Genomic DNA, 56,218 nt, shown 5'->3' with positions numbered 1-56,218 from the left:
CCTGCCAGACGGGCGGCAAGCCGCTGGCCGACCGCCGGATGTCGCGGCTGCTGAAGTAGCCGTGACACCTGTGGTCGCCACGTAACGCACCGGGATTCCCCCGTTCGGCCGCACGTGCTGTGCCGTCGAAGGCTCGTACCCCGGCAACTCGGGGTGCCGCCGCCGCTCGCACCGCCCTCTTCCTGCCGCTTTCCCCGGATCCGGTGGAACACGGCGCCCCTCCCGCGTGTTGCGGACAGTGACGGTGAAGGGTGTCGTCGGACTCTGAGTAGGGTCACTCCCACCCTCGGTCATCACAGTTGGACAGAAAGTGGGATCAGGCCTTGCACCCGGTTGGTCGAGCGCAGAGCATGGACGCCGTGTCCGGGTTTCCGCTTGCGCAGATCGTTCCGTGGGGTCTGGCCGTGTTGCTCGGCATCGCGGTGATCGTGCTGCTCGTGAAGCAGCGCAAGCCGGCCAGCGTGGTGGAAGACGCCATGCTGCAGGCCGTCCACCGGATGTCGAAGGCGGCGCCGAACCTCCGCTCCGGCCTGGACGAGGACGCCGCCGACAAGATCACCACCCAGCTGCTGCAGATGCTGGACTGCGTCGCCGTCGGGATCACCGACAGCGAAGGCACGCTGCTGTCGTGGGACGGCGAGGCGAACGAGCACTACGTCGACCTCGTCGACGCGATCGGCGCGGCCATCCGCAAGCACCGCCGCGAGGTCGTCGCGCACGACCGGATGCCGTGCAACCACCGCGGCACCTGCCGGATGAAGACCGCCGTGATCGTGCCGCTGCTGGTCGAGGGCGAAACCGAGGCGGCGCTGATCGTCGTCGGCCGGACCCGCGGGCGGCTGGTGCAGATGGCCGACGCCGTCGCCCAGTTCGTCTGCACCCAGTTCGAGCTGGCGCGGCTCGACGAGTCCAAGCACCAGCTCCAGCAGGCCGAGATCAAGGCGCTGCGCGCGCAGATCTCACCGCACTTCGTCTACAACGCGCTCAACACGATCTCCGCGCTGATCCGCACGGACCCCGAAGAGGCGCGAGAGCTGCTTCAGGACTTCGCCGACTTCACGCGCTACTCGTTCCGGACGTCGGGCATGTTCACCTCGCTGGCCGAGGAGCTGCGCAACATCGACCGCTACCTGACCATCGAGAACGCCCGCTTCGGCGGCCGGCTCGAGGTGCGGATGAAGATCGCGCCCGAGGTGCTCAGCGTCGTCGTGCCGTTCCTGATCATCCAGCCGCTCGTGGAGAACGCGGTCAAGCACGGGCTGGCCAGCAAGCCCAGCGGCGGCTGCGTCACGGTGATCGCGCAGGACCACGGCACCGAGGCGCTGATCAGCGTCGAGGACGACGGCATCGGCATGGACCCGCGGCGGCTGCGGGACGTCAAGAACGCGCACAGCACCGGCGCGCACGTCGGGCTCGGCAACATCAGCCAGCGCATGCAGCAGGTCTTCGGCAGCGACTACGCGGTGATGGTCGAGACCGCGCCGGGCGCCGGCATGAAGGTGACGTTGCGGGTGCCGAAGTTCGTCCCGGGCGTCCGGCCGAACATGCCGGACTACAGCGCCGACGCCGACGCGGACGTCCCGGCCCAGGGCGGCCCGGCCCAGCTGAACGGCGCCGAGGTGAACGGTGTCAACGGCACGCGCTCCGGCATCCTCCCCATGGGCTGAATCCGGCTAGCCTGGCGGTATGAGCGTTACGGACAAGCTGGCTTCGCGGATCCCGGTGCTCGCCGACCGGGTCGAGCGCAAGGACGTCGTGGCCGTGGTGAAGCTGCACGGTGTGATCACGCCGTCGCCATCGCCGCTGGGCCGGGGCGCTATCAACCTGGCCGCCGTGGAATCGGCCTTGACCAGGGCGTTCGGTCACGAGCGGCTGAAGGCGGTCGCGCTGCTGATCAACTCGCCGGGCGGCGCGCCGACGCAGTCCGGGCTGGTCGCGGAGCGGATCCGGCAGCTGGCCGACGAGAAGGGTGTGCCGGTCCTGGCGTTCTGCGAGGACGTCGCCGCGTCCGGCGGCTACTGGCTGGCCTGCGCGGCCGACGAGATCTACGCCCACCGCACGTCGATGGTCGGCTCGATCGGGGTGATCAGCGGCGGCTTCGGCTTCACGGGGCTGCTGGAGCGCTTCGGCATCGAGCGCCGTCTGCACACGGCGGGCGCGAACAAGTCGCGCCTCGACCCGTTCTCGCCGGAGAAGCCCGAAGACGTCGAGTGGCTGAAGAAGATGCACGCCCAGCTCCACGAGCTGTTCGTGGGCTGGGTGAAGGAGCGCCGCGGCGACCGCCTCGCCGACACCGACGACCTGTTCACCGGCGACGTCTGGCTCGGCGCGAAGGCGGTCGAGCTGGGCCTGATCGATGGCCTGGGCAGCCTCCGCCAGATCGTCACGGACCGCTTCCCGGACGCGGAGATCTCGGTGGCGGAGCCGAAGAAGGCCCTGCTGGCGAGGCTCGGCATCGGTGCCCCGGCGGCGGCTTCGGCGGTGCTGGAAGCGGTGACGCAGAAGGCGGCGTGGTCCCGCTTCGGCCTCTGAGCCGCCTGTCCGGTTTGGGTACTTCCGGGCAGACTTTGTGACCTGGATCACTCAACTCCCGTAACGCCTCTGGAGTCGCGCCGGGGCGTCAGGTCTCCTTGTCGACGGGCTTTGTTGTGAACGGCAACAAATCCGGTCGACAAGGAGGTCGTCCCCGATGCCCCACTCCCGAAGACTCGCCCTCGGTGCCGTCGTCGGCGCCGCGCTCATCACCGTGCCCCTCACCCTGAACGCCGAAGCGTCCATCCCGCCGCCCGAGTCCGGCTGGACCACCGTCTTCGCCGACGACTTCACCGGCGGCTCCGGCGCGCTGCCCTCGAGCGCGAACTGGATCATCGACACCGGTCACAGCTACCCCGGCGGCCCCGCCAACTGGGGCACCGGCGAGATCCAGAACTACACGGCGAGCACCGGCAACCTCTCGCAGGACGGCGCCGGCAACCTCCGCATCACGCCGTTGCGCGACGGCTCCGGCAACTGGACGTCCGCCCGGATCGAGACCCAGCGGACCGACTTCAAGCCACCCGCCGGCGGCGTCATGCGGATCGAGAGCCGGATCCAGATGCCGAACGTCACCGGCGCCGCCGCGCTCGGCTACTGGCCCGCCTTCTGGGCGCTCGGCGGCCCCTACCGGGGCAACTACTGGAACTGGCCCGCCATCGGCGAGTTCGACATCATGGAGAACGTCAACGGGATCAACTCGGTCTGGGGCGTCCTGCACTGCGGCGTCAACCCCGGTGGCCCGTGCAACGAGACGACCGGCCTGCCCGCCAACCGCGCCTGCCCGGGCAGCACGTGCCAGTCGGCGTTCCACACCTACCGCTTCGAGTGGGACGCGAGCACCAGCCCGCAGGTGTTCCGCTGGTTCGTCGACGGCCAGCAGTTCCACTCGGTGAGCCAGAACCAGGTCGACGCCACGACCTGGGCGAACATGACGACCCACCAGGGCTACTTCGTGCTGCTGAACGTCGCCATCGGCGGCGCGTTCCCGAACAACAACTCCGGCACGACCACGCCGGGGCCGGGGATCGTGCCCGGGCGCCCGATGGTCGTCGACTACGTCACCGTCACCACCCGGGGCGGGAGCGGTGGCGGCACGACGACCCCGCCGACCACGACCACTCCGCCCAGCGGTGGCGGCAGCGCGTACAGCACCATCCAGGCCGAGTCGTTCAGCCAGCAGTCCGGGGTGGTCACCGAAGCCACCACGGACTCCGGCGGCGGCCAGAACATCGGCGCGATCGCCAACGGCGACTGGGCGCTCTACCCGAACGTCGACTTCGGGAGCAGCGCGGCCACGAACTTCCAGGCCCGCGTCGCGTCCGGGGCGGCATCCGGCGTCAGCGGGCTCGTCGAAGTGCGGCTCGACAGCCGGTCCAACGCGCCGATCGGCAGCTTCGCGGTGGGCAACACCGGCGGCTGGCAGAGCTGGCGGACCGTCCCGGCGAACATCAGCGCGGTCACCGGCGTGCACAACGTGTACCTGACGTTCACGAGCGGCCAGCCCGCGGATTTCGTGAACCTCAACTGGTTCACGTTCGTGCATTGAGACGAGGGACCCGCGGCCCCGGCCGCGGGTTCTCCCACATCAGGCAGACGGGGGCTGGACATTGCACTCGGCAATGGGCAGGATGCGTTTCACTGTGAGTGCTCACGATGACACCCGGAAGCTCGTGGTCCTGGCCGTGGACGACGAGCCGAACGGTCTTGACGAACTCGTCCACTGCCTGCGCAACAGCCCGCACGTGGCGAAGGTGTTCCCGGCGATCGACGCGTCCGAGGCGCTGCGGTTGCTGTCCACCGACGACCCGAGGCTACGCGAACGCAAGGACCGCGGCCTGCCGATCGTCGACGCCGTCTTCGCGGACATCGACATGCCCGGCCTGTCCGGCATGGAGATGTCGCGCGTGTTCGCCGCGCTGCGGCCGTCGCCCGCGCTGGTGTTCGTCACCGGCCACGCCGAGGAGGCGGTCAACGCCTTCGACCTCGGCGCGCTGGACTACGTGCTCAAGCCCTACCAGCAGGACCGCCTCGACCGCGCCATCACGCGCGTGATCGACAAGCTGGCCGCTGCCGCCGCGCCGCCGCCCGGCGCCATGGGCGGCGAGCCCGGCGTGAAGAACGACGACGAGGTCATCCCGGTCGAGCTGGCCGGCACCACCAAGCTCATCCCGCGCTCCTCGGTCCGCTGGGTCGAGGCGCAGGGCGACTACGCGCGGCTGTTCACCACCGAAGGCAGCCACCTGGTCCGCATCCCGCTGGCCCAGCTCGAAGAGCGCTGGGAGAAGGCCGGGTTCGTCCGGATCCACCGGTCGTTCCTGGTCGCGCTGCCGCTCATCACGGAGCTGCGCATGGGCCAGGGCGGCTACCAGGTCGTGATCGGCAACGAGGAGAAGGTGCTGCCGGTGAGCCGGCGGCACACCCGCGCGCTGAAGGACCGGCTGGTCGGTTCGGGCCGGAACGGCTGAGCCGGGGCCGGTCATGACCGACGACTTCTACGAGCGCCGCGCGAACGGCGTGCGAGAGCCCGATCCGACGCTCGGCAGGCGCGTCCGCCAGCAGCGGCCGCTGCCGCAGCCCACGGACCGCGCCGTCGTCGAATCGCTGCCGCCCGCGCCGGAGAACGAGCCGGCACCGAAGCCGGAGCACCACGCGAAACCCAAGCGGGAGCGGGTGATCCTGGCCGACCCCCGCCGCGGCGCCGGCACCCTGCGCGCCCGCGTCGAGCTGGAGGAGCAGACCAGCTGGGGGAAGCTGCTCGTCAAGGACCACCTGGTGAAGGTCCAGCTGCGGACGGCGCTGCTGCTGGCCGGGCTCGTCACCGTCGTGTTCGGCTCGCTCCCGGTGCTGTTCTACCTGCTACCCGGGTTCTCCCGGTTGAGCGTCGTCGGCATCCCGGTGGCCTGGCTGATCCTCGGCGTGCTGCCCTTTCCGTTCCTGTTCGGCGTGGGCATCTGGTACAACCGCCTGGCCGAACGCAACGAGCGCGCGTTCGTGGACATGATCGAAAACTAGTTTCCGCACGAGTCGTGCGAGGATTCCCCCGTGCAGCTGAACCCGTGGGCGTTGACCGGCATAGTGCTGGTCGCCGTGGTGACGTTCTTCCTCGGTCACCGCTCTTCGCGTTCGGCCACGAGCACGCACGACTTCCTGGTCGCCCGGCGGACCGTCCGGTCACGCCGCAACGCCGCCGCGATCTCCGGTGAGTACCTGTCCGCGGCGTCGGTCCTCGGCATCGCGGGGATCGTGCTCAAGGACGGCGCCGACGCGCTGTGGTTCCCGATCGGCTTCACCGCGGGCTACCTCGCGCTGATGCTCTTCGTGGCGGCGCCGCTGCGCCGGTCCGGCGCGTACACGCTGCCCGACTTCGTCGAGATGCGGCTCGGCTCGAAAGGCCTCCGCCGGTTCTCCACCGGGTTCGTCGTGTTCATCGGGATCCTCTACATGGTCCCGCAGCTGCAGGCCGCCGGCCTGACGCTGGCGACGATCATCCCGGTGCCGGTGTGGGCGGGCGCGGTCGCGGTGATGGTCGTCGTGGCGTTCAACGTGATCGCCGGCGGCATGCGCGCGATCACCGTCGTCCAGGCCTTCCAGTACTGGCTCAAGCTGTTCGCGATCGCGGTCCCCGCGTTCGTGCTGTGCATGGTCTTCTTCGCCGGCGGCGGCCCGGACGGCTTCCGCCCGCTCGGCGCGGCCGCGCCGCCGGTGTTCCCGACCGACACCACAGTGGACGTCCAAACCGACGTCACCCTCACCGTCCGCGGCGACACCTACCTCTGGGCCTACGGCCGCACCGACAACGGCCCGGCGGCCGGGCCGACGCACTGGACCCCGCTGGCGCCGCACCAGGTCTCCGAAGGCACGAAGCTGAAGTTCCTGGCCGGCACGCCGGTGCCGGTGGTCAGCGACTCGGTCGCGGACAACGCGAACTGGCTGCACCCCGGGTCAGGCAGCCTCACCGACCTGCTCCAGACGTACTCGCTGATGTTCGCGACGTTCCTGGGCACGATGGGCCTGCCGCACGTGCTGGTCCGCTTCTACACCAACCCCGACGGCAAGGCCGCGCGCCGCACCACCGTGCACGTCCTGCTGCTGCTCGGCCTGTTCTACCTCTTCCCGACGCTGATCGGCGCGCTGTCCCGGATGTACGTCCCGGAGCTGCTGGTCACCGGCAAGACCGACGCGGCCATCCTGCGGTTGCCCTCGGCGATGCTGCCCGGCGTCGGCGGCCAGATCCTCGGCGCGGTCACCGCGGCCGGCGCGTTCGCCGCGTTCCTCTCGAGCACGTCGGGGCTGCTGGTGAGCGTCGCCGGCGTCGTCTCGACCGACCTGCTGCCCGGCCGCGTCCGCGACTTCCGCGTCGCGACCGGGCTGGTCGCGCTGTTCCCGATCGGGCTGGCGGTCGCCCTGCGGCCGGAGGACATCTCGCTGTCGATCGGGCTGACCTTCGCGCTCGCCGCGTCGACGTTCAGCCCGCTGCTGGTGCTCGGCATCTGGTGGCGCAAGCTGTCCTGGCCGGGTGCGCTGGCCGGGATGTTCGTCGGCGGCGGGCTGGTGCTGGCCGCGCTGATAGTCAACGTGGTGAGCGGCTACACCGGCGGCTGGGCGCCGTGGTTCGTCAACCAGCCGGCGCTGATCACCGTGCCGGTCGCGTTCGTGACGACGTACCTCGTCAGCCGCGTGACCGGGTACGGGCGTCCGGACCACGTGCACGACATCATGCTGCGGCTGCACGCACCCGATCCGCTCGGGTTCATGCGGGACAGAGCGGTCGCGCGATTCGGACAAGCCGAAGAAAAGACGCGAATCGCCGGCCGGGGCCGGCACCGCAAGTAATGCGCTGACAATCAGTAAGAAAGTAATACCCGATCGAGGGATTACGAACTACACGGTCGACCCATACGTTCCGTTGGTTTCTACCAGTACGACCAGTACGAAAAACGGGAAGGTGGAGATCCGCTGTGAGCAGCACCGAACACGACGTCGGTGGCGCGGAGCCGCAGACCGACTGGGAGAGCATCCAGGGGAGTCCCGAATTCACGGACCTGCGCCGCCGATTGCGGGTGTTCGTGTTCCCGATGACCGCGTTGTTCCTGCTCTGGTACCTGCTGTACGTGCTCCTCGCCGACTACGCGCACGGGTTCATGAGCACCAAGCTCTTCGGCAACATCACCGTCGGCCTGGTCTTCGGGCTCCTGCAGTTCGTTTCGACTTTCGTCATCACCGGCCTTTACGTGCGCTACGCGAACCGGAAGCTCGACCCGGTCGCCGACGGAATCCGCGCCAGGATCGAAGGGGAGCCGGTCGAATGACGCTCGCGGCGGGCGTGGAGGGCAGCAACTCCACCCTCAACATCATCATCTTCCTGGTCTTCGTCGCGATCACGCTGGTGATCGTGTTCCGGGCCAGCCGGAACACGAAGACGGCGTCGGACTACTACGCCGCCGGGCGCGCGTTCACCGGACCGCAGAACGGCATCGCGATTTCCGGTGACTACCTTTCCGCGGCGTCGTTCCTCGGCATCGCGGGCGCGATCGCGATCAACGGCTACGACGGCTTCCTCTATTCGATCGGCTTCCTCGTGGCGTGGCTCGTCGCGCTGCTGCTGGTCGCGGAACTGCTGCGCAACACCGGCAAGTTCACGATGGGCGACGTCCTGGCGTTCCGGATGAAGCAGACGCCGGTGCGCGCGGCCGCGGCCGTTTCGACGCTGGCCGTGTCGTTCTTCTACCTGCTCGCGCAGATGGCGGGCGCCGGCGGCCTGGTCAACCTGCTGCTCGGCATCTCCGGCGAGGCCGGGCAGGACGTCGTCATCGCCGTCGTCGGCGTGATCATGATCCTGTACGTGCTGATCGGCGGGATGAAGGGCACCACGTGGGTGCAGATCATCAAGGCCGCGCTGCTGATCGTCGGCGCGTTCGCGATGACGCTGTGGGTGCTCGGCAAGTACGGCTTCAACCTGTCCGACCTGTTCCAGGCCGCCGTCGACAAGGGCGGCAAGGGCGGCGCGGCGCTGCTCGACCCGGGCAAGCAGTACGGCAAGACGGGCACGACGAAGCTCGACTTCCTGTCGCTCGGCATCGCGCTGGTGCTCGGCACGGCCGGTCTCCCGCACGTCTTGATGCGCTTCTACACGGTGCCGACCGCCCGCGACGCGCGTCGCTCGGTGGTCTGGGCGATCGTCCTGATCGGCGTGTTCTACCTGTTCACGCTGGTGCTCGGCTACGGCGCGGGCGCGATCGTCGGGCCGGACAAGATCTCCAAGGCGCCCGGCACGACGAACTCGGCGGCGCCGCTGCTCGCGTTGGAACTCGGCGGCCCGGTGCTGCTCGGGTTCATCTCCGCGGTCGCGTTCGCGACGATCCTCGCGGTCGTCGCGGGCCTGACGATCACGGCGTCGGCGTCCTTCGCGCACGACGTCTACGCGAACGTGATCAAGAAGGGGCAGATCTCGACCGGCGGTGAGGTTCGCGTCGCCCGGATCACCGCGCTGGTGATCGGCGCGCTGGCCATCGCGGGCGGCATCCTGGCGAAGAGCCAGAACGTGGCGTTCCTCGTGGCGCTGGCGTTTGCCGTGGCGGCGTCGGCGAACCTGCCGACGATCCTGTATTCGCTGTTCTGGAAGCGGTTCAACACCCAGGGCGCGCTGTGGTCGATCTACGGCGGGCTGATCGTCACGATCGTGCTGATCGTCTTCTCGCCCGCGGTCTCGGGCAAGCCGGTGGACGCCAAGACGGGCAAGAGCGCGTCGATGATCCAGGGCGTCGACTTCCACTGGTTCCCGCTCGACAACCCGGGCCTGGTCTCGATCCCGGCCGCGTTCCTGCTCGGCTGGCTCGGCACGGTCCTGTCGAAGGAGCGGAACGCCGCCAAGTACGCGGAGATGGAGGTGCGCGCGCTGACCGGCGCGGGTGCCGAGAAGGCCGTTACGCACTGAAGGTGGTTGCCCGCGCGTGAACCTCACGCGCGGGCAACGCCCCCGCATGGCAGCATGGAGATCGTGGTGAGCCCTGCTGAACTGCCGACCGCCGAGGTCCGCGACCTGCCCAAGGACGGCCTCGTGCTGCTCGACGTCCGCGAAGACGACGAGTGGGCCGCCGGTCACGCGCCCGGCGCCGTGCACATCCCGATGGGGGAGCTGCCCGCCCGCGTCGGCGAGCTGGCCGACCTGCCCGACGACCAGCCGATCCACGTGATCTGCCGCAGCGGCGGCCGGTCCGCGCGGGCGGCCGCGTGGCTCAACCAGAGCGGCTGGGACGCGGTGAACGTCGCCGGCGGCATGGGCGCGTGGCAGCGCGAAGGCCGGCCGATGGTCGGCGAGCACCCCGGCATCGATCCCGAAGTGATCTAGCCTTGCAGCCGCCTCCGCCTGGGTACTGGCCGCGTCAGGTGCCGCCGCCTTCGGCGCAGCAGCTGCAGGGCCGGAGTCTGGCCGCCCAGCCGGAGCCGTACCCGTACCACCGCCGTCCGACGCACCGGCCGAGGCTGCGTTGGGTGGCGACCCCGCCGCCGGGTGCGTGGCCACGCCGCCGCGTGACGCCGCCCGAGCGGTACTTCGGCCCGCCGTCGTACCCGGTGCCGCCGCGCTGGGGCTTCCCGAACCTGGTCTGGCGCCGTCCGACGTCGGTGCCCGGCACGGCGTCCGACGGAGTCCGCCCGATCGACCGGGTGCCGGTGCTCAGCCGCAGCCTGATCGGTGTCCTGTTCGCCTTCGCCGTCCTCGCCGTGGTCGCCGCGGGCGCGGAGATCTGGCGGTACGTGCTGCTCGTCCAAGGGCGCGAGTCCGCGCTGAACCGCTCGGTGGTGGCCTTCTCCGACGGCTTCGTGCTCACCGCGGGCCTGCTGGCCTCGATCCTCGCGCTGCTGCCCGCCGGGCTGTCGCTCTGGTGGCTGCTGGTCGCCCGCCGCGCGGCGGCGGACGTCTCCGGCGACGACCCGCCGCGGCCGGTGTGGCAGGTGCTCGTCGGCATCCTCGTGCCGGTGGCGAACCTGCCGATGGCGCTGTCGATCGCCGGCGAGCTGGAGCACGCGGTGCTCGGCCGCCCGCGCGACGTCCGCCCGAAGCCGTCACGGCAGCTGCTCGTGTGGTGGGGCGCCTGGCTGCTCAACTGGGTGCTGCTGGGCGTGACGATCGCCTGGCGCTTCCGCGACGACGTGCAGTCGATGGCGGACAGCGTCGTCATGGTCGCGGTGACCGACCTGGCCGCGGCCTTCCTGGCCGTGATGACCGCCCTGGTCGTGCGGCGGTTCTCGGCCCTGCTGGCACCGCCGGACGCGCGGGCCGTGCGCTCGATGCGCGTGCTGAAGGTGACGGACGCCCCGGAGCCCGAGCTGCGCAGCGCCCGCCCCGCAGGCGCGGCGCGCTAGTAGCCGCCCAGCACCGGTTCGAGCTGGTCGAAGGCCGTTTCCGCGGCCGGCCACAGCGCGTCGACGATCTTGTCCTTCGGCTGGTCGTCGAGGATGCGGTCGAAGACCTCTTCGAAGAGCACCCGCAGGACCGTCGCGAGGTGTGCGGCCGCGAGCCGCGGCTCGAGACCGTCTTCCGGGTGCCGCTCGGTCAGTAGCTCCGTCAGGGTCGCTTCGCGCTCGCGGTGCAGTTCGTGCAGCGCGTTCGTGAGGATCGGGCTCTGCCGGATCATGCGCGCGAAGCCCGGTCCGGAGAAGCCGACCAGTGCGTGCTGGGCGTCGAGGGCTTCGAAGTAGAGCTCGCGGGTGTCGTGGAAGGCGCTGTCGTGGATCAGCGTCGCCGGCCAGGACGTGAAGTCCGTGCGGATGTCGAAGACCAGGTCTTCCTTGCGCGGGAAGTGGTTGGTCACGGTCATCTTGGCGACCCGCGCCTCGGCGGCGATCTCCGCGATCGTCACGTCCTCGAAGCCCTCGCGGATGAAGAGCTTCGTCGCGACGTCCGAGATGTTCTTCCTGGTCTCGTGCTTCTTCTGGGCCCGGAGTCCCTCACTCATGCCGTCACTCTACTGGGTCGGACCCAATTTTGTGCTTGACCCAGTGTGTGGGTCGGACCTAATCTCAGGTTCGACCTAATTTCCTGGGGGTGGATGTGACTCTGACAGCGGCTCGTCCCGACGCCGCGTTGTGGCGGCTCGGCGGTGTGCTGATCATGGGCGCGGTGCTGTCGATCCTCGACGCGACGATCGTGACCGTCGGGATCGACTCGATCGCCCGTGACCTGGGCAGCCCGGTGACGACGGTGCAGTGGGTGGCCAGCGCGTACCTGCTCGCGGCGTCGGCGGCGATCCCGCTGTCGGGCTGGCTGACCGACCGCTTCGGCGGCCGCGCGGTGTGGCTGACGGCGGTGGCGATCTTCACGGTGGGCACGCTGCTGTGCGGCTTCGCCTGGTCGGCGCCCGCGCTGATCGTGTTCCGGGTGCTGCACGGCCTGGGCGGCGGGCTGATGCAGCCGGTCGGCCAGGCGGTGTTCGCCCAGGCGGCGGGTCCGGCGCTGGGGCGGATGATCGGCGTGATCACGCTGCCGGCGACGGTGGCCCCGGTCCTGGGTCCGCTGCTGGGCGGTGCCCTGGTGGCGGACTTCGGCTGGCGCTGGATGTTCTTCGGGGTGGTCCCGCTGGGGGTGGCGACGTTCGCGGTCGCGCGCTCGGTGCTGCCGGCCACTGCGCCGTCCGATGCGCGGTCGCCCTTGGACGTCCGCGGGATCTTGCTGCTGTCACCCGGTCTCGCGGCGTTCGTCTACGGCTTGGCCTCGGGCGTGGCCGTCGCCTGGGTGGCCGGAGCCGGGCTGCTGGTGGCGTACGGCGTCCACGCGTCCCGGGCGCCGTCACCCGTGCTCGACCTGAAGCTGTTCCGGGATCAGGGTTTCCGGGTGGCTTCGGTCAGTACGTTCCTGCTGGGCGCGTCGCTGTACAGCTCGATGTTGCTGCTGCCGCTGTACTACGAGCAAGTGGCGCACGCGAGCCCGTGGGAGGCGGGGCTGCTGCTGGCACCCCAGGCCATCGGCTCGGCCGCGGTCCTCCTCGCGGGCGGACGCCTCCTGGCCCGGTTCGGAGCCCGCCGGATGATGCTGGCCGGCATCGCCCTGTCCCTGCTGGGCACAGTCGCGTTCACCCAGCTCGGCTCGGCGCCGAGCGGCGTGGTGCTGACCCTGTCGCTCCTGATCCGCGGCGCCGGCCTGGGCGCGGCGACCGCGCCCGGCATGACGACGCTGTACGGCTCGCTGGAGCGGTCCCGCATCCCGCGGGCGGCAAGCGCGTTCAACGTGATCAACCGCGTCGGCGGTTCGCTGGGGACGGCGCTGCTGGCGGCGATCCTCCACGGTGTGGCCGCGGCGCCGCCCACGGCATTCGCCACGACGTTCACCTGGTCCTTGGCGCTGTCGGCGCTCACTCTGATCCCTGCCGCGTACTTCCCCTCGAGGAGCCCCCGATGACGTACCGCCTCTTGAGCGTCCACGCCCACCCGGACGACGAGTCGAGCAAGGGCGCGGCCACGCTGGCCCGCTACGCGGCCGAAGGGGTCGAGGTCCTGGTGGCGACCTGCACCGGCGGCGAGCGCGGCGACATCCTCAACCCGGCGGTGGACACCCCGGAAAACCGCGCCGACCTCCCGGCGGTCCGCCGCCGTGAGATGGCCGCGGCAGCCGAGATCCTGGGCATCCGCCAACGCTTCCTGGGCATGACCGACTCCGGCCTCCCCGCCGAAGGGGAGCCGTTGCCGGTGGGCTGCTTCGCGGCACTCCCGCTGACGTCGGCAGCGGAGCCGCTGGTGGCGCTGATCCGCGAGTTCCGCCCCCACGTCGTGATCACGTACGACGAAACCGGCGGCTATCCCCACCCGGACCACATCCGAACGCACGAGGTGACGCTGGAGGCGTTCACCGCGGCCGCCGACCCGGCGCGCTACCCCGGCACCGGCGCCCCTTGGCAACCACAGAAGCTGTACTACCAGGCAGCATTGAGCCGGGCGTGGTTCCAAGCCCTCCACGACGCGACCCTGGCGGCCGGCCTGGAGTCCGCCATGGCCGAAGTACTGGCGGAATTCCCCACGGACCCACCGTTCGCCGTCACGACCAAGATCCGCTGCGAGCAGTACTTCGCCACCCGCGACCAAGCGCTCCTGGCCCACCGAACCCAGGTCGACCCAGCCCATCCGTTCTTCGCCCACTCACGCGAAATCGAACGGAAAGTCTGGCCCCACGAGGACTACCACCTGGCCCACCCCACGCCAGGAGCCGACCTCGAAGACGACCTCTTCGCCGGAGTCACGCCGTGACGCGAAGCTCCCGCAGTCCCCGGATCACGAACTCCGGCCGCCGCGGCGGGGTCTCGGCCAACCTCAGCCCCGGCAGCTTCTCCGTCAACGCACTCAACGCGGCAGCGATCTCCACCCGAGCGAGAGGAGCCCCTACGCAGTAGTGAATCCCCAGCCCGAACCCGAGGTGCGCGTTCGGCGTCCGCCCGATGTCAAGCCGGTCCGGCTCGTCGAACACCTTCGGATCCCGCGCCGCGGCTCCCAGCAGGGCACCGATCTTCTGCCCCTGCAAAACCTCGAACCCGCAAATCGACACGTCCTCGGTCGCCGTCCGCTCGAACAGCTGCAGCGGCGCGTCGAATCGGATCAGCTCCTCGACGCACGAATCCAGCAAGGAAGGAGTCGCCACCAGCCGTTCCCACTGGTCCCGGTGCGTGAGCAGCGCGGTGATGCCGTTGCCGAGCACGTTGACCGTCGCTTCGTGGCCCGCCATCAGCAGCAGCACCGCCGTCGCGACCAGCTCGTCCGGCGTCAGCTCGCTGCGCAGGAGGTCGCTGATGATGTCGTCGCCCGGCGAGGAAGCACGGTCGGAAGCCACCGACCGGACGTACGCGACGAACTCCGCGGCCGCCCGCTCGGCGGCGTCGCGGCCCTCCTCGGGCAGGCCGTACTCGTACATCTTCACGATCGCGTTCGACAGCTCGACCATCCGCGGCCCGTCCGTACCGGGAACGCCCAGCAGCTCGGCGATCACCGCGACCGGCAACGGCTGGGCCAGGTGTTCCAGGAGGTCCGCGCTGCCGTCGGCGGCGATCGCGGCCGCCAGGTCGTCAACCATCCGGGTGGCGAGCGTTCCGACCATCGGACGCAGCCGCTGCACGTGGCCGCGGCCGAACGCGCCTGCGATCAGGCGCCGGAGGCGGGTGTGCGCCGGCGGCTCGTTCTCCAGCAGGGAGTTGCGGTGCAGGAGGTTGAACGACGCGAACCGCTCGAGCGGCTGCGCGTCCTGCCAGATCCGGCCCAGGCCGCGGTGGCGCAGCACCGCCGACGCCCCGGCGTGTGACACCGCCACGGCCAGGCCGAGCCCTTCGTGAAAATGGACGTCACCCTGCTCGCGCAGGGCGGCGAACGCCGGGTACGGGTCTTCCAGGAACGCGAGATCGCGGGGGTCGAACACGTCGCGAGACTAACCCTTCGATAGCGTTTCAAGCCGAGCCAGAGGAGGCAGCAGTGGGCAAGGGCGCGCGCAAGAAGGGTCCCAAGCAGGCGTCGGACCGCAAGCCGAAGGTGCGCGACGTCTTCGTCGGCCAGCCGTTCGAGGGGCTGGTGGCGGAGCCCGAGCTGATCGCGCTGCGCGAGTTCGTGCCGTCCGCGACGGCCAAGCTGACCCTCGCCGACGGCGGCGACGTCACCCTCGGCACCGTGCTGCCGATGGCCGCGGCGGCGTTCGTCCGCTCCGACGGCGAGCGCTACCTCGGCCTCCAGGTGCAGACGCGCTCGTCCGACATCAGCCGCGACCTCGGCCGCTCGCTGAAGTGGCTGCTGGACGCCAAGGAGGGCGACGTCCTCGGCGTGCCGGACACGACGACCCCGCCGACCGCCGACGAGCACGCCCGCCTCCAGGACCTGCTGACCCCAGGCGCCGAGCTCGACGTCGAGCTGCACAAGGACTTCGCCTGGTGGCTCCCGGAGGACGCGGACGCCACCGGCGACGTCGCGGTCTCGCTCGAGCGCGCGAACGCCGCGATCATGCCGACCGAACGCCTCGGCTCGGGCGCCTATTGGGTCCTCGCCGGCGAGAAGGCGCACCTGCGCTGGGTCCGTCCGGAGCCGGAGAACCTGCTGCTCCAAGCCCTGGCCCGCCTGTCCGCGGCCGGCGAGCTCAGCCTCGGCGAGGGCTCGCGCTACGCGGGCTCGTTCCGCGCGCACGGCCTCCTGGTCCCGGTGTGGGACCTCGACCCCGAGGCCCACGCCCGCGAGTGGGCCGAGGCGAAGGAAGCCCTGGGCACCCGCCTCGAGACGGCGCTGAAGTCCCTCGACACCGAGCCCCTGAACGCGGCAGAGCGCCGGGCTCGCGACGGCCTCATCGGCCGCCAGCTCACCCTGCGCTGACCCCAGCCCGAAGACGGCCCACCGCCGAGCCAACCCCGGCGGCGGCTTCCCGCTGCGCCATCAGCGGCCAGCGAGCGACGGCGCCCGCCGCGCCTCAGTCGGCCGTCCCCAGCGACCCGAACGCGGCCCGCCGAAGCGTGGTGCGTGCCGGCCGCACCGTCGGCAACCAGCGGGCGACGGCGCCTATCGCGCCTCAGTCGGCCGTCCCCAGCGACCCGAACGCGGCCCGCCGCTGCGTAGTGCGTGCTGGCTGGCCGCGCCGTCGGCGGCCAGCGGGCGACGGCGCCTACCGCGCCTCAGTCGGCCGTCCCCAGCGACCGGGAAGTGACCCGGCCGCCGTCTGATGCGCGCCGGCCACTCCGCGGCCGGGCGTCGAGCGGCAGCCGCCCGCTGCGCCTCAGCCGGTTGTCCTCGCCCGCGCCCGACCACCCGCCGCAGGCCGCGACCCCTCGAAAACTTTCGTCGAAAAGCACCGAACCGCCGCCCCGTTCCGGTGGCCGGGAACCAGCTCAATGAGCGTTCAACCAGGCCTTATGTGGCGCACGAGACACCGCCACCGGATCGCCGCGGTGGGACGATTCTCCGCGTGATACTCCACATCTGCGGGGCGGCCGAGTGGGCCGAAGTGGGCGAAGGCGGCGAGTACCGGCCGCCGTCACTGGAGGATGCCGGGTTCGTGCACTGCTCGGACTTCGGCACCGTGCACCTGGCTGCCAACATCCGCTTCCGGGGCCGCACCGATCTGGTGCTGCTCGAAATCGATCCGGCCGAGCTCGACGTGCCCGTGCGGTGGGAAGACGGCGAGCCGCCGCATCCCGACGGGATCTGGTTCCCGCACGTCTACGGTCCGATCCGGCACTCCGCCGTCGTCGGGGTGCACCCGTTCACCGAAACCGCGGACGGTGGCTTCCGGCTGCCGGACGCGCTCGCCCGCCGCTGAGGTGGGCAACTCATCACCCGCCCGCGCGTCTCGGAAATCGGGCGGGAACGCGGGCAACCTGAGGGGGCTGTGATGCGTGTTGGGGAGGAAAGCGGCTCAACCCCGATGGGAGGCGATACGGTGACCGCTGCGGCACCCGTCTTCACCGGGGGAGATACCTGGGTGACCAGCGCAGGCCGAGGGAGGGCCGCGACGTTGCCGGGTGAACTCACCGACTTCGGCGATTTCGTCCAGGCCGTCCTGCCCGGCCTGCTGCGGTACGGCCACGCCCTCACCGGCAACCCGCACGACGCCGCGGACCTGGTCCAGACCGTGCTCGAAAAGATGGGTTCGCGCTGGACCTACGTGCACGAAAAGACCGGCGACCCGCTGGCCTACGTGCGGCGGTCGATGGCGAACGCGCACGTCAGCCGCTGGCGGCGGACGCGGCGCGAGAACCTCGTTGCCGACCTGCCGGACACCAGCCCGCACGTGCCGGACGACCCGTTCGAGCACGAGCCGCTGTGGCGCGCGTTACGAACGCTGCCGCCGAGACAACGGGCCGTCATGGTCCTGCGTTACTACGAAGGGCTGTCCGAGGCGGAGATCGCCGGCGCGCTCGGGGTCACGCAGGGCACCGTCAAGAGCCAGGCCAGCAAGGCGATCGCGTCGCTGCGGATGAAACTCACCGCGGCCGACATCCAAGGCGAAGGGAGTGACGCGGGTTGAACATCTCCGAGGACGAGCTGGAGCAGCGCCTGCGCGCGCTCTTCGCCGACGAGCGGCTGGACTTGCCGCCACCGCCGGACGCCCGCACGGCCATCGTCGCCGGGGCGCGGCGCCGTCGGCGGCGCCGCCAGGGCGTGCTGGCCGCGACCGGCGTCGCGGCGGCCGTCGTGGCCGTGTCGGGAGGCCTCACCGTGGTGCGTCTCCACGCCGAGGACGGCACCGCGGTGATGTCCGCCGACGGCTCTTCCCTCAGCGTCAAGCCACCCGAGAACCTCACGGCGGGCCGGCAGCCCGACCCCTCGGTCCCGGGCCCGACCAGCACCCAGGACATCCAGGTCTCGGCGCCACCCGCCACGCCGACGTCGAAGGCCTCGCGGCCGCCGTCGGCCCAGCCGTCGTCGAAGCTGCCGCCCGTGCTCAGCGGCCCGCTGCTCGACCCGGACGGCTTCGGCACCCTCAAGCTCGGCATGTCCGAGACCCAGATCGCCGCGCAGGGCGTCACGCTCAGCGACCCACAGGCCGGCGGCAGCTGCACCGTCTTCACCGCGCAGGGCGGCGGCGTGCCCGCGGCCGCGACAGTGGTGGTCTCGAAGGCGCTCGGGCTCACGGTCGTCACCCCCGCGCAGGCGGCGCACACCGCCGAGGGCGTCGGCGCCGGGTCGACCAAGGACCAGGTGCTCGCGGCCTATCCCGGGGCGAAGGAAGAAGCGGGTGGCGTCGTTGCTCCGGTCACCACCGGCGCCGATTTCCACTTCCGGCTCGGCGACGCCGGGGTCGTGCAGACCAGCCTCGCGGCTGTCAACCAGGACTGCGCCGGCTGAGAAGCCGGCCACATGCGGAAACCCGGGCTATCCACAGGGGGAGAGCCCGGGTTTCCGGTTTTTCGACGTACTTACAGCGCTCCGCCGGCCACCGGCGGCATCGCGGAGTCCCGGCCGCCGTCGCCCACGGACTCGCGGTACAGGTGGTTTTCGACCTCGAACAGGTTGCCGTTCGCGCGCTTGACGACGTTCAGCAGCGTGTTCATCTGCGAGATCTCTTCGACCTGCTCCTTGAGGAACCACTGCGTGAACTGCTCGCTGATGTAGTCCTCTTCGGCGCGGGCGGCCTTGGCCATCGCGGAGATGTCGGTCGCGACTTCCTTCTCCTGCTCGAGCGCGAGCTCGATGAGCTCGGTGACGCCGGAGAAGTCGTTGCGCACTTCGCCCGTGCCGGGGATTTCGACGTGGTGGTCGCGGTCGAGCATGAACTGCACGAGCGCCATCGCGTGGTTGCGCTCTTCGACGGACTGCTTGTAGAAGTGCTTCGCCAGCTGCGGCAGGTCCTCGGCGTCGAACCACACCGCGAGCGCGATGTACTGCTGGGACGCGTTGAACTCGTTGTGGATCTGCGCCTGCAGCAGTTCGAAGAACTTCGAGCGCGGTTCTTTCTTCTTGGTGAGGGCCATGTAGACCAGAATAGATCAAGATTGGCGCGAATGCCACACGGGGCTGGTGATCTCGACCCTATTAGGGTTACCATTCCTAAAGAAGACGAACCTTATTTAAGTAAGCCTTCCCTAAATTGTCGCACCCATTTAGGGAAGGCTTACTTCGTTTACTTCAACGGCTCGCGGCGGATCGGGCACGACATGCACCGCGGCCCGCCCCGCCCGGAGCCCAGCTCCGAACCCGCGATCGGCAGCACCTCGATCCCGGCCGCCTCGAGACGCTCGTTCGTCTCGACGTTGCGCTCGTAGCCCACGACCACGCCCGGCGCCAGGGCGAGCGTGTTGTTGCCGTCGTCCCACTGTTCGCGCTCGGCCGTCACCGGGTCGAGGCCGGTGTCGATGACGCGCAGGCGGTCGATCTCCATCGCCTCCGCCGCGGCGGCCAGGAACGGCGCCGGGCCGGCCACCTTGACGCCGCCGTCGCCGGTCGGGCGCAGCGTGAACGCCGTCAGCGAGTCGCGCGCGAGCGGATACATGACCACCGCGTCGGCGTCGACCATCGTGCACACCGTGTCCAGGTGCATGGTGGCGCGGGACTGCTCGATCGGCACCGCGAGCACGGTGTGCGCGATGCCGTCGGCGAACACCGACCGCGCGAGCGACTCCGCGCCCGCCGCCGTGGTCCGTTCGCCGACGCCGATGGCGAGCACGCCCGGCGCCAGGAGCATCACGTCGCCGCCCTCGATCGGCGCGGAATGGGCGCCGTACGCGCGGGCCGCGTGCCGGAAGTACGGGTGGTAGGCGTAGATCAGGTCCAGCACCGCGGTCTCGCGGCGACGCGCCGGCATGGTCAGCGACGAGATCGCCACCCGGTCGGCGATCCACGCCGACGAGTCGCGGGTGAACAGCAGGTTCGGCAGCGGGTCGACGGCGAAGTCGTGCGGGTGGTTCATCATCCGCACCAGCGACGCGCCCTCCGCCGACGGCAGCTCCTCGAACGTCATCCCGGCCATCAGCACTTCGGCGAGCCCGCCCGCGTCGACGCCGGAGAGGTGCGACCGCAGGGAGTCGGCGAGGTCGCCGCCGAGGCGCCGGTCGTCGACCGCCGCGTGCACGCCCGCCGCGTGGGCGCGGTCGTCCTCCAGCGCCGTCCGCAGGGCGTCGGCCAGCAGCAGCACCTCGACGCCGCGGCTGCGCAGCACCTCGGCGAACGCGTCGTGCTCGGCCTGGGCCCGGTCGACCCACGGGATCGAGTCGAACAGGAGCTGGTCGTTGTTGCGGGGCGTCAGCCTTTTGAGCTCGTTGCCGGGCCGGTGCAGCAGCACCGCGCGCAGGGGTCCGACTTCGCTGTCCACCCGGGGAGGTGTCGTTTCGTCGATCACCCAGCGAGCGTACTCAGGGCAACCAGGAAACGTGACCTTTGAGCAGCGAATATCCGACGAACGACACGAAGTCGAACAGCGTGTGCGCGGCGACGAGCGGCCACAGCCGGTTCGTCTTCTGCCACAGCCGCCCGAAGACCAGGCCCATGACGAAGTTCCCGACGAACCCGCCGAACCCCTGGTACAGGTGGTACGACCCGCGCAGCACGGCGGCGCCGAACACCGCGGTGTTCTCCCGGACGCCGAGCTGCCGCAGCCGCGTCAGCAGGTACCCGATGACCAGGACCTCTTCGGCGAACGCGTTGCCGAACGCCGAGAGCGTCAGCGTGATCGGCCGCCACCACGTGTCGCCCAAAGTGGACGGTTGCACCGCCAGGCTGAAGCCGAGGTGGTAGGAGAGGAAGTACAGCCCGAGCCCGGGGATCCCGATCACCGCGGCGAGCCCGAGCGTCAGCAGCGTGTCCCGGCCGGGGGACCGGCGGTCCAGCCCGACCTGGGCCAGCTTGATGCCCGCGCGCCACAGGAAGTACAGGCCGAGCGCGCCCCACCCGACCAGCTGGGCGGCCGAGAGCAGCTGCTTGAGCAGGTCGATCAGGCTCGCCGCGGCCTGCGGAACGTTGAGCTGGACCTGCTGCTGGGCCAGCGGCACCGGCTGCAGCAGCGAGTCCACAAGGGACAGCAGGCTGCGCACGCCGGACAGCCCGAGCGTGATGCCGAAGACGATCAGCAGCTCGACCTTGATCGCCCGGCGTTCGACCGGGTCTTCGATCGCGCCGGGGAACTCGGGACGGGCCGGGGCCAGCCACGATCGCGCGGTGAACGTCATGCCCGCACGCTACCTTCGGGGTATGCCGAGGAGCATCGCCACCAACGAAACCGTCGACCGCGCCGAGCTGGTCGAGTTCCTGTCCACCCGCCACCGCGCGATCCTGCTGACCACCAAGGCCGACGGCGGCCCGCAGCTCTCGCCGGTCACCTGCGGTGTCGATGCCGAGGGCAGGCTCGTCATCTCGACCTACCCGAAGCGCGCGAAGATCGTGAACATCAAGCGCAACCCGAAGGTCTCCGCCTGCATCCTCTCCGACGAGTGGAACGACAAGTGGGTCCAGCTCAACGGGACCGCCGAGGTGCTGGACATCCCGGACTCCGTCGAGCCGCTCGTCGAGTACTTCCGCGCCATTTCCGGCGAACACCCGGACTGGGACGAATACCGCGAAGCCATGGTCAAGCAGGGCAAGAGCATCATCCGCGTGACGATCGAGAGCTGGGGCCCGCTCGCCAAGGGTGGTTTTCCGGCCGAACTAGCCTGACGCGCCGCCGCGCAGGAACGGGCAGCCGACCAGCCGCCGCAGCTCCATCGCGAGCTGCGGCGGGCTGTCGACGGACTTCGAGAACGCCAGCCGGACGTCGTGGTCGCCCGCGTCGGACTCGACGCGCAGCCGCAGCCCGAACCGGTCGAGCCCGAGCGGCCGGATCCGGCCGCCGCGCAGCTCCGCCGGCAGGTGCTTGGCCAGCTGCCCGACGACGTCGGAGTGGTCGCTCTCCAGGTGCCGCAGCCACTGGGCCTCGTAGTCGTGGAACGGGTCCGGCGGTGCCGCGCTGAACGTGTGCGGGCGCAGCGAGTGCGTGCCTTCGGCGTCGGCGAGCACGAGCGACGCCGGGGTGAGCCGCAGCAGCGTCACGCCGTGGCCGACGTCGAGCAGCCGTTCGTCCGGCCGCGACTCCGCGATCGCCACCGCCCGCGCGCGGGCCGACACCGGGGAGAGCGGCCGCAGCCAGCCGGTGATCCACAGCAGCCCGCGGATCGGCTCGCGCAGCTCGACCGGCGCCTGGTCGGCGAGCTCGACCATCACGGCCAGTTCCCCCCGCTGGGTCTGCTTCGCCGCGCCGACCATCGGGTGGTCGTCGGGCAGCAGCACGCTGACGCTGCCGCTGTGGTGCACGTGGTGCAGGACCGGGATGACTCGCTCGCCGTCCAGGCCGGCGCGTTCGCAGGTCGGCAGCAAGGACGCCGGACCGTTGCGGGTCGCGATCGTCTTGGCGCGCTCGGCGGGGTTCGGCGCCGGCGGGCGGCGGATGGATGTCGGGGCCTCGGTCACGGCTCACCTCCTACTAAGGTGAGCCTAACCTGAATTCCACGGTCTGGGTAGTCGCTCGATTGCGGTTCGGGTCACGCGGCCGCTCCGCTGATCGGAGCATCCGGTAACGCGGGTGTGCAAATTTCCGAAAAGGCCGTTGACCAGTGAGGCTTGGGGGGCTCGACGTGCAGATCGTCCCGGTACCCGAACGCGTGCCCGCGTTCGAGCTCGACCCCGCGATGCCGTCCGGCGCGCTGCCCATCTTCGGCGAGTACCTCGACCGGATCGGCCGCAGCGCCGGGGACCGGCGGTTGCTGACCTGGTTGTTCCTGGCGTTCGGGGTCGCCCAGTTCTTCGCCGGTGCGGGGGTGGCCCTGCCGGTCGGCACGCTCGCGCTGGCCGGGTCGGCCGAGGCGTGGTGGTTCTGCCGCGCGTACGCCAGGGTGCCGGAAGCGCGGCTGAAGCGGGAAGCGTTCCGGCAGGTGGACATCGCCGCCGACGGCCTGGTCGCGGCCGGGCGGACGGTCGGCGTGCGCCTGCCGGACGGCCGGTGGCTGCGCGTCCGGCTCGACGAGCCGTACCGGTTGCTGGTGGCCGGCCACCGCCGGGTCTGGCTGCTGGGCCGCGGCCCGAAGGTGTTCGTCGGTTTCTCCGGGGTGGTGCGGGTCCGCCGCGCCCGGATCCACGACACACCGCCGTCAGGTGCCGCGGCGGTGCCCGCGCCGGCCTGGTCCGGCTCGCCGCGGCTCGATCCCGTGCTGACCGCGCACCGCCGACAGATCGCTCGCGAGCTGCGTGCGACGGCGGCTTTCCTGCTGGTCCTGGCCGGTTTCGCGCTGTGGGTCCGGCTCGACTTCCCGGCCGTGGGGTGGGTCGCCTGGCCGTTCGCGGCGGGTGCGTTGCTGAGTGCGCTCGCGGCCCTGCTGCGCTCGTTCGCCCACGGCCGCCCCCTGCCGGCCGAGCACTGGACCGAGCTGCGGGCGGTGCTGGACGGCCCGGTCCGGATGAGCCGCCGCGGCGCGGCCCGGCTGAGCGGCCTGACGATGCTGGCCGACGGCACGGTGGTCGGCTTCCGCCTGCCGAAGGCGGACCCGTCGATGGCGGCGAACATCGCGGCGACGGGCCGCCTGTGGATCGCGGGCGTCCCGAAGCCGGGCGCGGCGAAGACGGGCGTGCCGGGCTACCCGGTGCTCGGCACGGTCTGGCTGGGCTGAGCCCAGCTCGGCCGCCACGCGCCCGCCGCGCGCTCGTTGTTCGCGAAGTGACGCCGAAGCGCGGCCAGCCCGGCGTGCGCGTTGTCCCGGCGCCAGACGAGCGAGTGCGGGTACACGGGCGTCGGGTCTTGGATCGGCACGCGCCGCAGCCCGTGTTCAGGCGGCCACAACACGCGGCTGCCAGCTCCGAGCAGGGTCGCCACCTCCGCCGACTCCGCGATCGTGTCCAGCACGACCTCGGTGCCGAAGTTCGGCCCGGCAGCGTCGATCGAGAGCCCGAACGCGGCCGCCAGCTCGGCGTAGTAGGCACCCCACTCGGTCCCGGGGACCACGCCGGGCAGCCAGAGCCGGTGCCCGGCCAGCTCGGCCGGGGTCACCGAAGACCGGGCCAGCGGGTGCGCGGGGCCGCACAGCAGCTCGATGGGCTCGTCGAACACCCATTGCGCGGCAAGGTCTTCGGGCAACGTGACGACGGCGCGGAACGAGGCGTCGACCGAGCCGTCCCGGACCGCGGCGGTGTCGAAGAGGGTGACGACTTCCAGCTCGATGTCCGGGTAGGCCTCGTGGAACCTGCGCAGCAGCGAGGCGGGACACAACCGCCGCCCGATGACGTCGACCCGAAGCGGCCCACCCCGCACCGACGCGAGCGCGCGCAGCTCGGCGCGGAGGAGTTCCCGGGCGTGCGGGAGGAAGGCGCGCCCGTCTCCGGTGAGGACGGCTCCCCGCGCGGTGCGGGTGAACAGCCGCGCGCCGAGCGACTTCTCCAACGCGGCGATCCGCTTCGAGACGGCTTGCTGCGTGACCGAGAGCTCGGCGGCGGCATCCTGGAACCGGCCGGCCTCCGCGGCGGCGACGAAGGTGCGCACGGCATCGAGGTCCACAGCGGTCGACTCTAGATTCACAACGCGGTGTTGTGGCTCGCCGCCCGGCCGGTTGTTTGCTCCGCGCGACCCTCCCCGGCTTTGATCTCACGGTGATGCGCGGGCGGTCGCTGGGGCCGCGATTCCGATGGCTCTGGTCGGCGTACGCGGTGAGCGCCTTCGGCACCTGGCTCGGCTTCGGGGCCTTCCCGATGCTGGCCATCCTCGTCCTGCACGCCGGCCCCGCCGCCGTCTCCGCGCTCGCGGCCGTCGGGCCCGCCGTCGGGGCGCTCGTGGCCGTGCCGCTCGGGCCGTGGGTCGACCGGCGGCGGAAGCGGCCGGTCATGGTCGCCATGGACCTCGTCCGGTTCGGGGCGCTCATCAGCGTTCCCGCCCTCTACGCCTTGGGCGAGCTCACCTTCGCGCAGCTCCTCGTCGTCTCGGTCGTCGTCGCCGCGGCGGACATCACCTTCACCTCGGCGAGCGGTGCCTTCCTCAAAGGACTCGTTCCGCCGGAAGACCTCCTCGTCGCCAACGGCCGGTTCGAATCGACGAACTGGACCGCCACCGCGCTCGGCCCGCCCCTCGGCGGGGCCGCCTTCGCGCTCTTCGGGCCGGTGACCTCCGTAGCCGCCAACGCCGCCAGCTTCCTGCTCTCCGCGCTCGGCATCCGGGCCATCGGCGGGGACGAACCGCGCCCGCACCGGACCGCCCGCCCCACCGCACGGGACCTCGTCGGCGGCTGGCGCACGATCTTGACCCACCCCGGGCTGCGGCCGCTCTACTTCAACGTCGTGCTGTTCAACGGCCTGATCATGGGCACCGAACCGCTGCTCGCGGTGTTGATGCTGAACCAGCTCGGGTTCGCGCCGTGGCAGTACGGGCTCGCGTTCGCCGCGCCGTGCCTCGGCGGCCTCGCCGGCTCGCGGCTCACCCCGCGGCTCGTCCGGCGGTTCGGCAGGCACCCGGTCCTGCTGGCGGCCGGAGCGATCCGGGCTTGCTGGCTGCTCGCGCTGGCTTTCATCCCGGGCGGCGCCGGCGGGCTCGTGTTCGTCATGCTCGTCGAACTGGGCCTGATCGCGAGCTGCAGCGTCTTCAACCCGGTGCTCGCGACCTACCGGCTCGAGCAGCTCCCGGCGGACCGCGTCGCGAGCACGCTCTCGGCGTGGTCGGTCAGCACCAAGGCGTCGATCGCCGCGCTGACCGCGCTCTGGGGCGTGCTCGCGAGCTTCACCGGTCCGCGCGTCGCCATCGGCGTCGCCGGGGTCCTGGTGCTGGCGACGCCGTTGCTGCTGCCGCGCCGCGACCGGACGCCCGTGGCCGTCTAACCCAGCGACTTCCGCGTCGCCTGCTCGGTCTCCAGCACGCCCTGCCGGATGCCCTCCAGCTGGTCGCTCAGCTCGCGCACCGCCCCGGTGTCGACCGCGACGTCCGTGGTCGCCGCCGTCAGCTCGGCGACCCGGGCCACCAGGCTGTCCAGCCCGAGCGCGCCCGACTGCAGCTGGGCCAGCAGCTTGTCGCGGGCGCCCGAAAGCCGCGTGTGCACGTCCTCCTGCGCCTGGACCGCCGCCAGCGCCTGCTCGAGGTCACCCCGGACTTCCTCGCGCGCCGAGGACAGCGACCGCTCCAAGCGGTGCCGTTCGCGCGTCACGGCGTCGAGGTCGACCCGCGAGAGCGCCTTCCCGGTCGCCGACGCGCGCCCCGCCAGGCGTTCGAGCGTCGCCAGCGTCTCCTGGACCACCGGCTCCATGTCCGCGACGCGGTCGGCGAGCGGGCCGGCGTCGAGGGACGAGCTCAGCGAGGTGAACCCGTCGGCCGCGCCTTCGGCCCGGCGCAGCCAGTTCTCCTCGTCGGAGCCCGGGGCGACGTCGAGCACCCGCGCTTCCCGCCGTTGTGGCTGTCTTTCCCGGCCCAGGGCGGCCACGCCCGCGCGGGCGGCCAGCACCGCCACCCCGATCAGCAGGGCGACGAGCACCGGCAGCTGGACGGCCCAGGCCACCCCGGCCGACGTGGCGGCCAGCAGCAGCCCCCACGGTTCGGCGAGCTCACGGGCGAACTTCATGTCAGAAATTCGAGATCACGGAGGTGAACACCTGGTTGATCGTGTCGGGTTTGGACGAATCGTACTCCGATCCTTCGGTCGCTTCCGCGATCTGCTTCAGCACGCCCTGGTCGGCGTCCGAGCCGTAGGCGATGGTGAACAGCCGGACCGTCTCCGCGTTGCCCTCTGGACGCAGCTGCGGCAGCAGGTGCTCGAGGTCGACGCCGCCGGAGTCCTCGTTGCGGCCGTCGGTCAGCACGACGACCGCGTTGATCGCCGCCGGGTCGAGGTGCGCCTTCATGTACTCGTACGCGGCCTGCGACGAGTCGTAGAGCCCGGTACCGGCCTGGGGCGTCAGCCCGCTCAACCGTGACGCCAGAACCTCGCGGCCGTCGGTGCCGAGCGCCCGCACCGGGAACAGCTCCTGGTAGTCCTTGTCGCCGTCGAGGTGGGTGGAGAACTGCCAGAGCCCGACCTGGTCGCGCGGCACGAACTGGCCGAGCGCGTCGATCGCGGCCTGCTTGGCCAGGTCGATCTTGCTCTTGCCGGTCCCCTTGACCTCGTCGCCCATCGAGCCCGAGACGTCCACGACCAGCAGCACGTTCGCCTTCTTGCGCAGCTCGGTCCACGACGCCAGCAGCTTCGACAGCACGGTCGGCGACGGCGGCCGGATGAAGTTGATCTTCGCGTCCGGCTGGACGCCGTTGGCGGCGGTCGCCTGCGGGCCCGGCTGGCCGTCGAACGAGCGGAAGCCCAGCGCGGCGAACCGCTGCTGCGTCTCCGGGCCGCGCAGGTAGCCGAGGAAGTCCGCGGCGATCTGCTTGCGGGTCGGGTCGGCCCAGTTCAGCGTCACGAACGGGTGGTCGGAGTTGAGCGTGCCGTCCGCCGGGTAGATCCCCACGAGCGGCACCTTCGGGGGCGCGTGCTGGCCCGCCTTCGCCGGATCGGTCGTCGGGTTGCCCTGGTTGTAGCCGATCAGGGAGTTCTCTTCGACGGTCACCGCCGAGATGTAGGACAGCGCCGCGCCGCGGTCGTCGGCCTTCTGCAGGTTGGTCAGGAAGGTCAGCGTGTTGTCGCCGTAGTGCACGATCGCCTGCTCGATGTTCGAGACGAACTGCCGGGCCTCGGGCTTCTCGAGCGCGGCCGCGGTGAGGTCGGACGACGTCCCGGTGGCCGCGTAGTACGCGCCGATGGTGGCGTTCAGGCCCGCGGTGGAGATATTCGGGTTCGTCTTGCCCAGCCGGAACCTGCCCCACTCCGGGTGGCCGTACTTCGCCCAGCCCGCCGGGTCGGTCGCGAGCGTGGCGATGTCCTTCCAGCCGATCGGCTTGGCCGGCCAGCCCAGCGCCTCGGCCATCGGCTTCGGCATCGCGACGGTCAGCGGCGAGTTCGCGATCGACTGCGGGTCGCCGTCCGGCACGATCGACGCCGTGTCGCCCTTCGCGTTGACGCGCAGCAGGTTGACCCAGCCGCTCGCGGCCGGCGTCCAGACGTCCGGGCGCGGCCCGTCGGTGGCCTCGTTCCAGCCGTTCGCCAGCGCCTGCATCGCGATGCCGGACGATTTCGACTTCACGAGGACGTCGACGCAGTGCCCGGCGACCGACCGTCCGGAGTAGGCCTTCGCGGCCTCCTGGACGATTCCCGCCTTTTCCGGGGAAGACGCGACGTTGAGCGCGATCGCGTCCGAGCCCGTGCATTTCGGCTCGTCCGCGTCGTCGCTCGAGCTGCTGGTCCAGGCCCGGATCCCGATGATCAGCCCGGCGGCGACCACGATCGCGGCCACGAACGGGAGAATCTTTCTCTTTCGCCTTGCTGGTTGGGAATTGATCATCGAACCCCTCCCCGTTCCGCTGCCGGAATACCATTATCCGGCAGCGGAACCGGGCGGGGACGGTATTTTGACTATTGCTTAGGGCCGCGCCGCGACCACGTCCACGCGTAGCCCGGATCCTCGGCCGCGTCGGCGGCCTCGCCGAGTTCCAGCGGCGCGAACGTGTCGACCATGACCGCGGTCTCGTCGAAGAACTCCGCGCCGATCGACGCCTCCGCCGCGCCCGGCTGCGGGCCGTGCGTGAAGCCGGACGGGTGCAGTGACAGCGAGCCGATCCCGATCCCCGAGCCCTTGCGGGCCTCGTAGTTGCCGCGCACGTAGAACATCAGCTCGTCGGAGTCGACGTTCGCGTGGTTGTACGGCACCGGGATCGAGTCCTCGTGGTAGTCGACCTTCCGCGGGCAGAAGGAGCAGACGACGAAGTTCGGGCCCTCGAACGTCTGGTGCACCGGCGGCGGCTGGTGCACGCGACCGGTGATCGGCTCGAAGTCGTCGATGTTGAACGCCCACGGGTAGAGGCAGCCGTCCCAGCCCACGACGTCGAAGGGGTGCGTCGCGTACGTGTAGCGCGTGAGACCCGCGCGGTGGCGCACGAGGACGTCGACGTCTTCGCCGTCTTCCAGCATCGGCTCGGTGGGCCCGCGTACGTCGCGCTCGCAGTACGGCGAGTGCTCCAGGAACTGGCCCTTCGCCGACAGGTACCGCTTCGGCGGCCCGATGTGCCCGCGCGCCTCGAGGATGAAGAGGCCGACCTCGCCGTGGGGGAGGACGCGGTAGGTGCACGACGTCGGGATGACGAGGTAGTCGCCGTCGCCGACCTCGAGGCGGCCGTAGATCGTCTCGACGGTCGCCGAGCCGCCCTGGACGTAGAACAGCTCGTCGCCGGCCGCGTTGCGGTAGAGCGGGCTGGGCGCGGTCGCCGTGACGAACCCGATGGTCACGTCGTTGTTGCCGAAGAGGCGCCGACGGTCGGTCACGGCGTCGGCCTCGGCGCCGAACTTGAGGTCCCCGGTCTGGAACGCCCGCGGCTTGAGCGGGTGGTTCGGCGTGAGCGACCCGCGGTCCTCCTCGACGGCGACCGCGTCGACGATCGCCGTCGGCAGGCCGCGGTGGTAGAGGAGGGCGGAGTCGGCGGAGAAGCCCTCGACGCCCATCAGTTCCTCGGCGTAGAGGCCGCCGCCGGGCTTGCGGAACGCGGTGTGCCGCTTGTGCGGGATCTCGCCTACTTGCCGGTAGTAAGGCATCGGCGCTCCCTCCGAAACGTGTCCGTTGTGCGAACGATTTTGTCCTCATGTCGTACGCTACTAGCGTGTCAGTCGTGTCAAGCGCTGTGGAACTCACGCCCCCCGGCCCCCGTGGAATTCCTCCCCTGTTCGCGAGGCTCGTCGACGACTCGGCGCTGTTCCCTCCGGGCGATGCGGCCATGCCCGAAGCCCTGCGCGCGCACTTCGCGAGCCGGGAGTCCGAACACGCCGGTGTCCTGGGGGTTTTCCTCTGCCAGGCGTCCCGGCTGCCCGAGCTGATCACCGAGCTGATCAAGATCAAGCCGAAGCAGCCGCTGCCGCTGTCGCTGATCATCGACACCGGTCTGGGCGGCGTCCCGAAGGCCATCTCCATCGTCGAGTCGCGCAGCGAGCTGCTGGCGCTGCGGATGGTCGAGATGCCGGCGCCGTCGGACGTCGACGAGGTCTGGCTGGAGCGCGTCTCGGAGTTCGTCCCGGAGGACGTCATCCGCGTCGTCGAGCCGCGGCGCGGCGTCGGCTGGCTGGACGGCGTCCGGAAGGTCATCGAGCACGGCAGCTGGCCGAAGATCCGCTGCGGCGGCCAGGCGGGCGAGAACTTCCCGAGCGTCGACGAGGTGGCGGACTTCCTCGCCGTCGTCAGCGCGGCGGAAGGGGCGTCGTTCAAGGCGACGAACAGCCTGCACCGCGCGGTCCGGCACGCCGACCCCGACACCGGCTTCGTGCACCACGGCTTCCTGAACCTGCTCGTGGCCTCCGCGCGCAGCCTCTCCGGCGGGGACGTCCGGGCGGCCCTGGAGTCGACCGACGCCGAGGCGCTGGCCGACGAGGCCCGCGCGTTGTCCGAGCCGGCCGCGAAGGCCGTCCGGGCGCTCTTCGCGTCCTACGCGGCGGCGTCGTTCGAGCAGCCGGTGCGCGACATGGGCGAACTCGGCTTGCTGTGACCAGCCGGGAGGGGTCGCTGACGCTCGACCGGGGGCTGGCGCTGCTGCAGGCAGTGGCCGACGCCGGCGGCGACGCGGCGACCATCTCCGAGCTGGCGGTGGCCATCGGGGCCAGCCGCGCGGCCGTCTACCGGCTGCTCGTGCCGCTGTCGGAGCGCGGGCTGGTCTGGCGCGACGGCACGAAGGTCCGGCTCGGCGTCGGCCTGCTCCGGCTGGCCGGGCAGGTGCTACCGCAGCTGCGTGACGCCGCCGGCCCGGTGCTGCGCGAGCTGGCCGAGAAGGTCGGCGCGACCGCGCACCTGTCGGTCGCGCAGGGGACGCAAGCGCTTGCGGTGGCCGTCGTCGAGCCGTCGTGGACGAGCTTCCACGTCGCCTACCGCGTCGGGAGCCGGCACTCGCTGACGGCGGGCGCGGCCGGCAAGGCGATGTCGCTGCGCCCGGGCGGCGACGGCTGGGTGACCTCGACGGGCGAGCTGGAGGCGGGCGCCTCCGGCGTCGCGGCGCCGGTCCGCGGGGTGCCCGGGCTGAAGGCGAGCGTGGGGGTCGTGTCCCTGGAGCCGCTCAAGGCCGCCGAGGTGGGCCCTCAGGTCGTCGCGGCCGCCGCCCGGCTGGCCGACATCCTGAAGGTCTAACGCAGGGGCCGCACCATCGTCAGCAGCAGCGTGACGTCGACGGTGAACAGCAGCCGCTCGAACAGGCCGAGCGTGACGTCCTGGTTGGCGGGGCCGAGGACGAGCGTGAGGACGAACCCGCCGAGCACCACGCCGACGCTCACGAAGCTCGCCGCGGCCAGGCGCCGGATCGTCGTCCGGCGCGGCTCCCAGGGGCAGCGCTCGCGGCCTTTCTTCGTCAGCACGAACGCGGCTGCCGGCAGCGCGACGAACGCGGTGAGCGCGGCGAGGTTGTGGACCTGGCCGGCCGTCGAGCGCGCCTGGCCGTCGGGGTCGACGGGCACGAGCCCGCACACCAGCAGCCCGGCCGACCAGACGCCGAGCAGGACGCAGACGGCGGTGGTGCCGGGCCGGTGGGCCTTGGCGATGCCGGCCAGCAGCGCGACCGAGCCGAGCGACAGCGCCAGGCACATGACGCTGAACAGGGGCGCGGCCGAGGACGAGCCGAGCTTGCCGTAGACGTACTCCGACAGCGTCTGCCAGACCGGGCTGACCTGGCCGGACAGGCGCAGGTGCAGGTCGATCGAGATGGCCACGGCCAAGCCGATACCGCCGAGCGCGAGCCGCCCGTGCAGTGGCGAGACGGCGGCGGTCAAAGGCTTGTTCACCGGGCGCTCATCCTTTCGTTCCCGAAAGGTTACCCGGCGAACCTGTGAGGCAGGAGTCAGAAGGCGAGCTGGAGCAGGGCGAACGCGGCGAACCCGGCGAACGCGAACCCGGCGCAGAGCTGGATCAGCTTCGGCTTGATCCGGCTGCGGATCTTCCCGCCGATGAACACCGCCAGCCCGGCGACGACGATCAGCGCGGCGAAGGCGCCGACGCCGACGGCGACGGGGTTGCCGATCCGCGCGGCGAGGCTCGCCGTCGCGAGCTGGGAGGCGTCGCCCCACTCGGCGGCGAAGAGCACCCCGAACGACGTCATCGCGGAGCGCATGAAGGACAGCGGAGCCGGGCCGATGCGCGAAGCGTCGTCGCCGGCTTCGTCCGCTTCGCTGAATCCCTCGCGAAGGAGCATGAACGAGCCGAGGCCGAACATCGCGGCGACGACGAGCGAAAGGACGACGTCCGGTAACAGCGTCAGCACGCTGCCGAACGCGACCGCGATCACGCATTGCACGGCGAAGGCCGCGCACACCCCGGCGAATACCGGGCCACCGCGGAAACGGGTGGTCAGCACCAGGGTGGCGACCAGCGTCTTGTCCGGCAGCTCCACGGCGAGGACCAGGCCGAACGCGCTGATCAACGCCACCATCGCGGCAGTCATGAGAATTTCTTCGCCCCTTTCACTGCAACGATAAAGGGGAGCTTCGGAATGCCGCAAGCTGATGGCTTCCGCGAAATTGCCGGATCGGTGGCCATGAATTTGTCGTCAAGCCGCGTCGCACAATTTTCTTCGGCGCCCCGAAAATCCGATTGCGGCCTCCGGTAGGTTGACCTCATGGGGTCTGGGGCGCGTGCTGCGCAGGTCGACGAGGTCATCCGCCGGTTGGAAGCGCACTACGTCTTCCCCGATGTCGCGGCGAAGCTGGCGGACGTGCTGCGCCAGCGGCTCGGCGAAGGCGCGTACGCCGACGTCGACGACGCCGGGTTCGCGGCGCTCGTCACCACGGACCTGCAGTCGGTCAACGGCGACAAGCACCTGCGCCTGCGCCACCACGCCGACCCGGTGGCCGACGACGGCGACGCGGCCGTGAACTCCGAGGCGTTCCGGCTCGAGGCCGAACTGGAGAGCTTCGGCATCGCCGAGGTCAAACGGCTCGCCGGCAACGTCGGCTACCTCGACACGACGATGCTCTACCCGGCCGAGCTGGCCGGGCCGGCGATCGCCGCGGCGATGACGCTGCTCGCGCCCACCGACGCGCTGCTGCTCGACGTCCGGCGCAACCGCGGCGGCACCCCGGGCACGAGCGCGCTGCTGCAGACCTACCTCGTCGACGAGCAGGTCCACTACCTCGACATCTACGAGCGCGAAGGCCACAAGACGACGCAGATGTGGACGCTGCCCTACGTCCCGGGAGCGCGGTTCGGCGGCACCAAGCCGGTCTGGGTGCTGACCGGGCCGGCGACGTTCTCCGGCGGCGAGGACCTCGCGTTCTCGCTCCAGCAGCAGGGCCGGGCGAAGACGGTGGGCGAGGCCACCCGCGGCGGCGCCCACCCGCGTGAGCAGTACAAAGTGGACACCTACCTCGACGTGACCGTCTCGATCGCGCGCTCGCTGCACCCGGAGACGGGGGAGAACTGGGAGGGCACCGGCGTCCGGCCGGACCTCGAAGTACCCGCTGACCAGGCGTTCGACAAGGCGTACGGGCTGGCGTTGCGGCACGTCCTCCAGCTGGGGTCGGACGGCCCGCGGCGGGGCGTCGCCGAAGAGGCGCGGCAGGCGCTCGACCAGCTGTAGTCACCCGGGACGTTGGTCCTGGGCCGGACAGGACCAGTTGATCTGGCTGCGCCCCGGGCCCCGGAGCACGCTGGACCACGTGGAGGTCCTTGAGCTAGCGCGGTGGCAGTTCGGCATCACCACCGTCTACCACTTCCTGATGGTCCCGCTGACCATCGGGCTGTCGATCCTGGTCGCGGCGATGCAGACCCAGTGGGTCCGCACCGGCGATCCGCGGCACCTGAAGATGACGAAGTTCTGGGGCAAGCTGCTGCTGGTCAACTTCGCGATGGGCGTGGTGACCGGCATCGTGCAGGAGTTCCAGTTCGGGATGAACTGGAGCGCGTACTCGCGCTTCGTCGGCGACGTCTTCGGCGCACCGCTCGCGATGGAAGGGCTCGTCGCGTTCTTCGTCGAGTCGACCTTCCTCGGCCTGTGGATCTTCGGCTGGGACCGGCTGCCGAAGAAGGTCCACCTGGCGTGCGCGTGGGCGTTTTCGCTGGCCACGATGGCGTCGGCGTACTTCATCCTGGCGGCGAACTCGTGGATGCAGCACCCGGTCGGCGTGACGTTCGAAAACGGCAAGCCGACGATGAACTCGATCTGGGCGGTGCTGACGAACAACACGGCACTGGCCGCGATCCCGCACACGCTGGCCGGCGCGTTCTCGGTGGCGGCGGCGTTCCTGGTGGGCGTCGCGGGCTGGCACCTCTGGCGGCGTCGCTCGAACCAGGACGTCTGGCGGTCCTCGCTGCGCCTGGGCGGCTGGGTGGGCGTGGCGGCCTTCGCGGTCCTGGCGATCACCGGTGACGCGCAGGGCAAGCTGATGTTCGAGCAGCAGCCGATGAAGATGGCGTCGGCGGAAGCGCTGTGCCACACGGAAAAGCCGGCGAGCTTCTCGATCATCGCGATCGGCGACGTGTCGGGCGCGAACTGCGAGGACGTGAAGACGTTCAACGTCCCGGCGCTGCTTTCGTTCCTGGCCCACAACGACTTCAAGACCGAGGTCAAGGGCGTGGAGAACCTGGTGACCGAGTACCAGGCGAAGTACGGCACGAACTACCCGGACGACCCGGCGCTGGGGTCCCTGGCCGGCGAGCCGATCGACTACGTGCCGAACCTGCCGGTGACGTACTGGGGCTTCCGCATGATGATCGGCTTCGGCGCGGTGTCGGCGGGCATCGGCCTGCTGGCCCTGTGGCTGACCCGCCGCGACCGGATCCCGGGCAGCCGCTGGTTCCCGCTGCTGGTCCTGGGCGGCATCGCGACCCCGTTCCTGGGCAACAGCGCGGGCTGGATCTTCACGGAGATGGGCCGTCAGCCGTTCGTGGTGGCCCCCAACCCGAGCGGCGTCGACGGGGTGTGGATGTTCACGGCCCAGGCGGTGTCGCGGCTGACGACGGGCGAGGTCTGGACGTCGCTGATCGCGCTGACCACGGTGTACGCGGCACTGGGAGTGGTGGAGCTGTACCTGATGCGCAAGTACATCCGCGGCGGCGTCGAAGCGGTGATGCCCCCGGAGAAGAAGGACTCCGACGAGGCCGAGGGCGACACGCTCGCCTTCGCGTACTGAGGTGTTGACGATGAGTGTCGACGTGATCACTCTCGCGGGTTACCCACAGCAAATCTGTGGACAACTCGCCCGGATGTGGATAACTCCCGGCGATCGTGCGAAAGGCGGGACCCGATGACCCTGGAGACGGTCTGGTTCGTCGTCATCGCCTTCTTCTGGCTCGGCTACCTCTTCCTCGAAGGCTTCGACTTCGGCGTCGGCATGCTGCTGCCCGTCCTTGCGAAGGACAACACCGAACGCCGCGTCATGGTCAACACCATCGGGCCCGTCTGGGACGGCAACGAGGTCTGGCTCATCGTCGCCGGCGGCGCCATGTTCGCCGCCTTCCCCGGGTGGTACGCCGGGCTCTTCTCGGCCGCCTACCTGCCGCTGCTCATCGTGCTGCTCGCGCTCATCGGCCGCGGCGTCGCCTTCGAGTACCGCGGCAAGGTCGACTCCGACCGCTGGCGCCGCACCTGGGACCGCGTGATCATGACCGGTTCGTGGGTCGCGCCGCTGGGCGTCGGCCTCATCATCGCCACCACCGTCCTCGGCCTGCCGCTCGACGCCGACGGCAACCGCGTCGGCTCCGCGTTCGCCGCCTTCCGCTGGGACACCCTGCTCGGCGCGGTCGCGATCGCCGCCTTCTCCCTCGCCCACGGCGCCGCGTTCCTCGCCCTCAAAACCAGTGGTGACCTGCGGGAACGCGCGAGGAGTCTCGCTGTGAAAGCCCTGCCGGCCGCCATGGTGCCGATCGTCGCGTTCCTCTCGGTCGTCCAGTGGCGCCACGGCACATTGTGGACACTGCTCTCGTTCGGGATCAGTGCTCTCGCCGCGGTCGTCGCCTGGCTGCGGCTGCGCGCCGACCGCGACGGGCAGGCCTTCGCCGCGCTCGCCGTCGTCATCGCCGGAGCCGCCGTCACGCTGTTCGGCGCGCTCTTCCCGAACGTCCTGCCTTCGACGCTCGACGCCGCCAACACCCTCACCATCGAGGGCACCGCGTCGAGCCCGTACACGCTGACCGTCATGACCTGGGTCGCCGTCTTCGGCGCGCCGGCCGTGCTGGTCTACCAGGGCTGGACGTACTGGGTGTTCCGCAGGCGCATCGGCACCCAGCACATCCCGGCGGTGCATGCGCCGTGACCACTCTTCCCGGACGCGCTCCCCTTTCCGCCTCGGAGTCCACAGTGGACTCGGCGCGGCCGGGAAAGGGCCCGCTCGGCGCGCTGCCGGCCCTCGTGCCGGCCGTGCGCCGAGCGCTGGCCGTGGTGGGGTTCCTCTCCTTCCTCCACGCCGCCGCCCTGGTGGCACAGGCATTCCTGCTCGCCGACGTCCTCGCGGCGATCGTCGGAGCAGGTTCCGGGGGACGCACCGCCCAGCTGGCCGCGCTGCTCGCGCTCGTCGCGACGCGCGCGCTGACCGGCTGGGCGGTGCGCACGGTCTCCGCCCGCGCGGTCGCCACCGCGCAACGCGAGCTGCGCGCGCGAGCCGTCGACCACGCCCTGCGGCTCGGCCCGGAGTGGATCGCCCGCCGCGGCCACGGCGAGCTGACGGCGTTGACCACCCGCGGCCTCGACGCGCTCGACGCGTACTTCCGCGAGTACCTGCCCGCGCTGGTGACGGCGGCGGTCGTGCCGCTCGGCGCCGGCGCGGCGATCCTGTTCGCCGACTGGCCGTCCGGCGTGATCGTCGCGCTGACCGTCCCGCTGCTCCCGGTGTTCGCGATCCTCGTCGGCAAGTTTACGGCCGACCGCGTCGCCGGCGCGACCGACGCCACGCACCGGATGTCCGAACGGCTGCTGGAGCTCGTGCGCGTGCTGCCGGTGCTGACGGCGTTCCGGCGCGCGACCGCGCAGGGCGAGACCGTCCGGCAGCTGTCCGAACGCCACCGCCGCGCGACGCTCAAGACGTTGAAGGTCGCGTTTTCCTCGGCGTTCGCACTGGAACTGATCGCGACGCTGTCGGTCGCGCTGGTCGCGGTGGTGATCGGCGTCCGGCTCGTCGGCGGGAGCCTGCCGCTGGCCATCGGCCTGGGCGTGCTGATCCTGGCGCCCGAGTGCTACCAGCCGCTGCGCGCGGTCGGCGCCGCGTTCCACGCCAGTGAGGACGGCGTCGAAGCGGTCCGGCGCGTCGCCGATCTCCTGGCCGAACCCGTGCCTGCCCGCGGGACCGCGGTGCCGTCGCGAGGCGAGCTGCGCGTGTCTTCCCTGCGCGTCGCGCGGCGCGGCGGGTTCGCGCCCGACGGCGAGACGTTCACGGTCCGTCCCGGCGAGACGCTCTGGCTGCGCGCCCCGAGCGGGGGCGGCAAGTCGACGACGCTCTCGGCCCTCCTCGGCTTCGTCCCGGCGGACGACGGCGCCATCACGGTCGGCGCGACGAACCTGGCCGACGCCGACCTCGCGCGCTGGCGCGAACAAGTCGCGTGGGTACCGCAGTCACCGGTGTTCACCGGCGGCACCGTCCGGGAGGAACTGGGCGGCGAAGACTTCCTCGCCGAACTCGGCCTCGACGGGCTCGCCGACCGCCCGGTGGCGCAGCTTTCGCTGGGACAGCGCCAGCGCGTCGCGGTGGCCCGGGCGCTGCACCGGATCCGCGACGGCGCTTGGCTGCTCCTGCTCGACGAGCCGACCGCCCACCTCGACGAGGCCAACGCGCGCCTGGTGCTCGCGGCGGTCCAGCGCGCGGTCGACGACGGCGCCGCGGCGATCATCGCGGCTCACGAGCGCACGGCGGCGGTCGACCTGGCCCCTGACGAGACCGCCATGCCGTCGACGTCCACAGTGGACGCTTCGGGCACGCCGTTGCCGTGGCGCGCGCTGCTCGACCGACGGCTCTTCGCCGGCGCGGCGCTCGGCGCGGTGGCGCTGCTGGCCGGGGTGGCGCTGACGGCGACGTCGGGCTGGCTGATCGCCAAGGCGTCGCAGCAGCCGCCGATCCTGACGCTGACGGTCGCGGTGGTCGGCGTCCGCGCGTTCGGCCTGGGCCGCGCGGCGCTGAGGTACGTGGAAAGGCTGGTCACGCACGACGCGGCGTTCCGCGTCGCCGGCCGCCTCCGCGTCCGGCTGTGGAATTCCCTGGTCCGGCTGGGCCCGGCCCGCGGGTTGCGAGCGGGCGAAGGACAGCGGCGCTTGGTGGCCGACGTCGACACCGTGCGCGACCTGCTGCCGCGGGTGGTGTCGCCCCCGCTGGTGGTGGCGCTGGTCGCGGCGGGGGCGATCGCGGTGCAGACGTGGGTGCTGCCCGCGGCCGGCCTGACGTTGCTGGTGGCGGTAGCGGTGGCGCTGTGCGCGCCCTGGGTGGCGTTGCGGGCGGAGCGCCGCGCGACATCGGCGCTGGCGGACGGTCGCCGTGAAGTGGCATCGCGGGTGCTGGTGCTGTTCGAGGCGGCGGCGGAGCTGCTGGCGTTCGGCCGGGATCGCGAGCACCGCCGCGCGTTGGCGGAGGCGGACACGCGGTTGGTGGGCGAAGCTCGCCGCCAGGCATTCGGCGCGGGCGCGGCGGAGGCGCTGGTGACGCTGGCGTGTGGCGCGGGCGCGGTGATCAGCACCGCGTTCGCCGCGCGCGCGGTCGCGGCGGGGGATCTCGACCCCGTGCTGGCGCCGCTGCCGGCCTTGGTGCCGTTGGCGTTGGCGGAGGTGCTCGCGCTGCTGCCGGCAGTGGCTCAGCACTGGGACACGCTTCAGCGGGCACGCCACCGCTTGGCCGACCCGCCGGCGCGGGTCGAGAACGCCGGTGCCCGCGGTTGGGGCACGGTGGAGGCCGGTCGCAGTGGTGTGCGGGGCGAGGTCGGCGACAGCGGCGCGCCGGAGGGGGACGGCTTCGAGCGGCGCGTCTCGTCGAGCGATGGCGCGGACGAAGCAGGCGGCCGTGTCTTGCTGCGAGGCGCTGATCTCGGGTGGCCCGGGGGGCCGGTTGTGCTGCGCGAGGTCGACCTCGACCTCGCGCCCGGCACCTACGCCGCCGTTGTCGGGCCGAGCGGGGCCGGGAAGTCCACCCTCGTCGCCGCTCTGCTGGGCTTTCTCGCGCCGAGCCGCGGGATTCTCGACGTTCCCGGGCGAGTTGCCTGGGCTCCTCAAGAGCCGATGCTCGCGGCCACCACCGTTGCCGAAAACCTCCGGCTCGCGCGCCCGGACGCGACCGCCGACGAGCTGCGTGCCGCCCTGCGGCAGGCGGCCGCCGGCGATGTCGATCCCGCGACTCTGCTCGGCAGCGGTGGCAGCGGGCTCTCCGGTGGGCAGGCGCAGCGCGTCGCCCTCGCGCGGGCCTTGCTCGGCGCTCCCGGTGCCGGCCTCGTGCTGCTCGACGAGCCCACCTCCCACCTCGACGAGCCGACCGCGCACCTCGTACGCGCGCACCTGCGGGAGGCGCTCGCCGGGCGGACCGTCGTCCACGTCACCCACCGCGCCGAGGAGGCCGACGACGCTGACCTCGTGCTCGAGGTTCGCGACGGCCGGGTCGTCACGCGGGTGCCCGTGCCGTGATCGGTTCGCCCAGCGCGCTTGGCGTGCCGCCGCAGCGTCGCGCGATAATGACGGAACTCATGGATCCGACGCTTGCCGCGCGGGCGCTGTCCGCCGCCACCGAGATCACGAGCACCGCCCTCTCCGGCGACGACCCGGGCGCGGTGCTCGACACCGTCGTCGCCCGGGCGGCCGAACTCGCCGATGCCGACCTCGGCCTGGCCATGGTCAGCGCCGACGACGGCCGCGTCGTCGTCGAGGCCGCGCACTACGCCACCGCCGAGGAACCCGACGACCCGGGCGACGGCGAACCGCGAGACGAGTCGTTGCGGGGACTCGCCCTCCCCGCCGACTCCGCCGCCGGACGCGTCGCGCGCGGCGGTGAGCCCGTCGCGAGCGCCGACTTCACCGTCGACCCGCGGACCGCGCCCTTCGTGCCCGCCGAGCTCCACGGCTACGGGCCCTTCGCCGCCGCGCCGTTCGGGTCCGGGGGACGCGTGCTGGGCGCGCTCACCGTCTACCGCAAGCGGGGACGCGAGCCGTTCTCCGCCGGGACCGTCGAGATGCTCGTCGCCTTCGCCGCCCAGGCCGGCGTCGTGCTCGCGCTCGCCGAAGGCGCCAATGCCAGGCACCGCGTCGCGCTGTACGAAGAGCGGGAACGGATCGCGCGCGAACTCCACGACGTCATCGTCCAACGGCTCTACGGCGCGGGCATGCAGCTCGACCGGGTCCGGCGCAACATGCGCAAGCGATTCGCCCAGGCCGACGGCGCGCGGCTCTCCGACGCCATCGACCAGCTCGACCAGACCATCGAGGAGATCCGGGGCACCGTGCGCGCGCTCCGGTCGCCGGAGCCTCGCCACGACACCGGCACGCCCACCGACCTCGCCGAGTCGGCGCGCGGCGAGGTCCGCATCGCCGGCGAGCTGCTCGGGTACCCGCCGACCCTGGAGCTGTCCGGCGAATTCGCCGACATCCCCGCGGAACGAGCCGACCACATCAGGGCCGCCCTGCGCGAAGCACTGTCCAATGTGGTCAGACACTCCGGCGCCAGCGAAACCCGCGTGACCCTGACCAGGGACTCCGACGGCGTGAAACTCCGTGTCCGGGACAACGGTTCCGGCGTCCCCCAAGGCGTCGCCACCCGTGGCCTGCGTCATCTCGCCGAACGCGCGGACGCCGCGGGCGGCAAGTTCTTCCTGAACTCCTCGCCCAGTCTCGGCACGCTCGTCGCGTTCGACCTCCCACTCGACTGAACCGCTTGACTGACCGCGTTCTAACCTTCTCGGGTCATCCAGCCTCCCTTCATCGCCCTCGCTGAAGATCGTACCGGCTTTTCGAACACCTATTCGACTCACGTTCGAGTGAAAACGGCAGGTCAAAACCGCCGATCGGGGTGGCGGTCCGTGACGACGATTGAAAAGGACGCAGCGAACGGCGGCTTGCGGACGCGGCCGTCGCGCGGAGTTACTTCTCGCGCCGCGCGATCCAGGCGGCGGCCTGCGTCCGGCGCTGCATGCCGAGCTTCGCCAGCACCGAGGTGACGTAGTTCTTGACCGTCTTTTCGGCGAGGAACAGCCGCTCGGCGATCTCGCGGTTCGACAGGCCCTGGCCGATCAGCTCCAGCACGTCCCGCTCGCGCTCGGTCAGCGTCGCCAGCTCGTCCGTCGGCGGGTGCCGCATCTTGTCCAGCACCCGTGCGGTGCTCACCGGGTCCAGCAGCGACCGCCCGGCCGCGACCTCGCGCACCGCGTTCACCACGTCCTGCCCGCGCACCTGCTTCAGCAGGTAGCCCGCGGCGCCGGCCATGATCGCGCCGACCATCGCCTCCTCATCGTCGAACGCGGTCAGCATCAGGCACGCCGGCGGGCTCGGCTTGGACCGCAGCTCGCGGCAGAGCGTGATGCCGTCGCCGTCGCCGAGGCGGACATCGACCACCGCGACCTCCGGCTCGACGTGCATCGCCACCGCCAGCGCCTCTTCGACGCTGCTCGCCTCGGCGACGACCTCGATGTCGGGCTCGTCGCCGAGGAGGTCGCGAAGCCCGCGGCGGACCAGTTCGTGGTCGTCGACGAGCAGTACCTGGATCGGCATCTGCCCAGGTTACGGGGTGCGCGGACGCCGTGGTGCCGGCTGGTTCGCACGTCACACCGGTCGATTACGCCCAAAGTGTGACCGCGGATCTCGTAACATTTCCGGCGACCCGCATTTCCGTCGCTGATTCCGCAGGTCAACGGGAAATGGCAAAGAATCACGAGCCCGGTGGTTTCCGGTGGAGAGCTGACGTTCCCGAAATTCCGGAATGGTCCGTAACAGGCTCGTTGGCGCCGCGATAGTAACCACGCAATCGCCCCCGATTCTTCCTGAAAGGACCTTCCGGTGTCCTTGTTTCGTCGTGCCCTGACGACGGCCGCGGCCGTCGCCGGGCTCGCTCTCCTCGGTCCCGTTTCCCCTGCCTCCGCGCAGCTCGCGACGCCGCTGGCGGCCGATCTCGACTGCGGCGACTTCCAATACCAGGAAGACGCGCAGGCGGTTCTCGACCAGGACCCGTCCGATCCGAACCACCTGGACGACGACAAGGACGGGATCGCCTGCGAATCGCGTCCCCACCGCCCGCAGCAGAACACCGTCACCCCGACGTCCGGGCAACAGCCGACGACGAAGACCCACACGGTCCCGAAAACCACCACGACGAAGAAATCCGCGACGGGCAGCCAGGTCAAGGTCAAGCCGGTCGGCGGCGTGGCCACCGGCGGTGGTGAGCCGGACGAAGGCGTCCCCGCGTTCCTCGTGCTGAGCGGCGCGCTGCTCGCCGCGGCGGCGTCCGGCGGCATGGTGCTCCACCTGCGCCGGCGCGCGAATTGAGACACCCACGCCTGTGGCCGGCGGTCACGGCGGTCGCCGCCGCGCTCGGGTCGGTTCTGGTGGTGGCCCTCGTCCTCGCGTTCTCGCCGCACGCGCCGGAGCAGGTCGCCCCGCCATCCGCCGTGCCCGTCGAGGTCGCGCCGTCGACCACCGCCGCGCCGTCCGGCGGCGGGCTCCCGGCGGCGAAACCGGCCTCCTTGAGCATCCCGGCGATCGGCGTGCGCGCCGACGCGCTCAAGGACCTCGGGCTGACCTCGAAGGGTGAGCTCGAGGTGCCGGGCGACGCCACGACGGTCGGCTGGTTCACCGGCGCGCCTTCGCCCGGCGAGGTCGGCCCAGCGGTGCTGGCGGCGCACGTCGACTACAAGCACGTTCCCGGTGCCTTCTCCCGGCTCAAGGAACTGCGGCCGGGCGAACAGGCCAGGGTCGGGCGGTCCGACGGGCGGACCGCCGTCTTCACCGTCTACCGCGTCGACCGCTACGCCAAGGCGGAGTTCCCGACCGACCAGGTCTACGGCGACACCGCCGAGCCAGAACTGCGGCTCATCACCTGCGGTGGCGAGTTCGACCGGTCGAGCGGCAACTACCTGGACAACGTCGTGGCCTACGCGCGGCTCACCGGCGTCGAGGGCTAGCCGAGGTCGATCTTCGCCAGCTCGAGCCGCCGGTACGCGTGGTCGCCGAGTGACCAGACGTCCAGTACGTCGCCGTCGAGCTCCGGGTACGCGATGACCAGCCGGGCCGGGCCGTCGTCCGCCTGGTACACGACGTCCGCGGGGATCCCGGCCTCGAGCTGCCAGCAGAGCTGTTGCTGCTTGGGCGTCAGACGTCCCGCGTAGCGGTCGCTCATCGCCCGCGCGAGCTGCCCGCGCAGCAGGTTCGGGCCGCTCGACGGCGCCGCGAGCAGCCGCGCGGCGTGCTCGCGCGGGTCGGGCGGCCCTTCGTCCGGCTCGGGATCGCGGAAGGTGACCGTGGGCGAGGCCGGCTCACGGGCGGGCAGCACGATGCTGCCGTCGGCGGCGTGGTGGGTCGGGGAGTAACCGGCTTCGCGCAGCGCGTCGAGCGTGCCGTCGGCGTCCACAGTGGACGTCAGGACGGTCGGCGCCACCGCGCGCAGGCCGAGTTTCGCGAGCTTCCGGTGCGCGGCGAGTTCGGCGAGCACGGCGGGTTCGCCGACGACGACGCTCGCGACGTCGAGGACCTGCGCCTCGCCGTGGCGCCGCGCGACGTCGTTGACCAGGTACACCAGCGGTTGCGGCAGGTCGCCCGCGGCGAGCGCGCGCAGCTCGTCGAGCAGCCCGTCGGCCGTCGCGCCCTGGTCGAACGCCCGCCGGACGGTCGCGGGGGAGAACCGCCAGCTGGTCGCGGTGCCCTGCGCTTCGCGGTCGGCGACGCGGTCGAGCGACGCGGCGAGCCGCGCGTCCGGCGAACCGGGCACGATCGCGGTGAGGTCGGTGCCGAACAGCGCGGTCGTCCGCGCGCGGGCGACCAGCCCGTCGGTGACTTCGACGAGCCCCGCCTCGGTGAGCAGCGCGCGGCCCACCGCGGTGACGGCGCCGTGCGCGACGACGCCGAGGAGCTCGGCCGCCTCGAGCGCGTCCGCGACGTGCCCGGCGAAGTCCTCGGTCGGCAGCATCGGCGCGTGCCATTCGGCGAGGCGGGTCAGGCCGTCGGCGACGGCCGTGCCGGGATCGAGGCGCGCGAGCAGCCGCACGACCAGCCGCCGCACGAGCGCGCCGACGTCGATGCCGGGCTCCGGCGGCGCCGGGTCCCACCAGGTCGTCAGCAGCAGGCGGTAGAGCAGCGCCGGCGCGGGCCGGGCGAGGTCGGGATCCGGCGCGAGCGTCGGCGGCGGTGCCTTCTGACCGCGGCGCGGCGTCGGCGGTTCGTCGGCCAGCAGCAGCCCGGCCTGCGCCGCGAGGTCGATGGCCAGCTCGATCTCCGCGGGCGTCGCGCCGGTCTCCTTGGCGACCTTCTTGACCAGCCGCGCGCCGATCGTGCCGTCCTTGAGCAGCGGGAACGGTTCGGCGGCGGCGAGGTCGAGAACGGCCGAGACGCGGTCGAGCAGCCGCAGCGCGGCGGCCGACGACGTCGCTTCGGTCGCCTCGTTACCGACCTGCGTGAGCGAGTGGCCGGGTTCCTCGGGCGTGAACGGCAGCTGGTGGTCCGGGCCGCGCAGGGCGAGCGACACCTCGATCGGCATGGCCACGCTGCCGTAGTAGGTGCTGAAGAGGAAGCCGTGCTCGAACGCCCAGCCCTCCGCGGTGTGGAACGGCAGCACCCCTTCGGCCTCCGGAACGCCGTCGGCCATGTCCTGCAACAGTTTCCGCGTCGGCTCGGGTGCGGTCCGGAACAGCTCGCGCACGCGGTCGCCGTCGCGGTAGAAGTGCACGAGCTCCTTCAGGCCCTCCGGCAGCCCGAGGGCCTGGGACAGCCGCGCCATGCGGCTCCGGCCGAGCTCCACCAGCAGGTCCGCGACCGGCTGGCCGAGACCTTCGGCGTGGAAAACCGTCCGGTGCAGGAACTCCGGCAGCGTGACGTGGTCGCCGTCGCGCCACAGGAGAGCGCGCTCGGCGAGATCGTCCACATAGGACTCGACGGCCGTGGCGCCCAGGAGCTTCCCGGCTTCCGCGACCGGGGTCGGCCGCAACCCGAGGGTGTGGCACAGCTGGACGGCCCGCAGAACCTGCACCTGCGGCAGGGAGAGCCCGAGGACGGCTTCGTCGAGGGACTCGGCCGAGGCGAGCCGCGCCGCGACGACGTCGAGCCGCCGCGGCCACGGTTCGCGCAGCACGTCGGGCCGGTGGGTGAGAACTTTCGCCAGGCCGTCCCGATCGAGAGCGGCGAGCCTGCCGAGCAGGTCGTCGGCGGTGGTCATCAACCCAGGTTAGATCACCGTTCGCAGGCCACGCCGTCGCCGTCGCGGTCGAGCGCGGACCGGTAGCCGGGTTCGCCGCGGTGCAGCGGGGCGGCGCCGGCGGCCTTCGCGGCGGCGCAGTTCTTGTAGTACGCGGAGGTATCGGGTTCGGGAGCGTCTTCGGTGGTCGCCGCGGGCGGGGCCACCGGGGCCGGCTTGGTGACCGGCGGCTCCGGCGTAGGCGTAGGCGTCGGTGCTGGGACGTCGATGTTCCCGTTGCACGGCGGCCCCCACAGCCCGCTGACGGCCTGCTTCGCCGCGGTCTCGGCCGCCGCCAGCGCCGGCGAAGCGGCGTCGGCCGCGTATTTCAGATAACCGCCCTGAATAGCGAGAGCCGCATAGTCCTGGCCACCGGCCAAGGTCACGGCGACGCCCTGCGCCGTTTCCACGCCGAGCGTCACGGCTTTGCCGGAAAGCGTCATGGTCGCCCAGCCGAGTGATTCAGTCCAATAGCAACCGGTACTGGTCGGCGTGGTGACCCCGAGGACGCGCACGGTCTTGCTCGACCCATCGCTGCCTTTCACGACCACGGTCGCGCCATCCGTCACGGACTCGACCGTGTAGCTGACCGGCACCGGAGTCGTGCTGGTCACCGGGGTGGTCGACGTCGCCGGCGGCGCCGCCGGCGTGGCGGCCACCGGCTGCGGGTCCGGCGCCTTGCCGAACATCGCGCCCAGGACGAACAGGACGGCGAACGCGGCCAAGACGATCTTCACCCAGTTCGGAAAGCGTTTCATCCCCGGAGTCCCCTGTTCCTCGAACACGACGTGCCGAGGGAGTACTCGGGAAATCTCCCGTCGTTGTTACGCATCGGCCGGTGATCGGCCACCAGTCGTTATCCGGGGGAATGTTGCCGTCACGATCACGTCACGAACAGCGGTTCCGCACCGAAAAGCTGTCACAACACCCGGCCGCGAAACGACCCCGGTGGACGTGATCGAACCTCTTTCGCTGCGCGGCGCCGGCGGTCATCCCGCGCACGGGACCGACTTCACCGCCATCGACATCCGGACGACCGGTCTGCGCCCCGGGCGCGTCGTCGAGCTCGCCGCGGTGCGGGTGCACGCCGACGGCTCGATCGCCGGCCAGCTGACGACGCTGGTCGATCCCGGCCCCGGGGTGCCGCCCGGCCCGGCGCACGGCATCACGCGCGCCGAACTCGACGACGCCCCGTCGTTCGGCGAGGTGCTCGGGCCGCTGCTCGACCTGTGCGCGGGCAGCGTTGTCGTGGCGCACGACCTGGCGTTCGTCTCGGCGTTCCTCGACTCCGAGATCGGTGCTCTCGGGGTCCGGATGCCGGTGTTGCCGGGCGTTTCGACGCTCGCCGTGGCGCAGTCGGTCGTGCGGCTGCCCAACTACCGGCTCACCACCGTCGCGCACGCGCTGGGCGTGCCGGCCAGGCCGGGACAGGCGGCGTTGCCCGGCGCGAGGACGGTCGCCCGGCTCGTGACGAGCATGGTCGAGCGGTACGGGTTCACGTTCGCGGCGCCACCGGTCTTCCCCGGCCTGCCCCGGTTCGCCGGCGGCCGGCTGTTCCCGCGTGGCGAGGTGGCGACGGCGGAGCCGGGGTGGATGGCCGACGCCGTCGAGCGGATCGCGGCCGGCCGGGACGGCGACGCCTACCTGGACCTGCTCGCGGAAGTCGTCGCCGACCAGCACCTGACGCCCGAGGAAGTGACGGCGCTGGCCGCGTTGGCGACCGAAGCCGGGCTGTCCGGCGCGCGGGTGCGATCGACGCACGAGCAGTTCGTGACGGCGCTGCGGGAGATCGCGGAACGGGACGGCGTCGTGACCGCCGCGGAGGCGCGCGAGCTGCGCCAGGTGGCGACCGCGCTCGGCGTCGCCGGAGTCGATGTGCGGCCGGCCGGCGGCGGGAAAGCGACCCGGGTCCTGGTGCTCGGCACGAGCGTGGACGCGGACCGGATGCGGGCGCGCGTGCTCGAAGAGGGCGTCCAGCTGGCCAAGAAGCTGACCGCGAGCGTCACGCACCTCGTCGTCGACGCGACGGTGCCCGCCGGGGAGCCGCGGGTGGCCAGGGCCGGCGAGCTGGGGGCCGAGGTGCTCGACGTGCGGGCCGCACCGGTGGCTCTCGGGTTCGAGGCGCCCGCGCGCCAGGTCGTCGCGGAGGAGCGTCCGGCGAAGGTGCTCGGCGGCCGAATTCTGATGGGGGCCGGGCTGCTGCTGATGTTCATCGTCGTGGTGGCGATGTTCGGCGGCACTCCGCTGGCCGGCGGGATCTTCCTCGCGGTGCTGGGGGTGGGCGCGCTGGTCGGCGGGTGGTGGATCGCCGAGCCCGCGCCGCGATGATCGGGAGTTCGGTACCGTCGGCACGGTGCCGAGACTGATCCACTTGAACGGACCCTCCGGGATCGGGAAGTCGACGATCGCGCAGGCCTACGCCGAGCGGCGGCCCGGCGTGCTGAACCTGGACACCGACCGCGTCGTCTGCCTCATCGGGGGCTGGCGGGAGACCTTCTTCGAGACCTTCAAGGCCGCGCAGCTGCTCACCCTCGCCATGGCCGAGACGCACCTGCGGACCGGGCACGACGTCGTCATGCCGCAGCTCGCCACCCGCGTCGCCGACATCCGGGCCTTCGAGGACGCCGCTCGGCGGTGCGGTGCCGAGTACCGGGAAATCCTGCTCACCGCCGACAAAGCCGTCGCCGGGGCGCGGTTCGCCGGGCGGGCCGCGACGGCGGACGCCACCACCAAGGGCCTCGACGACATCCTCAACCGGCGTGGCGGGATCGCCGTGGTCGAACGGATCCACGACCAGCTCGCCGCCTACCTCCCGCAGCGGCCCGGCTGCCTCGTCGTGCCCACCGGTGGCCGCGCGCCCGAACAGACCTACGCCGACGTCGTCGCGGTCCTCGGCGAAGCCCGCTGACCGCCGTGCGGTTCACTGGACCCATGGCGATACCCGAGCTCGCGTTGCGGCAGATCGAACGGTGGTGTGCCCAGCGGGTTCCCGAACACCTCCGTGACCGCCTCCGCGTCGAGTGCCGGGTCCGCGGCGGCGTTGTCACCATCGTCGAGCTCCGGACCGGTGACGACTCCGAACACGGCATCGCGCAGCTGCGGTTCGACGAGTTCGGGATCTGGTCGATGCTGCGCTCCGACGGCCGGGGTGGGTGGCTGGCCGATCCGGACGCGCCCGTTGCCAGCACCCCGCCGCCGTTGCTGAGCGAAATCTAAGCCGGGAACCGCTTCTCGTTGCGGTCGATCTTCGCGTGCGCCGCGGCCGCCAGGTCCACGCCGAGGCGGTCCGCCAGCTGGAGCAGGTACAACGTGACGTCCGCGATCTCGTCCAGGACGTTCGCCGCCAGCTCCGGGTCCGCGCGCCACGCGTCGGACTCCTCCGGCGTCAGCCACTGGAACAGCGACGTCAGCTCGCCGACTTCGCCGGACAACGCCATCACGAGGTTCTTCGGGGTGTGGTACGGCTCCCAGGCCCTGGCCGCGGCGAAAGCGCGGAGGCGCTGGGTCACCTCATCGAAAGTCACCCGACGATTGTCCTCAGCCGTCACAGTGCGCTAACGCCCGTATGGCGGACCGGCGTTGACCGGTGAATCTCTCACTCAATAGGTTGAACGCCGTCGGGATGCTTGCGGGGCTTGAGGCAGGGAAAGGAACGTCTTGAAGTACCTGCGATCCGTCCGCGGCCGCATGCTCTGCATCGCGTTCGTGCCCGGCGGCGCGTTCGTCGTCGTGGCGCTCGTGATCGCGTTCTTCCTGGTCCAGCAGGCGAACCGGACCAGCGACGGCGCCGTGGAGACGGCCGGGGCCGCGGGCCGGACCGCGACCGCCGTCCGGTCGCTGCAGGGGCAGCGCAGCGCGGCGATGTCCGTGCCCGACCAACGGAGCGCCGCGTACGCGAATTTCACCCAGCGGATCGACACCGCCATCGCCGGGCTGCGCGAGTACGCCCGGCACGCGCCCGACGCCGAGTCCGCCTACCAGCAGACCACCGCCGTCGAGCTGCTTTCCGTCGCCGAGGGGATGGACCGCTCCGATTCCCTCGCGCTGGCGGGGATCGACGCCGTGACGCGGCGGCCGTTCACCGAGGCCGTCGCCGCCTACCGGGCCGAACTGGACCGGATCGCGCCGCAGCTCACGGAAAGTGGCCGTACCGCGTACGAGTCGCTCACCCGCAGCGCCGATTGGAGCAGGCTGGCGGCCGTCGAAGACGCGCTGGCCGCCGCCGAACCGTTGCCCGTTCCCGAGTCCACGTGGCGCAGCGCCGCCGACAGCGTCTCCCGGCAGCTCGGCAACCTGTACGCCCAGCAGAGCCAGTACGCCGTGCAGCTCACCCTCGACGACGGCCGCCGCACGTTCGCCGGTGCGATCGCCGCGAGCGCGGCCCTGCTCCTGTGCGCCGGGCTCCTGCTCGTCGTCGTGCGCCGGCTCGTCGCCCGGGTGCCGGTGCCGGTCGTGCCGATCATGGTTCCGACGATCCAGGCGGCGATCCCGCGACCCCGCCACGCACGGTCACGACGGCCGCGCGTGCCCGAGCCGTGGCCGATGAAAGCCGTGCTCGACGACCTGCGCCGCCGATGAGGCTGTCACGACCGGTAGTCGACTACGCCGAAAAGAGCACGCGGTTGGACCACACGCCGGACTGGCGGGGTCGGGCAGACTGGTGCGCGTGAGTCCCCACTCGGATCTTCGCCCCTACCTGCGCACTTTGGACGCGGAGACGCTGGCGGACCTCTTGCACGCCCAGGCCGAGCGTGACCCCGAGTTGCGGCACTCGCTCGAACTGCGGGCCGCCACCCAATCCGGTGATGTCAGTGAAGCGCACCGGCTGCTCGACACCGCGGTGACCGACGGGAACGGCGAATACACCGCGAAGGTCGGCGCCGTGCTCGACACATTGCAGCGGATGCTCGACGCCGGCAGCCGGGCCGACCTGGCCCCGCTCGCCCGCCGCACGGTCGACGACATCAGCGAGGTGCTGGAGCAGTCCGGCGACCACGCCGGCGACCTCGGTGACCGGCTGGACCGCGCCGTCGAGCTGTACGCGCGCGCGTGCGCCGCCCGGCCGCCGGACCCGGAGAAGCTGGCCGACTGGATCCTCGAGGTCGAGTTCGACGGCCCCGGCCGCCCGGCGATCGACCTCGCCGACTTCGCGGCGGCGCTGGGCGAGACCGGCCTGCGCCGGATCAAGTCCACTGTGGACGATGTGCTCGCCGCGAGCGGGCCGGGCCACCGCCGTGACGTGGCCGAAGGGCTGCGCGAACAGCTGGCCGAGGTGCTCGGCGACGTCGACGAGCTGGTGGCGATCCTGTCCGCCAAGCCGCCGCGGCGCGAGGTCAGCCTCAAGATCGTCCGGGTGCTGCGCGCGGCCGGTCGGCACAGCGAGGCCATCGCGCACGCCGCCCGCGCGCTCACCCAGGACAAGAACCCGAAACCGCCCGAGGCCGACGACGAAACCGCCCGGCGCCGCCAGGAGTTCGACGCCGAGCCGGGCCGCGAGACGTACGCCGCGCTGCGCGAAGCCGCGACCGCCGACGGGAAGTGGCCCGCGCAGCGGCGCGCCGCGCTGACCCGCCTGCGCGAGCGCGCCGCGGAGGGCGGGGCCGACGAGCTGGCCCGCGTCCTGCTCGACGACGGCCGCCCCGACGAAGCGTGGCGCGCCTGCGTGCGGTTCGGGGCGGCACCGGAGCTGAAGCTCGAACTCGCCGAGCAGCGCGCGGCGGAACACCCGGCCGAGACGATCCCGGTCTTCCGCGAGCACGTCGACGAGCTCATCGAGCGCAAGGACCCGCAGGCCTACCAGGAAGCCGCGCGCCGGCTGAAGCTGTTGCGCACCTTGCACAAGCGCGCGGAGACCCCGGACGAATTCACCGCTTACCTCGGCTCGCTGGTGGAAACCCACCGCCGGAAAACCCGGCTGATCACGGAAATCCGGGCCGCGCGAATCGCCATCCCGAAAGCCGTAACCCCGCCCCGCACCCCTCGTTGACCGAAGTGAACCGGTGATACACGTGCACCGGGACACCGCAAGCCCGCCAAGGCGGTCACCCGCTCTGGCCAGCGACGTCGCGGTGGCCCTGTTCCGCCGTCCGGCTCGGCGCCTCCCCGTCGAGCACGCGGCCGGGACCCGCGCCAGGGCCACCGCGACCGGCTCGCGGGCAGGTGAAACCATGAGTCCATGAGCCCGGTGAGTCGCGCCCGCAAGAAGGCACCGCAGCCCGTCACCCACAGCGTGACCGGCCTGTTCAAGGACGTCCTGAACGACTTTTCCGCGCTGGGCGCCGACCCCGCCCCGGTGGACGTCGAGCTGCTCGCCTCCGAGGTCCTCGGCCAGTTCCGCGACGTGCCCCTCGAAGAGGGCGACGAGCCGCTCGGCCTGGAGCTGATCGCCTTCGCCCAGCGCAAGATCACGCCGGGCGCGGCCGCGCTGCTGGCCGCGCTGGAGGTCGTCGCGGAGACCGACGTCGAGCGCAAGGCGGCCGAAGCCGGCCTGCAGGTCGTCCTCGGCCGCGGCATCCCCGCCCCGGGCTGGGCCGGCGCGCTGGGCCAGGTCACCGCGGGCGAGTGCTGGCGGACCGGCGACGTCTACGGCGACGAGTCGTCGCTGCTCTGCGTCTTCACCCACGGCGAACAGGCGCACGGCCTACTCGCGCTGCTCGACTTCACCGAGGGCGGCCGGGTCCGGGACCTCGTCGTGATCGAGCAGCCCGGCGAGGTGCTCGCCGAGATGCGCGCCCAGGCCGACGCTGACCCGGAGCTGGTCGTGCTGGAAGCGGTCGACCCCGCCGAGGCGCACCGCCTGCTGTCGGACGGCCTCGCCGCGACCGACCACCTCGACGACGCCGACGTGAGCGAGGACTACGCGCGCTTCCACGCGGTCGCGCTGACGTGGTCGCGCGCGTTGCCGGAGCCGTCGCTCGTCCCCGAGGTCGCCGAATGGTCCGAAACCGAACGCGCCGCCGTCGTCGAGCAGTTCGTCGCGGCGAGCGGTGAGGACGCCGACGCCGCCCGCGCGATCGGCGCGCTCCTGCTGGAACACGGCGTGCGCACCGATCCGGCGAACCCGCTGCGCGTCGGGCCGGAGAAGATCGCGCGGTTCCTCGAAGGGCTGCTGGGTGAGGAGTTCGAGCTCGACACCGAGCACGAGGACGCCGTCGAGCCGGTCGTGCTCGCCTGGGTGCAGTGGACGGCCGACCGAGCCGGGCTGACCGAGACCGCGGTCGCCGCGCTCGACGAGGCCGTCGCCGACTACCTGAGCGAGTACGCCGACGAGGACGACTCCCCGCTCGAGCGTTACTTCGGCGACGTCGGCGACCTGTCGCCGACCGAGCTGGCGGACGCGCTCGAACGCCGGATGTTCGCGGTGCCGTCGCTGACGACAGAGATCGAGGACGAGGAGGTCGACCTCGACCCCACCGACCCCGAACAGCGCCGGGCGCTGGTGATCGCCGAAGCCGACGAGGACGAGGAAGAACAGCGGCTGGTGCTGCGCGCGACGATCGTCGACCAGCTGTGGGACGACGAGCCCGCCGAAGCCTGGCAGGCCGTGCAGCGCCTGCAAGAGGGCGAGCTCGACCGCGACGAGATCTTCGAGCAGCTGATCGACGCTCTGGAAGGGAGCCTGCTGGAGTCCGAGGAATCGCTCGAATACGACGCCGACGCCTACGTCGAGGCGCTGGCGGAACTCTGACGTCTAGGGGAGCGGGCCCGCCGGCTCGGCGGGCTTGCCCCGGCGCCGGCGCTCCTGCAGCCGGTCGTCGAAGTCGACGACGAAGGTTCCCGCGGCCATCGCGATCAGCAACACCAGACCGAGCACCGCACCGACCCACGTAAGGACCATCGCGAACATCGTGGGCCTCCTCCCCAGCTCAGAGCCGTTTTCCTGACTCCTTCAGGGTCGCTTTCACAAGCGGCCGGGGGTATCGGCCAACCGGTTACGGCACCTCGGCCGATCGGCCGGATTCCGGTGCGGAGAGTCGCGGGGCCACGACAAATCGTGGCCGCGCACTCGCTCAGCGTGCGAATGCGCGGCATGTGGGTGACGCGGTAAGTAATCGGGTCAGAGCTTGCGCAGGCGCACCCGGTTGATGGCGTGGTCGCAGTCCTTGCGCAGCACGAGCGTCGCCCGCGGCCGGGTCGGCTTGATGTTCTCCATCAGGTTCGGCTCGTTGATCGAGCGCCACAGGTGGCGCGCCTCGGCGCGGGCCTCGTCGTCGGGCAGGCCGGCGAAGTGGTGGAAGTGCGACGCCGGGTCCGCGAACGCCGTGTGCCGCAGCTCCAGGAACCGCTCGATGTACCAGCGCTGGATGTCGTCGGTGTGGGCGTCGACGTAGATCGAGAAGTCGAACAGGTCGGACACCATCAGCCGCGGCCCCGGCTGCAGCACGTTCAGGCCTTCGACGATGAGGATGTCCGGCTGCTGCACCACCTGCTCCTGGCCGGGCAGGATGTCGTAGGCCAGGTGCGAGTACACCGGCGCGGCGACGCGCTCGGCGCCCGACTTCACCTCGGTGACGAACCGCAGCAGCGCGCGGCGGTCGTAGCTCTCCGGGAAGCCCTTGCGGTGCATGATCCCGCGCCGCATCAGCTCGGCGCGCGGGTACAGGAACCCGTCGGTGGTGACCAGGTCGACGCGGGGGTGGTCCGGCCAGCGGGCGAGCAGCGTGCGCAGGATGCGGGCGGTGGTCGACTTGCCGACCGCCACGCTCCCGGCGATGCCGATCACGAACGGGACCTTCGTGCCGCGGGAGTCGTCACCGAGGAACGTCGTGGTCGCTTCGTACAGCCGCTGGCGCGCGGCGACCTGGAGGTTGATCAGGCGGGAGAGCGGGAGGTAGACGTCGGCCACCTCGGCCAGGTCCACCTGCTCGCCCAGGCCGCGCAGCCGCAGCAACTCGGCCGCGGTCAGCGGCAACGGCGTCGAACTTCGCAGTTCTTTCCATTGTTCCCGGTGCAGCTCGACATACGGGCTGAGTTCGCGGACCCGGGTCATCGCACACTCCTCCGGCCGTCGCCTGCACTGGCGGACGTTCACCTGCTTGGTCAACGGTAGGGCTTGCGGCCGGTTAAAGCGCTGTGATGTAGTCCACCCCGGGTTTCGGGTGCTCACCGCGTGTGACGGAAGACCTCTTCCCACGCCGCCGCGACCTGGCGCGCGCAGGTGGCGGGATCGACCCCGCCGACGCCGGTGCCCAGGCCGGGCATCGCGATCGTGTCGACGAGCTCCCGCACCGGTCCGTCGTCGAGCCGCCCGTCGCGCCACTGCAGGAACACCGCCCGCGCCGCGAGATAGGGGTGCACGGTGTCGGCGGGCAGCCGCTCACCCGGCTCGCGCATGGTCGGCGCGCTGATCAGCCACGCCGGCTCGGCCTCGCCGGTCGGCACGACCACCGCCTCGCCGATGGGCAGCTCACCGCCGTGAAAAGCCAAAACGGCGCTCCGGACGCTCTGCTCGACCCCGGGGAACGCCCGCGCGTAGACGGCGTCGATGCCGCCGCGCATCCAGCCGTAGGAGTTGGCCGGGCTGACCACGGCCTGGGCGACGACGTCGAGGACCGACCCGCGGTGCACCCGGACCCGGCCCGTCAGCTTTTTGGCGGCGGCGGCCCACGCGGTGGCGAGTGGTTCATCGACGGCGCACAGCACCAGCTCCGGTGTGCGAGCGGAGACCGGCGGGTGCGTGCCCTCACGGCCGGTGTGCGTGCCCGAGTCGGCGGTCACGCCCTTAGCATCGCAAAAAATGCCACCGGGCGTAACCAGTTGGCGTACCGGCTGTCCGAGTGAAAGTCGCCACCCCCGTAGCCTGGGGATGTGTCACGGATCGCATACTTCGGCCCCCAGGGGACCTTCACCGAACAGGCCGCGCGGGTCCTCGCCGGCGGCGGAGAACTGATTCCGGTCGAGACCGTCCGGCTGGCGATGACGGCCGTCCGCGAGGGCGAGGCGGACGCCGCGTGCGTCCCCATCGAAAACTCGGTCGAGGGCGTGGTGCCCGCCACCCTCGACGCGCTCAGCGAGTCGACCCCGTTGGTCGCCGTCGCCGAGGCCATCCTGCCGATCCACTTCAGCGTGCTGACCCGGCGCGGCGGTGGCGACATCAAGACCGTCGCCAGCCACCCGCACGCGCTCGCGCAGGTCCGCGAGTGGCTGGAGGCGAACCTGCCGGACGCGCACCCGGTGGCGTCGTCCTCGACGTCGGCGGCCGCGGTCGGGGTGCTGGAGGGCCAGTTCGACGCGGCGGTGTGCGCGCCGGTCGCCGTCGAGCACTACGACCTCGACGTGCTGGCCACCGAGGTCGCCGACGTCAGCGACGCCGCGACGCGGTTCCTGCTCGTCCGCCCGCCGGGCGAGCTGCCGGAGCCGACGGGCGCCGACCGGACGTCCGTGGTCGCCGCGGCCGTGAACCGCACCGGCACGCTCGCCGAGCTGCTCACCGCGCTGGCCGACCGCGGGATCAACCTGACCCGGCTCGACGCCCGGCCGACGCGGAACAACTTCGGCGAGTACCGCTTCTTCATCGACTTCGAGGGGCACCTGGCCGAGCCGCGGATCCTCGACGCGCTGACCGCGCTGCGCCGGCACTGCCGCAACCTGCGGTTCCTCGGCTCGCACCCGCGTGCCGACGGGACGCGCACCACGATCGAACCCGGCTTCGGCAACGACGACTTCGTCGACGCCGCCGTGTGGGCCGACGCGGTCCGCAAGGGAGACCTGGCGTGAGGTTGCTGCTCATCCGCCACGGGCAGACCGAAGGGAACGTCCGCGGCGCGCTCGACACCGCCCTGCCGGGCCCGCCGCTGACCGAACTCGGCCGCACGCAGGCCGAGCACCTCGCGTTCCGGCTGGCGGAGGAGCCGATCGCCGCGGTC

56 protein-coding genes (2 of these 56 cut by a window edge) are annotated in these 56,218 nt (G+C 71.5%); 37 read left to right on the top strand and 19 right to left on the bottom strand.

Annotated features, from left to right (window positions below; genetic code table 11):
- From ACWEVP_RS05395 to ACWEVP_RS05345, 11 genes are all read left to right on the top strand, one after another.
- Window positions 1–59, top strand: partial view of an Fpg/Nei family DNA glycosylase gene (locus tag ACWEVP_RS05395; RefSeq protein WP_452061410.1) — the 3' end only. The gene continues 802 nt to the left of window position 1, outside the view; the window shows 59 of its 861 coding nt (coding positions 803–861); the start codon falls outside the window, past its left edge; the stop codon is at window positions 57–59.
- Window positions 60–350: 291 nt separating this feature from the next.
- Window positions 351–1,667, top strand: coding sequence for a histidine kinase (locus tag ACWEVP_RS05390; protein ID WP_452061409.1), 1,317 nt, complete (start codon window positions 351–353; stop codon window positions 1,665–1,667).
- Between the two features lie 19 nt (window positions 1,668–1,686).
- On the top strand, window positions 1,687–2,532 hold the full coding sequence (locus ACWEVP_RS05385) for a S49 family peptidase (protein ID WP_452061408.1): 846 nt from the start codon (window positions 1,687–1,689) through the stop codon (window positions 2,530–2,532).
- Between the two features lie 157 nt (window positions 2,533–2,689).
- A complete protein-coding gene (locus ACWEVP_RS05380; RefSeq protein ID WP_452061407.1) occupies window positions 2,690–4,081 on the top strand; it encodes a glycoside hydrolase family 16 protein in 1,392 nt (463 codons plus the stop codon).
- Between the two features lie 82 nt (window positions 4,082–4,163).
- Entirely contained in the window at window positions 4,164–5,000 is an 837-nt protein-coding gene (locus ACWEVP_RS05375; protein WP_452061406.1) for a LytR/AlgR family response regulator transcription factor, read from the top strand.
- A gap of 13 nt (window positions 5,001–5,013) precedes the next feature.
- Window positions 5,014–5,547: a hypothetical protein gene (locus ACWEVP_RS05370; protein ID WP_452061405.1), complete on the top strand. Its 534-nt coding sequence runs from the start codon at window positions 5,014–5,016 to the stop codon at window positions 5,545–5,547.
- A 30-nt stretch (window positions 5,548–5,577) separates the two neighbouring features.
- Window positions 5,578–7,368, top strand: coding sequence for a sodium/solute symporter (locus ACWEVP_RS05365; RefSeq protein ID WP_452061404.1), 1,791 nt, complete (start codon window positions 5,578–5,580; stop codon window positions 7,366–7,368).
- 125 nt (window positions 7,369–7,493) lie between these two features.
- Complete coding sequence (locus tag ACWEVP_RS05360; protein WP_364463954.1) at window positions 7,494–7,844, top strand: DUF485 domain-containing protein; 351 nt, start codon at window positions 7,494–7,496, stop codon at window positions 7,842–7,844.
- Window positions 7,841–9,469, top strand: a complete 1,629-nt coding sequence (locus ACWEVP_RS05355; RefSeq protein ID WP_452061403.1) for a solute symporter family protein — start codon at window positions 7,841–7,843, stop codon at window positions 9,467–9,469. The genes ACWEVP_RS05360 and ACWEVP_RS05355 overlap by 4 nt, the downstream gene beginning before the upstream one ends.
- A 54-nt stretch (window positions 9,470–9,523) precedes the next feature.
- On the top strand, window positions 9,524–9,883 hold the full coding sequence (locus ACWEVP_RS05350; RefSeq protein WP_372667677.1) for a rhodanese-like domain-containing protein: 360 nt from the start codon (window positions 9,524–9,526) through the stop codon (window positions 9,881–9,883).
- A gap of 2 nt (window positions 9,884–9,885) precedes the next feature.
- Complete coding sequence (locus ACWEVP_RS05345; RefSeq protein WP_452061402.1) at window positions 9,886–10,899, top strand: DUF4328 domain-containing protein; 1,014 nt, start codon at window positions 9,886–9,888, stop codon at window positions 10,897–10,899.
- On the opposite strand, the gene ACWEVP_RS05340 is transcribed toward ACWEVP_RS05345, so the two are convergent.
- On the bottom strand, window positions 10,896–11,492 hold the full coding sequence (locus tag ACWEVP_RS05340) for a TetR/AcrR family transcriptional regulator (protein WP_452061401.1): 597 nt from the start codon (window positions 11,490–11,492) through the stop codon (window positions 10,896–10,898). The two genes, ACWEVP_RS05345 and ACWEVP_RS05340, sit on opposite strands and share 4 nt — an antisense overlap.
- 89 nt (window positions 11,493–11,581) lie before the next feature.
- Between ACWEVP_RS05340 and ACWEVP_RS05335 the strand changes: the two genes are divergently transcribed.
- Together ACWEVP_RS05335 and mca are read left to right on the top strand one after the other, a co-directional pair.
- Window positions 11,582–12,931 (top strand): DHA2 family efflux MFS transporter permease subunit, encoded by a 1,350-nt coding sequence (locus ACWEVP_RS05335; RefSeq protein WP_452061400.1) that lies wholly within the window; start codon window positions 11,582–11,584, stop codon window positions 12,929–12,931.
- Window positions 12,928–13,773 (top strand): mycothiol conjugate amidase Mca, encoded by an 846-nt coding sequence (mca, locus tag ACWEVP_RS05330; RefSeq protein ID WP_452061399.1) that lies wholly within the window; start codon window positions 12,928–12,930, stop codon window positions 13,771–13,773. Before ACWEVP_RS05335 ends, mca begins: the two co-directional genes overlap by 4 nt.
- Here the strand turns inward: mca and ACWEVP_RS05325 are convergent.
- Window positions 13,763–14,929, bottom strand: a complete 1,167-nt coding sequence (locus tag ACWEVP_RS05325) for a cytochrome P450 (RefSeq protein WP_452061398.1) — start codon at window positions 14,927–14,929, stop codon at window positions 13,763–13,765. The two genes, mca and ACWEVP_RS05325, sit on opposite strands and share 11 nt — an antisense overlap.
- A 53-nt stretch (window positions 14,930–14,982) precedes the next feature.
- On the opposite strand from ACWEVP_RS05325, the gene ACWEVP_RS05320 reads away from it, so the two are divergent.
- From ACWEVP_RS05320 to ACWEVP_RS05305, 4 genes are all read left to right on the top strand, one after another.
- A complete protein-coding gene (locus tag ACWEVP_RS05320) occupies window positions 14,983–15,864 on the top strand; it encodes a DUF5926 family protein (protein WP_452061397.1) in 882 nt (293 codons plus the stop codon).
- 586 nt (window positions 15,865–16,450) lie between these two features.
- Entirely contained in the window at window positions 16,451–16,804 is a 354-nt protein-coding gene (locus ACWEVP_RS05315) for a DUF952 domain-containing protein (RefSeq protein WP_452061396.1), read from the top strand.
- A gap of 195 nt (window positions 16,805–16,999) precedes the next feature.
- A complete protein-coding gene (locus ACWEVP_RS05310; protein WP_452061936.1) occupies window positions 17,000–17,512 on the top strand; it encodes a SigE family RNA polymerase sigma factor in 513 nt (170 codons plus the stop codon).
- Window positions 17,509–18,333, top strand: a complete 825-nt coding sequence (locus ACWEVP_RS05305; RefSeq protein ID WP_452061395.1) for a hypothetical protein — start codon at window positions 17,509–17,511, stop codon at window positions 18,331–18,333. Before ACWEVP_RS05310 ends, ACWEVP_RS05305 begins: the two co-directional genes overlap by 4 nt.
- Window positions 18,334–18,404: 71 nt before the next feature.
- Here the strand turns inward: ACWEVP_RS05305 and ACWEVP_RS05300 are convergent, their stop codons facing one another.
- The 3 genes from ACWEVP_RS05300 to ACWEVP_RS05290 all read right to left on the bottom strand — a co-directional run bounded on the left by ACWEVP_RS05300 (window position 18,405) and on the right by ACWEVP_RS05290 (window position 21,149).
- Window positions 18,405–18,959, bottom strand: coding sequence for a ferritin (locus ACWEVP_RS05300; RefSeq protein ID WP_452061394.1), 555 nt, complete (start codon window positions 18,957–18,959; stop codon window positions 18,405–18,407).
- 149 nt (window positions 18,960–19,108) lie between these two features.
- Window positions 19,109–20,296 carry an arginine deiminase gene (locus ACWEVP_RS05295; protein ID WP_452061935.1) on the bottom strand — a complete coding sequence of 396 codons (1,188 nt, stop codon included), beginning with the start codon at window positions 20,294–20,296 and terminating at the stop codon, window positions 19,109–19,111.
- 40 nt (window positions 20,297–20,336) lie between these two features.
- A complete protein-coding gene (locus tag ACWEVP_RS05290; protein ID WP_452061393.1) occupies window positions 20,337–21,149 on the bottom strand; it encodes a CPBP family intramembrane glutamic endopeptidase in 813 nt (270 codons plus the stop codon).
- A gap of 22 nt (window positions 21,150–21,171) precedes the next feature.
- On the opposite strand from ACWEVP_RS05290, the gene ACWEVP_RS05285 reads away from it, so the two are divergent.
- Entirely contained in the window at window positions 21,172–21,633 is a 462-nt protein-coding gene (locus ACWEVP_RS05285; RefSeq protein WP_452061392.1) for a PPOX class F420-dependent oxidoreductase, read from the top strand.
- On the opposite strand, the gene ACWEVP_RS05280 is transcribed toward ACWEVP_RS05285, so the two are convergent.
- A complete protein-coding gene (locus ACWEVP_RS05280; RefSeq protein ID WP_452061391.1) occupies window positions 21,625–22,422 on the bottom strand; it encodes a DUF2470 domain-containing protein in 798 nt (265 codons plus the stop codon). The genes ACWEVP_RS05285 and ACWEVP_RS05280 overlap by 9 nt on opposite strands.
- 164 nt (window positions 22,423–22,586) lie before the next feature.
- Between ACWEVP_RS05280 and ACWEVP_RS05275 the strand changes: the two genes are divergently transcribed.
- Entirely contained in the window at window positions 22,587–23,615 is a 1,029-nt protein-coding gene (locus ACWEVP_RS05275; protein ID WP_452061390.1) for a hypothetical protein, read from the top strand.
- On the opposite strand, the gene ACWEVP_RS05270 is transcribed toward ACWEVP_RS05275, so the two are convergent.
- Window positions 23,582–24,496 carry a LysR family transcriptional regulator gene (locus tag ACWEVP_RS05270; RefSeq protein WP_452061389.1) on the bottom strand — a complete coding sequence of 305 codons (915 nt, stop codon included), beginning with the start codon at window positions 24,494–24,496 and terminating at the stop codon, window positions 23,582–23,584. The two genes, ACWEVP_RS05275 and ACWEVP_RS05270, sit on opposite strands and share 34 nt — an antisense overlap.
- A gap of 92 nt (window positions 24,497–24,588) precedes the next feature.
- Here ACWEVP_RS05270 and ACWEVP_RS05265 point away from each other — a divergent pair, with 92 nt between their 5' ends.
- Window positions 24,589–25,803: an MFS transporter gene (locus ACWEVP_RS05265; protein WP_452061388.1), complete on the top strand. Its 1,215-nt coding sequence runs from the start codon at window positions 24,589–24,591 to the stop codon at window positions 25,801–25,803.
- On the opposite strand, the gene ACWEVP_RS05260 is transcribed toward ACWEVP_RS05265, so the two are convergent.
- The 3 genes from ACWEVP_RS05260 to ACWEVP_RS05250 all read right to left on the bottom strand — a co-directional run bounded on the left by ACWEVP_RS05260 (window position 25,800) and on the right by ACWEVP_RS05250 (window position 29,591).
- Window positions 25,800–26,537 carry a hypothetical protein gene (locus tag ACWEVP_RS05260; protein WP_452061387.1) on the bottom strand — a complete coding sequence of 246 codons (738 nt, stop codon included), beginning with the start codon at window positions 26,535–26,537 and terminating at the stop codon, window positions 25,800–25,802. The two genes, ACWEVP_RS05265 and ACWEVP_RS05260, sit on opposite strands and share 4 nt — an antisense overlap.
- 1 nt (window position 26,538) lies before the next feature.
- Entirely contained in the window at window positions 26,539–28,347 is a 1,809-nt protein-coding gene (locus ACWEVP_RS05255; RefSeq protein ID WP_452061386.1) for a substrate-binding and VWA domain-containing protein, read from the bottom strand.
- A 71-nt stretch (window positions 28,348–28,418) separates the two neighbouring features.
- The gene (locus ACWEVP_RS05250; protein ID WP_452061385.1) at window positions 28,419–29,591 is read right to left on the bottom strand and encodes a homogentisate 1,2-dioxygenase; all 1,173 of its coding nucleotides are present in this window, start codon (window positions 29,589–29,591) and stop codon (window positions 28,419–28,421) included.
- Window positions 29,592–29,677: 86 nt separating this feature from the next.
- On the opposite strand from ACWEVP_RS05250, the gene ACWEVP_RS05245 reads away from it, so the two are divergent.
- Together ACWEVP_RS05245 and ACWEVP_RS05240 are read left to right on the top strand one after the other, a co-directional pair.
- On the top strand, window positions 29,678–30,532 hold the full coding sequence (locus tag ACWEVP_RS05245) for a hypothetical protein (protein ID WP_452061934.1): 855 nt from the start codon (window positions 29,678–29,680) through the stop codon (window positions 30,530–30,532).
- A complete protein-coding gene (locus ACWEVP_RS05240) occupies window positions 30,529–31,164 on the top strand; it encodes an IclR family transcriptional regulator (RefSeq protein WP_452061384.1) in 636 nt (211 codons plus the stop codon). Before ACWEVP_RS05245 ends, ACWEVP_RS05240 begins: the two co-directional genes overlap by 4 nt.
- On the opposite strand, the gene ACWEVP_RS05235 is transcribed toward ACWEVP_RS05240, so the two are convergent.
- Together ACWEVP_RS05235 and ACWEVP_RS05230 are read right to left on the bottom strand one after the other, a co-directional pair.
- Window positions 31,161–31,811: a DUF998 domain-containing protein gene (locus ACWEVP_RS05235; protein WP_452061383.1), complete on the bottom strand. Its 651-nt coding sequence runs from the start codon at window positions 31,809–31,811 to the stop codon at window positions 31,161–31,163. The genes ACWEVP_RS05240 and ACWEVP_RS05235 overlap by 4 nt on opposite strands.
- A gap of 56 nt (window positions 31,812–31,867) precedes the next feature.
- The gene (locus ACWEVP_RS05230; protein WP_452061933.1) at window positions 31,868–32,455 is read right to left on the bottom strand and encodes a TMEM165/GDT1 family protein; all 588 of its coding nucleotides are present in this window, start codon (window positions 32,453–32,455) and stop codon (window positions 31,868–31,870) included.
- 186 nt (window positions 32,456–32,641) lie between these two features.
- On the opposite strand from ACWEVP_RS05230, the gene ACWEVP_RS05225 reads away from it, so the two are divergent.
- The 5 genes from ACWEVP_RS05225 (at window position 32,642) to ACWEVP_RS05205 (ending at window position 40,848) form a co-directional block, all read left to right on the top strand.
- Window positions 32,642–33,601 (top strand): S41 family peptidase, encoded by a 960-nt coding sequence (locus tag ACWEVP_RS05225; protein ID WP_452061382.1) that lies wholly within the window; start codon window positions 32,642–32,644, stop codon window positions 33,599–33,601.
- 79 nt (window positions 33,602–33,680) lie between these two features.
- Window positions 33,681–35,153: a cytochrome ubiquinol oxidase subunit I gene (locus tag ACWEVP_RS05220; RefSeq protein WP_452061381.1), complete on the top strand. Its 1,473-nt coding sequence runs from the start codon at window positions 33,681–33,683 to the stop codon at window positions 35,151–35,153.
- A 114-nt stretch (window positions 35,154–35,267) separates the two neighbouring features.
- Window positions 35,268–36,275, top strand: coding sequence for a cytochrome d ubiquinol oxidase subunit II (gene cydB / locus ACWEVP_RS05215; RefSeq protein WP_452061380.1), 1,008 nt, complete (start codon window positions 35,268–35,270; stop codon window positions 36,273–36,275).
- A 44-nt stretch (window positions 36,276–36,319) separates the two neighbouring features.
- Window positions 36,320–39,613 carry a thiol reductant ABC exporter subunit CydC gene (gene cydC, locus ACWEVP_RS05210; RefSeq protein WP_452061932.1) on the top strand — a complete coding sequence of 1,098 codons (3,294 nt, stop codon included), beginning with the start codon at window positions 36,320–36,322 and terminating at the stop codon, window positions 39,611–39,613.
- A 59-nt stretch (window positions 39,614–39,672) separates the two neighbouring features.
- Window positions 39,673–40,848: a GAF domain-containing protein gene (locus ACWEVP_RS05205; protein WP_452061379.1), complete on the top strand. Its 1,176-nt coding sequence runs from the start codon at window positions 39,673–39,675 to the stop codon at window positions 40,846–40,848.
- 211 nt (window positions 40,849–41,059) lie between these two features.
- Here the strand turns inward: ACWEVP_RS05205 and ACWEVP_RS05200 are convergent, their stop codons facing one another.
- Entirely contained in the window at window positions 41,060–41,686 is a 627-nt protein-coding gene (locus ACWEVP_RS05200; protein WP_436383766.1) for a response regulator, read from the bottom strand.
- 285 nt (window positions 41,687–41,971) lie between these two features.
- Between ACWEVP_RS05200 and ACWEVP_RS05195 the strand changes: the two genes are divergently transcribed.
- Window positions 41,972–42,457 carry an excalibur calcium-binding domain-containing protein gene (locus tag ACWEVP_RS05195; RefSeq protein WP_452061378.1) on the top strand — a complete coding sequence of 162 codons (486 nt, stop codon included), beginning with the start codon at window positions 41,972–41,974 and terminating at the stop codon, window positions 42,455–42,457.
- On the top strand, window positions 42,454–43,092 hold the full coding sequence (locus tag ACWEVP_RS05190; RefSeq protein ID WP_452061377.1) for a class F sortase: 639 nt from the start codon (window positions 42,454–42,456) through the stop codon (window positions 43,090–43,092). The genes ACWEVP_RS05195 and ACWEVP_RS05190 overlap by 4 nt, the downstream gene beginning before the upstream one ends.
- On the opposite strand, the gene ACWEVP_RS05185 is transcribed toward ACWEVP_RS05190, so the two are convergent.
- Together ACWEVP_RS05185 and ACWEVP_RS05180 are read right to left on the bottom strand one after the other, a co-directional pair.
- Window positions 43,089–45,335, bottom strand: a complete 2,247-nt coding sequence (locus ACWEVP_RS05185; RefSeq protein WP_452061376.1) for a helicase-associated domain-containing protein — start codon at window positions 45,333–45,335, stop codon at window positions 43,089–43,091. The genes ACWEVP_RS05190 and ACWEVP_RS05185 overlap by 4 nt on opposite strands.
- A gap of 14 nt (window positions 45,336–45,349) precedes the next feature.
- Window positions 45,350–46,111, bottom strand: a complete 762-nt coding sequence (locus ACWEVP_RS05180; protein WP_452061375.1) for an excalibur calcium-binding domain-containing protein — start codon at window positions 46,109–46,111, stop codon at window positions 45,350–45,352.
- Window positions 46,112–46,301: 190 nt separating this feature from the next.
- On the opposite strand from ACWEVP_RS05180, the gene ACWEVP_RS05175 reads away from it, so the two are divergent.
- Genes ACWEVP_RS05175 through ACWEVP_RS05165 form a run of 3 tightly spaced genes read left to right on the top strand, consistent with a single transcriptional unit; the run spans window position 46,302 to window position 48,569 of the window.
- Window positions 46,302–47,681, top strand: coding sequence for a 3'-5' exonuclease (locus ACWEVP_RS05175; protein WP_452061374.1), 1,380 nt, complete (start codon window positions 46,302–46,304; stop codon window positions 47,679–47,681).
- A 25-nt stretch (window positions 47,682–47,706) separates the two neighbouring features.
- A complete protein-coding gene (locus ACWEVP_RS05170; RefSeq protein WP_452061373.1) occupies window positions 47,707–48,261 on the top strand; it encodes an AAA family ATPase in 555 nt (184 codons plus the stop codon).
- Window positions 48,262–48,284: 23 nt separating this feature from the next.
- The gene (locus tag ACWEVP_RS05165) at window positions 48,285–48,569 is read left to right on the top strand and encodes a DUF3024 domain-containing protein (RefSeq protein ID WP_452061372.1); all 285 of its coding nucleotides are present in this window, start codon (window positions 48,285–48,287) and stop codon (window positions 48,567–48,569) included.
- Here ACWEVP_RS05165 and ACWEVP_RS05160 read toward each other — a convergent pair.
- Window positions 48,566–48,877 carry a nucleotide pyrophosphohydrolase gene (locus ACWEVP_RS05160; protein WP_452061371.1) on the bottom strand — a complete coding sequence of 104 codons (312 nt, stop codon included), beginning with the start codon at window positions 48,875–48,877 and terminating at the stop codon, window positions 48,566–48,568. The two genes, ACWEVP_RS05165 and ACWEVP_RS05160, sit on opposite strands and share 4 nt — an antisense overlap.
- 133 nt (window positions 48,878–49,010) lie before the next feature.
- On the opposite strand from ACWEVP_RS05160, the gene ACWEVP_RS05155 reads away from it, so the two are divergent.
- The 3 genes from ACWEVP_RS05155 to ACWEVP_RS05145 all read left to right on the top strand — a co-directional run bounded on the left by ACWEVP_RS05155 (window position 49,011) and on the right by ACWEVP_RS05145 (window position 53,040).
- Window positions 49,011–49,931 (top strand): nitrate- and nitrite sensing domain-containing protein, encoded by a 921-nt coding sequence (locus ACWEVP_RS05155; protein ID WP_452061370.1) that lies wholly within the window; start codon window positions 49,011–49,013, stop codon window positions 49,929–49,931.
- A gap of 88 nt (window positions 49,932–50,019) precedes the next feature.
- Window positions 50,020–51,339 carry a hypothetical protein gene (locus tag ACWEVP_RS05150; protein ID WP_452061369.1) on the top strand — a complete coding sequence of 440 codons (1,320 nt, stop codon included), beginning with the start codon at window positions 50,020–50,022 and terminating at the stop codon, window positions 51,337–51,339.
- 189 nt (window positions 51,340–51,528) lie between these two features.
- Window positions 51,529–53,040 (top strand): hypothetical protein, encoded by a 1,512-nt coding sequence (locus ACWEVP_RS05145; RefSeq protein WP_452061368.1) that lies wholly within the window; start codon window positions 51,529–51,531, stop codon window positions 53,038–53,040.
- A gap of 3 nt (window positions 53,041–53,043) precedes the next feature.
- On the opposite strand, the gene ACWEVP_RS05140 is transcribed toward ACWEVP_RS05145, so the two are convergent.
- From ACWEVP_RS05140 to ACWEVP_RS05130, 3 genes are all read right to left on the bottom strand, one after another.
- Window positions 53,044–53,190 (bottom strand): hypothetical protein, encoded by a 147-nt coding sequence (locus ACWEVP_RS05140; RefSeq protein ID WP_452061965.1) that lies wholly within the window; start codon window positions 53,188–53,190, stop codon window positions 53,044–53,046.
- Between the two features lie 219 nt (window positions 53,191–53,409).
- Entirely contained in the window at window positions 53,410–54,342 is a 933-nt protein-coding gene (gene coaA, locus ACWEVP_RS05135; protein WP_329053240.1) for a type I pantothenate kinase, read from the bottom strand.
- Between the two features lie 113 nt (window positions 54,343–54,455).
- The gene (locus tag ACWEVP_RS05130; protein ID WP_452061367.1) at window positions 54,456–55,070 is read right to left on the bottom strand and encodes a macro domain-containing protein; all 615 of its coding nucleotides are present in this window, start codon (window positions 55,068–55,070) and stop codon (window positions 54,456–54,458) included.
- A 90-nt stretch (window positions 55,071–55,160) separates the two neighbouring features.
- Between ACWEVP_RS05130 and pheA the strand changes: the two genes are divergently transcribed.
- Entirely contained in the window at window positions 55,161–56,069 is a 909-nt protein-coding gene (pheA, locus tag ACWEVP_RS05125; protein WP_452061366.1) for a prephenate dehydratase, read from the top strand.
- Window positions 56,066–56,218, top strand: the start of a protein-coding gene (locus tag ACWEVP_RS05120) for a histidine phosphatase family protein (protein ID WP_452061365.1). Its footprint extends 465 nt past the window's final position; the window shows 153 of its 618 coding nt (coding positions 1–153); the start codon lies at window positions 56,066–56,068; its stop codon lies off the right edge, out of view. Before pheA ends, ACWEVP_RS05120 begins: the two co-directional genes overlap by 4 nt.

The sequence above is a fragment of the Amycolatopsis sp. NPDC003865 genome, from assembly GCF_053605345.1.
This window is presented reverse-complemented; position numbering and strand designations above follow the sequence as displayed.

Coding starts and splice junctions, on each gene's coding strand:
- ACWEVP_RS05380 (WP_452061407.1), top strand. CDS start 2,690: ATGCCCCACTCCCGAAGACTCGCCCTCGGTGCCGTCGTCGGCGCCGCG.
- ACWEVP_RS05300 (WP_452061394.1), bottom strand. CDS start 18,959: ATGGCCCTCACCAAGAAGAAAGAACCGCGCTCGAAGTTCTTCGAACTG.
- ACWEVP_RS05340 (WP_452061401.1), bottom strand. CDS start 11,492: ATGAGTGAGGGACTCCGGGCCCAGAAGAAGCACGAGACCAGGAAGAAC.
- ACWEVP_RS05180 (WP_452061375.1), bottom strand. CDS start 46,111: ATGAAACGCTTTCCGAACTGGGTGAAGATCGTCTTGGCCGCGTTCGCC.
- ACWEVP_RS05165 (WP_452061372.1), top strand. CDS start 48,285: ATGGCGATACCCGAGCTCGCGTTGCGGCAGATCGAACGGTGGTGTGCC.
- ACWEVP_RS05350 (WP_372667677.1), top strand. CDS start 9,524: ATGGAGATCGTGGTGAGCCCTGCTGAACTGCCGACCGCCGAGGTCCGC.
- ACWEVP_RS05230 (WP_452061933.1), bottom strand. CDS start 32,455: ATGGTGGCGTTGATCAGCGCGTTCGGCCTGGTCCTCGCCGTGGAGCTG.
- ACWEVP_RS05205 (WP_452061379.1), top strand. CDS start 39,673: ATGGATCCGACGCTTGCCGCGCGGGCGCTGTCCGCCGCCACCGAGATC.
- coaA (WP_329053240.1), bottom strand. CDS start 54,342: ATGACCCGGGTCCGCGAACTCAGCCCGTATGTCGAGCTGCACCGGGAA.
- ACWEVP_RS05370 (WP_452061405.1), top strand. CDS start 5,014: ATGACCGACGACTTCTACGAGCGCCGCGCGAACGGCGTGCGAGAGCCC.
- ACWEVP_RS05290 (WP_452061393.1), bottom strand. CDS start 21,149: ATGACGTTCACCGCGCGATCGTGGCTGGCCCCGGCCCGTCCCGAGTTC.
- ACWEVP_RS05260 (WP_452061387.1), bottom strand. CDS start 26,537: ATGAAGTTCGCCCGTGAGCTCGCCGAACCGTGGGGGCTGCTGCTGGCC.
- ACWEVP_RS05285 (WP_452061392.1), top strand. CDS start 21,172: ATGCCGAGGAGCATCGCCACCAACGAAACCGTCGACCGCGCCGAGCTG.
- ACWEVP_RS05385 (WP_452061408.1), top strand. CDS start 1,687: ATGAGCGTTACGGACAAGCTGGCTTCGCGGATCCCGGTGCTCGCCGAC.
- ACWEVP_RS05250 (WP_452061385.1), bottom strand. CDS start 29,591: ATGCCTTACTACCGGCAAGTAGGCGAGATCCCGCACAAGCGGCACACC.
- ACWEVP_RS05355 (WP_452061403.1), top strand. CDS start 7,841: ATGACGCTCGCGGCGGGCGTGGAGGGCAGCAACTCCACCCTCAACATC.
- mca (WP_452061399.1), top strand. CDS start 12,928: ATGACGTACCGCCTCTTGAGCGTCCACGCCCACCCGGACGACGAGTCG.
- ACWEVP_RS05225 (WP_452061382.1), top strand. CDS start 32,642: ATGGGGTCTGGGGCGCGTGCTGCGCAGGTCGACGAGGTCATCCGCCGG.
- ACWEVP_RS05185 (WP_452061376.1), bottom strand. CDS start 45,335: ATGACCACCGCCGACGACCTGCTCGGCAGGCTCGCCGCTCTCGATCGG.
- ACWEVP_RS05145 (WP_452061368.1), top strand. CDS start 51,529: ATGAGCCCGGTGAGTCGCGCCCGCAAGAAGGCACCGCAGCCCGTCACC.
- ACWEVP_RS05390 (WP_452061409.1), top strand. CDS start 351: ATGGACGCCGTGTCCGGGTTTCCGCTTGCGCAGATCGTTCCGTGGGGT.
- ACWEVP_RS05140 (WP_452061965.1), bottom strand. CDS start 53,190: ATGGTCCTTACGTGGGTCGGTGCGGTGCTCGGTCTGGTGTTGCTGATC.
- ACWEVP_RS05255 (WP_452061386.1), bottom strand. CDS start 28,347: ATGATCAATTCCCAACCAGCAAGGCGAAAGAGAAAGATTCTCCCGTTC.
- cydB (WP_452061380.1), top strand. CDS start 35,268: ATGACCCTGGAGACGGTCTGGTTCGTCGTCATCGCCTTCTTCTGGCTC.
- ACWEVP_RS05375 (WP_452061406.1), top strand. CDS start 4,164: ATGCGTTTCACTGTGAGTGCTCACGATGACACCCGGAAGCTCGTGGTC.
- ACWEVP_RS05200 (WP_436383766.1), bottom strand. CDS start 41,686: ATGCCGATCCAGGTACTGCTCGTCGACGACCACGAACTGGTCCGCCGC.